Origin of the sequence: Brevundimonas sp. 1080, from assembly GCF_040545985.1 — a bacterium.
GTDB lineage: Bacteria > Pseudomonadota > Alphaproteobacteria > Caulobacterales > Caulobacteraceae > Brevundimonas.
Genome location: NZ_JBEPMW010000003.1, coordinates 329,161 through 384,713 on the forward strand (window position 1 = coordinate 329,161; position 55,553 = coordinate 384,713).

The 55,553-nt window shown below is 63.6% G+C and carries 59 protein-coding genes, 1 tRNA gene and 1 riboswitch (2 of these 61 only partly in view); of the genes, 28 read left to right on the top strand and 32 right to left on the bottom strand.

What is annotated here, in order from left to right:
* The 9 genes from ABIC32_RS12225 to ABIC32_RS12265 all read left to right on the top strand — a co-directional run.
* Positions 1-88, top strand: the 3' end of a protein-coding gene (locus ABIC32_RS12225; RefSeq protein ID WP_354074357.1) for a phage major tail tube protein. Its footprint begins 425 nt before the window's first position; the window shows 88 of its 513 coding nt (coding positions 426-513); its start codon lies off the left edge, out of view; the stop codon is at positions 86-88.
* Positions 89-245: 157 nt separating this feature from the next.
* A complete protein-coding gene (locus ABIC32_RS12230) occupies positions 246-620 on the top strand; it encodes a phage tail assembly protein (protein WP_199060717.1) in 375 nt (124 codons plus the stop codon).
* Between the two features lie 17 nt (positions 621-637).
* Positions 638-760, top strand: coding sequence for a GpE family phage tail protein (locus ABIC32_RS12235; protein ID WP_354074585.1), 123 nt, complete (start codon positions 638-640; stop codon positions 758-760).
* Positions 761-762: 2 nt separating this feature from the next.
* The gene (locus tag ABIC32_RS12240; protein WP_354074358.1) at positions 763-1,590 is read left to right on the top strand and encodes a phage tail tape measure protein; all 828 of its coding nucleotides are present in this window, start codon (positions 763-765) and stop codon (positions 1,588-1,590) included.
* Positions 1,577-3,406 carry a phage tail tape measure protein gene (locus ABIC32_RS12245; protein ID WP_354074359.1) on the top strand — a complete coding sequence of 610 codons (1,830 nt, stop codon included), beginning with the start codon at positions 1,577-1,579 and terminating at the stop codon, positions 3,404-3,406. The genes ABIC32_RS12240 and ABIC32_RS12245 overlap by 14 nt, the downstream gene beginning before the upstream one ends.
* Positions 3,406-3,825, top strand: a complete 420-nt coding sequence (locus ABIC32_RS12250; RefSeq protein ID WP_354074360.1) for a phage tail protein — start codon at positions 3,406-3,408, stop codon at positions 3,823-3,825. The genes ABIC32_RS12245 and ABIC32_RS12250 overlap by 1 nt, the downstream gene beginning before the upstream one ends.
* Positions 3,822-4,871, top strand: a complete 1,050-nt coding sequence (locus ABIC32_RS12255; protein WP_354074361.1) for a contractile injection system protein, VgrG/Pvc8 family — start codon at positions 3,822-3,824, stop codon at positions 4,869-4,871. The genes ABIC32_RS12250 and ABIC32_RS12255 overlap by 4 nt, the downstream gene beginning before the upstream one ends.
* A gap of 97 nt (positions 4,872-4,968) precedes the next feature.
* Positions 4,969-5,319 (top strand): Ogr/Delta-like zinc finger protein, encoded by a 351-nt coding sequence (locus tag ABIC32_RS12260; RefSeq protein ID WP_354074362.1) that lies wholly within the window; start codon positions 4,969-4,971, stop codon positions 5,317-5,319.
* Between the two features lie 170 nt (positions 5,320-5,489).
* Complete coding sequence (locus ABIC32_RS12265; RefSeq protein WP_354074363.1) at positions 5,490-6,569, top strand: hypothetical protein; 1,080 nt, start codon at positions 5,490-5,492, stop codon at positions 6,567-6,569.
* Positions 6,570-6,718: 149 nt separating this feature from the next.
* Here the strand turns inward: ABIC32_RS12265 and ABIC32_RS12270 are convergent, their stop codons facing one another.
* On the bottom strand, positions 6,719-7,183 hold the full coding sequence (locus ABIC32_RS12270; RefSeq protein ID WP_354074364.1) for an OmpA family protein: 465 nt from the start codon (positions 7,181-7,183) through the stop codon (positions 6,719-6,721).
* Positions 7,184-7,372: 189 nt separating this feature from the next.
* Here ABIC32_RS12270 and ABIC32_RS12275 point away from each other — a divergent pair.
* Positions 7,373-7,447, top strand: a tRNA-OTHER gene (locus ABIC32_RS12275).
* 117 nt (positions 7,448-7,564) lie between these two features.
* On the opposite strand, the gene ABIC32_RS12280 is transcribed toward ABIC32_RS12275, so the two are convergent.
* The 6 genes from ABIC32_RS12280 to ABIC32_RS12305 form a co-directional block, all read right to left on the bottom strand.
* Entirely contained in the window at positions 7,565-7,942 is a 378-nt protein-coding gene (locus ABIC32_RS12280; RefSeq protein ID WP_307511290.1) for a hypothetical protein, read from the bottom strand.
* Positions 7,943-8,085: 143 nt separating this feature from the next.
* Positions 8,086-8,493, bottom strand: a complete 408-nt coding sequence (locus tag ABIC32_RS12285) for a hypothetical protein (protein ID WP_354074366.1) — start codon at positions 8,491-8,493, stop codon at positions 8,086-8,088.
* 145 nt (positions 8,494-8,638) lie between these two features.
* On the bottom strand, positions 8,639-8,941 hold the full coding sequence (locus ABIC32_RS12290; RefSeq protein ID WP_307511286.1) for a hypothetical protein: 303 nt from the start codon (positions 8,939-8,941) through the stop codon (positions 8,639-8,641).
* A gap of 389 nt (positions 8,942-9,330) precedes the next feature.
* Positions 9,331-9,708: a hypothetical protein gene (locus tag ABIC32_RS12295; RefSeq protein ID WP_307511290.1), complete on the bottom strand. Its 378-nt coding sequence runs from the start codon at positions 9,706-9,708 to the stop codon at positions 9,331-9,333.
* Positions 9,709-9,851: 143 nt separating this feature from the next.
* Positions 9,852-10,259, bottom strand: coding sequence for a hypothetical protein (locus ABIC32_RS12300; protein ID WP_354074366.1), 408 nt, complete (start codon positions 10,257-10,259; stop codon positions 9,852-9,854).
* Positions 10,260-10,404: 145 nt separating this feature from the next.
* A complete protein-coding gene (locus ABIC32_RS12305; RefSeq protein ID WP_307511286.1) occupies positions 10,405-10,707 on the bottom strand; it encodes a hypothetical protein in 303 nt (100 codons plus the stop codon).
* A gap of 299 nt (positions 10,708-11,006) precedes the next feature.
* Between ABIC32_RS12305 and trhO the strand changes: the two genes are divergently transcribed.
* A complete protein-coding gene (gene trhO, locus ABIC32_RS12310; RefSeq protein ID WP_354074367.1) occupies positions 11,007-11,963 on the top strand; it encodes an oxygen-dependent tRNA uridine(34) hydroxylase TrhO in 957 nt (318 codons plus the stop codon).
* Positions 11,964-11,970: 7 nt separating this feature from the next.
* On the opposite strand, the gene ABIC32_RS12315 is transcribed toward trhO, so the two are convergent.
* From ABIC32_RS12315 to ABIC32_RS12325, 3 genes are read right to left on the bottom strand one after another with little or no spacing between them, the layout of a single operon-like run.
* On the bottom strand, positions 11,971-12,777 hold the full coding sequence (locus ABIC32_RS12315) for a DUF1295 domain-containing protein (RefSeq protein ID WP_354074368.1): 807 nt from the start codon (positions 12,775-12,777) through the stop codon (positions 11,971-11,973).
* On the bottom strand, positions 12,774-13,412 hold the full coding sequence (gene chrR / locus ABIC32_RS12320; RefSeq protein ID WP_354074369.1) for a cadmium/peroxide/UV radiation responsive anti-sigma factor ChrR: 639 nt from the start codon (positions 13,410-13,412) through the stop codon (positions 12,774-12,776). The genes ABIC32_RS12315 and chrR overlap by 4 nt, the downstream gene beginning before the upstream one ends.
* Positions 13,409-14,155, bottom strand: coding sequence for a sigma-70 family RNA polymerase sigma factor (locus ABIC32_RS12325; protein ID WP_354074370.1), 747 nt, complete (start codon positions 14,153-14,155; stop codon positions 13,409-13,411). Before ABIC32_RS12325 ends, chrR begins: the two co-directional genes overlap by 4 nt.
* On the opposite strand from ABIC32_RS12325, the gene ABIC32_RS12330 reads away from it, so the two are divergent.
* Both ABIC32_RS12330 and ABIC32_RS12335 read left to right on the top strand, forming a co-directional pair.
* Positions 14,154-15,491 (top strand): NAD(P)/FAD-dependent oxidoreductase, encoded by a 1,338-nt coding sequence (locus tag ABIC32_RS12330; protein WP_354074371.1) that lies wholly within the window; start codon positions 14,154-14,156, stop codon positions 15,489-15,491. The two genes, ABIC32_RS12325 and ABIC32_RS12330, sit on opposite strands and share 2 nt — an antisense overlap.
* Positions 15,488-16,291 carry a DUF1365 domain-containing protein gene (locus ABIC32_RS12335; protein WP_354074372.1) on the top strand — a complete coding sequence of 268 codons (804 nt, stop codon included), beginning with the start codon at positions 15,488-15,490 and terminating at the stop codon, positions 16,289-16,291. Before ABIC32_RS12330 ends, ABIC32_RS12335 begins: the two co-directional genes overlap by 4 nt.
* Positions 16,292-16,930: 639 nt before the next feature.
* On the opposite strand, the gene ABIC32_RS12340 is transcribed toward ABIC32_RS12335, so the two are convergent.
* Genes ABIC32_RS12340 through ABIC32_RS12365 form a run of 6 tightly spaced genes read right to left on the bottom strand, consistent with a single transcriptional unit; the run spans position 16,931 to position 22,537 of the window.
* Positions 16,931-17,653, bottom strand: coding sequence for a superoxide dismutase (locus ABIC32_RS12340; RefSeq protein WP_354074373.1), 723 nt, complete (start codon positions 17,651-17,653; stop codon positions 16,931-16,933).
* 23 nt (positions 17,654-17,676) lie between these two features.
* On the bottom strand, positions 17,677-19,383 hold the full coding sequence (locus ABIC32_RS12345; protein WP_354074374.1) for a tannase/feruloyl esterase family alpha/beta hydrolase: 1,707 nt from the start codon (positions 19,381-19,383) through the stop codon (positions 17,677-17,679).
* Between the two features lie 14 nt (positions 19,384-19,397).
* Entirely contained in the window at positions 19,398-19,685 is a 288-nt protein-coding gene (locus ABIC32_RS12350) for a hypothetical protein (RefSeq protein WP_354074375.1), read from the bottom strand.
* A 4-nt stretch (positions 19,686-19,689) separates the two neighbouring features.
* A complete protein-coding gene (locus ABIC32_RS12355; protein ID WP_307511253.1) occupies positions 19,690-20,463 on the bottom strand; it encodes an acyl-CoA thioesterase in 774 nt (257 codons plus the stop codon).
* The gene (locus tag ABIC32_RS12360; RefSeq protein WP_354074376.1) at positions 20,460-21,521 is read right to left on the bottom strand and encodes a methionine synthase; all 1,062 of its coding nucleotides are present in this window, start codon (positions 21,519-21,521) and stop codon (positions 20,460-20,462) included. Before ABIC32_RS12360 ends, ABIC32_RS12355 begins: the two co-directional genes overlap by 4 nt.
* 29 nt (positions 21,522-21,550) lie before the next feature.
* The gene (locus ABIC32_RS12365; protein ID WP_354074377.1) at positions 21,551-22,537 is read right to left on the bottom strand and encodes a DUF1852 domain-containing protein; all 987 of its coding nucleotides are present in this window, start codon (positions 22,535-22,537) and stop codon (positions 21,551-21,553) included.
* A 108-nt stretch (positions 22,538-22,645) separates the two neighbouring features.
* Positions 22,646-22,853: riboswitch (cobalamin riboswitch) on the bottom strand.
* Between the two features lie 902 nt (positions 22,854-23,755).
* Here ABIC32_RS12365 and ABIC32_RS12370 point away from each other — a divergent pair.
* From ABIC32_RS12370 to ABIC32_RS12385, 4 genes are all read left to right on the top strand, one after another.
* A complete protein-coding gene (locus ABIC32_RS12370; protein ID WP_199060705.1) occupies positions 23,756-24,010 on the top strand; it encodes a hypothetical protein in 255 nt (84 codons plus the stop codon).
* Between the two features lie 137 nt (positions 24,011-24,147).
* Positions 24,148-25,506, top strand: coding sequence for an alpha/beta hydrolase (locus ABIC32_RS12375; protein ID WP_354074378.1), 1,359 nt, complete (start codon positions 24,148-24,150; stop codon positions 25,504-25,506).
* Complete coding sequence (locus tag ABIC32_RS12380) at positions 25,503-27,047, top strand: GMC family oxidoreductase (RefSeq protein WP_354074379.1); 1,545 nt, start codon at positions 25,503-25,505, stop codon at positions 27,045-27,047. The genes ABIC32_RS12375 and ABIC32_RS12380 overlap by 4 nt, the downstream gene beginning before the upstream one ends.
* A complete protein-coding gene (locus ABIC32_RS12385; protein ID WP_055753696.1) occupies positions 27,047-27,850 on the top strand; it encodes an SDR family NAD(P)-dependent oxidoreductase in 804 nt (267 codons plus the stop codon). The genes ABIC32_RS12380 and ABIC32_RS12385 overlap by 1 nt, the downstream gene beginning before the upstream one ends.
* A 59-nt stretch (positions 27,851-27,909) precedes the next feature.
* On the opposite strand, the gene ABIC32_RS12390 is transcribed toward ABIC32_RS12385, so the two are convergent.
* Genes ABIC32_RS12390 through ABIC32_RS12400 form a run of 3 tightly spaced genes read right to left on the bottom strand, consistent with a single transcriptional unit; the run spans position 27,910 to position 31,629 of the window.
* On the bottom strand, positions 27,910-28,803 hold the full coding sequence (locus ABIC32_RS12390) for an SDR family oxidoreductase (protein ID WP_354074380.1): 894 nt from the start codon (positions 28,801-28,803) through the stop codon (positions 27,910-27,912).
* A complete protein-coding gene (locus tag ABIC32_RS12395) occupies positions 28,796-30,643 on the bottom strand; it encodes a glycoside hydrolase family 15 protein (RefSeq protein ID WP_354074381.1) in 1,848 nt (615 codons plus the stop codon). Before ABIC32_RS12395 ends, ABIC32_RS12390 begins: the two co-directional genes overlap by 8 nt.
* Positions 30,640-31,629, bottom strand: a complete 990-nt coding sequence (locus ABIC32_RS12400; protein WP_354074382.1) for an SDR family oxidoreductase — start codon at positions 31,627-31,629, stop codon at positions 30,640-30,642. The genes ABIC32_RS12395 and ABIC32_RS12400 overlap by 4 nt, the downstream gene beginning before the upstream one ends.
* Positions 31,630-32,424: 795 nt before the next feature.
* On the opposite strand from ABIC32_RS12400, the gene ABIC32_RS12405 reads away from it, so the two are divergent.
* Together ABIC32_RS12405 and ABIC32_RS12410 are read left to right on the top strand one after the other, a co-directional pair.
* On the top strand, positions 32,425-32,778 hold the full coding sequence (locus tag ABIC32_RS12405) for a tyrosine-type recombinase/integrase (protein WP_199060270.1): 354 nt from the start codon (positions 32,425-32,427) through the stop codon (positions 32,776-32,778).
* Positions 32,779-33,284: 506 nt separating this feature from the next.
* Positions 33,285-33,641, top strand: a complete 357-nt coding sequence (locus ABIC32_RS12410) for a recombinase family protein (protein ID WP_354074383.1) — start codon at positions 33,285-33,287, stop codon at positions 33,639-33,641.
* A gap of 608 nt (positions 33,642-34,249) precedes the next feature.
* Here the strand turns inward: ABIC32_RS12410 and ABIC32_RS12415 are convergent.
* Entirely contained in the window at positions 34,250-35,083 is an 834-nt protein-coding gene (locus ABIC32_RS12415; RefSeq protein ID WP_354074384.1) for an NAD(P)H-hydrate dehydratase, read from the bottom strand.
* A gap of 114 nt (positions 35,084-35,197) precedes the next feature.
* Here ABIC32_RS12415 and ABIC32_RS12420 point away from each other — a divergent pair, with 114 nt between their 5' ends.
* Entirely contained in the window at positions 35,198-35,536 is a 339-nt protein-coding gene (locus ABIC32_RS12420; protein WP_153921793.1) for a P-II family nitrogen regulator, read from the top strand.
* 81 nt (positions 35,537-35,617) lie between these two features.
* Entirely contained in the window at positions 35,618-37,024 is a 1,407-nt protein-coding gene (gene glnA / locus ABIC32_RS12425) for a type I glutamate--ammonia ligase (RefSeq protein WP_066551526.1), read from the top strand.
* Between the two features lie 99 nt (positions 37,025-37,123).
* Here the strand turns inward: glnA and tatC are convergent, their stop codons facing one another.
* The 3 genes from tatC to ABIC32_RS12440 are packed head-to-tail and all read right to left on the bottom strand — an operon-like array spanning position 37,124 to position 38,831.
* A complete protein-coding gene (tatC, locus tag ABIC32_RS12430) occupies positions 37,124-38,014 on the bottom strand; it encodes a twin-arginine translocase subunit TatC (RefSeq protein WP_354074385.1) in 891 nt (296 codons plus the stop codon).
* Positions 38,011-38,589 carry a Sec-independent protein translocase protein TatB gene (gene tatB, locus ABIC32_RS12435; protein WP_354074386.1) on the bottom strand — a complete coding sequence of 193 codons (579 nt, stop codon included), beginning with the start codon at positions 38,587-38,589 and terminating at the stop codon, positions 38,011-38,013. The genes tatC and tatB overlap by 4 nt, the downstream gene beginning before the upstream one ends.
* A 23-nt stretch (positions 38,590-38,612) precedes the next feature.
* Entirely contained in the window at positions 38,613-38,831 is a 219-nt protein-coding gene (locus tag ABIC32_RS12440; protein WP_017503863.1) for a twin-arginine translocase TatA/TatE family subunit, read from the bottom strand.
* Positions 38,832-38,941: 110 nt separating this feature from the next.
* Here ABIC32_RS12440 and rnhA point away from each other — a divergent pair, with 110 nt between their 5' ends.
* A complete protein-coding gene (gene rnhA / locus ABIC32_RS12445) occupies positions 38,942-39,394 on the top strand; it encodes a ribonuclease HI (protein WP_066551523.1) in 453 nt (150 codons plus the stop codon).
* Here rnhA and ABIC32_RS12450 read toward each other — a convergent pair.
* The 7 genes from ABIC32_RS12450 to kdsA form a co-directional block, all read right to left on the bottom strand.
* Positions 39,391-40,788 carry an MFS transporter gene (locus ABIC32_RS12450; protein ID WP_066551522.1) on the bottom strand — a complete coding sequence of 466 codons (1,398 nt, stop codon included), beginning with the start codon at positions 40,786-40,788 and terminating at the stop codon, positions 39,391-39,393. The two genes, rnhA and ABIC32_RS12450, sit on opposite strands and share 4 nt — an antisense overlap.
* Before the next feature lie 30 nt (positions 40,789-40,818).
* Positions 40,819-41,277 carry an NfeD family protein gene (locus ABIC32_RS12455; RefSeq protein WP_066551521.1) on the bottom strand — a complete coding sequence of 153 codons (459 nt, stop codon included), beginning with the start codon at positions 41,275-41,277 and terminating at the stop codon, positions 40,819-40,821.
* Positions 41,278-41,294: 17 nt separating this feature from the next.
* Entirely contained in the window at positions 41,295-42,284 is a 990-nt protein-coding gene (locus ABIC32_RS12460; RefSeq protein ID WP_066551520.1) for an SPFH domain-containing protein, read from the bottom strand.
* 75 nt (positions 42,285-42,359) lie between these two features.
* A complete protein-coding gene (locus tag ABIC32_RS12465; protein WP_199059886.1) occupies positions 42,360-43,451 on the bottom strand; it encodes a DUF3089 domain-containing protein in 1,092 nt (363 codons plus the stop codon).
* Positions 43,451-44,440, bottom strand: coding sequence for an ADP-glyceromanno-heptose 6-epimerase (rfaD, locus tag ABIC32_RS12470; RefSeq protein ID WP_199059898.1), 990 nt, complete (start codon positions 44,438-44,440; stop codon positions 43,451-43,453). Before rfaD ends, ABIC32_RS12465 begins: the two co-directional genes overlap by 1 nt.
* 8 nt (positions 44,441-44,448) lie before the next feature.
* A complete protein-coding gene (gene rfaE2 / locus ABIC32_RS12475; protein WP_354074387.1) occupies positions 44,449-45,903 on the bottom strand; it encodes a D-glycero-beta-D-manno-heptose 1-phosphate adenylyltransferase in 1,455 nt (484 codons plus the stop codon).
* Positions 45,904-45,921: 18 nt separating this feature from the next.
* The gene (gene kdsA, locus ABIC32_RS12480) at positions 45,922-46,800 is read right to left on the bottom strand and encodes a 3-deoxy-8-phosphooctulonate synthase (RefSeq protein WP_307511221.1); all 879 of its coding nucleotides are present in this window, start codon (positions 46,798-46,800) and stop codon (positions 45,922-45,924) included.
* Between the two features lie 111 nt (positions 46,801-46,911).
* Between kdsA and ABIC32_RS12485 the strand changes: the two genes are divergently transcribed.
* From ABIC32_RS12485 to sseA, 3 genes are read left to right on the top strand one after another with little or no spacing between them, the layout of a single operon-like run.
* Complete coding sequence (locus tag ABIC32_RS12485) at positions 46,912-48,369, top strand: cryptochrome/photolyase family protein (protein WP_354074388.1); 1,458 nt, start codon at positions 46,912-46,914, stop codon at positions 48,367-48,369.
* A 33-nt stretch (positions 48,370-48,402) separates the two neighbouring features.
* On the top strand, positions 48,403-49,623 hold the full coding sequence (locus ABIC32_RS12490; protein WP_354074389.1) for a class I SAM-dependent methyltransferase: 1,221 nt from the start codon (positions 48,403-48,405) through the stop codon (positions 49,621-49,623).
* Positions 49,620-50,444, top strand: coding sequence for a 3-mercaptopyruvate sulfurtransferase (sseA, locus tag ABIC32_RS12495; RefSeq protein ID WP_307511216.1), 825 nt, complete (start codon positions 49,620-49,622; stop codon positions 50,442-50,444). Before ABIC32_RS12490 ends, sseA begins: the two co-directional genes overlap by 4 nt.
* A gap of 2 nt (positions 50,445-50,446) precedes the next feature.
* Here the strand turns inward: sseA and ABIC32_RS12500 are convergent, their stop codons facing one another.
* Both ABIC32_RS12500 and ABIC32_RS12505 read right to left on the bottom strand, forming a co-directional pair.
* Positions 50,447-51,769: a dicarboxylate/amino acid:cation symporter gene (locus ABIC32_RS12500; protein ID WP_066628371.1), complete on the bottom strand. Its 1,323-nt coding sequence runs from the start codon at positions 51,767-51,769 to the stop codon at positions 50,447-50,449.
* A gap of 33 nt (positions 51,770-51,802) precedes the next feature.
* Positions 51,803-52,870 (bottom strand): amino acid ABC transporter substrate-binding protein, encoded by a 1,068-nt coding sequence (locus ABIC32_RS12505; RefSeq protein WP_354074390.1) that lies wholly within the window; start codon positions 52,868-52,870, stop codon positions 51,803-51,805.
* 104 nt (positions 52,871-52,974) lie between these two features.
* On the opposite strand from ABIC32_RS12505, the gene metC reads away from it, so the two are divergent.
* The 3 genes in view from metC to ABIC32_RS12520 are tightly spaced (at most 23 nt apart) and all read left to right on the top strand, a layout consistent with a single transcriptional unit that may run on beyond the window.
* Positions 52,975-54,153, top strand: a complete 1,179-nt coding sequence (gene metC / locus ABIC32_RS12510) for a cystathionine beta-lyase (RefSeq protein ID WP_354074391.1) — start codon at positions 52,975-52,977, stop codon at positions 54,151-54,153.
* 23 nt (positions 54,154-54,176) lie between these two features.
* Positions 54,177-55,523, top strand: a complete 1,347-nt coding sequence (locus ABIC32_RS12515; protein WP_354074392.1) for an O-antigen ligase family protein — start codon at positions 54,177-54,179, stop codon at positions 55,521-55,523.
* Positions 55,498-55,553: the 5' portion of a DNA topoisomerase IV subunit B gene (locus ABIC32_RS12520; RefSeq protein WP_354074393.1), read on the top strand. The gene runs 2,032 nt beyond the window's last position; only the first 56 of its 2,088 coding nucleotides appear in the window; the start codon lies at positions 55,498-55,500; the stop codon falls past the right edge of the window. The genes ABIC32_RS12515 and ABIC32_RS12520 overlap by 26 nt, the downstream gene beginning before the upstream one ends.

Below are 55,553 nucleotides of genomic sequence, written 5' to 3' on the forward strand. Positions count from 1 at the left end.
CGAGTTCGAGATCGACGTCCTGAACAATGTCCTGCTGGTCTACGGCGTCGATCGCCGCGCCCAGATCCGGGGCATCATCGGCGGCTGATCGTGACTGACCGGCGCTCAACTCCTTCCGACCTGGCGACGGCCGCGCTCGAGCGCCGGCCGACCGGGGACGCATCGCGTCCGGCGGCCGTCGTCCAGGGCGTCTTTCTGGGCCGGATGGCTTCGCCTCCCGCCCACATGTTCCGGGGAACGATGAAATGAACGACCAACCCGCCACCACGGCCGAGCCGCTGGCTGATGAACCGACCGGCCTGCTGCGCGGCGTCGATGAGAACGGCCGCCCGTGGGTGCGCGTCCCTCTCGAGAAGCCAATCCAGCGCGCCGACAACAAGTACGACAGCGTAATTGTCCGCAAGCCGCACGGCAGTGACTACCAGGGCACCAGCCTCTCGGCCGTTCACCAGGCGGATTACAACGCCCTGTGCGTCGTCATCCCTCGCATCACCGAGCCGACGATCCACAAGCAGGATCTTCAGCGCATGCCGTCTGACGATCTGGCGATGATCAGCGGCGAGGTGGTCGCTTTTTTGTACACGAAGGCCCAGCGGCTGGAGCTTGGCCTGACCGAGTAGAAGACGCCTACGCCGACATCGCCTTTGTGTTCGGCTGGCAGCTTTCCGAACTGCAGGCCCTCGATCTCGATCAACTCGCCGCCCACCGTGAACGCGCGATCGCGCTCTACAACCGCGTCCACGGGCAGAAAGACACCTGACCGTGGACAAGAACCTTCGTCTCAGCATCCTCCTGAAGGCCGGCGGCAACGCCTTGGGCTTCCTGCGTGGGGTGAAGACCGAGAGCGATCGCACGTCCACGGCGCTGAACTCCGCGCGGGAGAAGGTCCAGGCCCTGCAGCGAACCACCAAGGATGTCGGGGCCTTTCGCCAGATGGAGGCACGCCTGCAGGGCACGCGCGGCGCCCTCGAGGCCGCCCAGGTCGAAGCCAAGCGTCTGGCGTTGGCGAATGCGGCGGCCGAGCGTCCGACCAGACAGATGGCCCGAGCCTTCGAAGTCGCGCGAACCAAAGTGCGCGAGCTTCAGGCCCAGGAGCAGAAACAGGTCAGCACCCTTCAGGATTTGCGCGGCAAGCTGGAAACGGCCGGCGTCTCGACCCGGAACCTGGCTGGCCACGAGGTGCGCCTGGCGCGCGAGATCCGCGACGCTAACAAGGCGCTGACAGATCAGGCCCGCCGAATGGACGCGGTTAAAGATCGCCAGGCCCGCATGGGCGCGGCGCGCGGTCGTTACGACAAGACCCAGCAACTCGCCGGCTCGATGCAGGGCGCGGGCGCCTCGGCATTGGCAGGCGGCGTCATCACCGCCACGCCGCTGATCGCGGCCGGCAGCGCCGGTATGGCGTTCGAGGACGGGATGGCGGACATCAAGAAGGTGGTCGACTTCCCCACGCCGGCCGCCTTCAGGCAGATGGAACAGGACATCCTGCGTCTTTCGACGCGCATTCCCGTCGCGACCGAGGGCCTGACGGCGATTGTCGCCGCTGCCGGCCAAGCCGGCATAGCGCGGCGAGCTGATGGGCTTCGCTGAAGACGCCGGCAAGATGGGCATCGCCTTCGATACGACCGCCGACGACGCCGGCGCGAAGATGGCCACTTGGCGCACTGCATTCCGTATGACCCAGACGGAAGTGCGGGGCTTGGCAGACCAGATCAACTACCTGGGCAACAACGGCCCGGCGAACGCCTTGTCGATCTCCAACGTCGTGACCCGTATCGGCCCCCTTGGCGAGGTGGCGGGCCTTGCGGCCGGTCAGATTGCCGCGCTGGGCTCGACAATCGTCGGCATGGGCGTTGAGGAAGAGATCGCCGCGACCGGCATCAAAAACACCATGCTGGCCCTGACCAAAGGGACGGCCGCCACCAAGGGCCAGAAGGCCGCCTATGCCGCGCTGGGCCTCGAGGCCAACGACATGGCCAAGCGGATGCAGACGGACGCCGGCGGCGCGATCATCGATGTTATGTCGCGGATCTCTAAGCTTTCAGGAGATCAGCAGACCGCTGTGCTGACCCAGCTCTTCGGATCGGAATCGGTCTCTGCGATCGCGCCGCTGTTGACCAATCTGGACCTGCTGAAGACGAACCTGAACAGGGTAGGGGATGCCACCCTCTACGCGGGATCTATGCAGAAGGAATACGAAGGGCGCGCGGCGACGACGTCAAACGCCGTCCTTCTGATGAAGCACGGCATCAAGGCGGTCGCGATCGAGGTCGGCACGGCCTTCCTGCCGCAGATCAAGCAGGGCGCAGCATTCCTAGGCCAGATGGCCCAGAAGGTTCACGCCTTTGCACAAGCCCACCCGGGCGCGACACGCGCCATCGGGATCCTGGTCGCAATCATCGCCACCGGCCTGGTCGTGTTCGGCGGCCTGGCCATGGCGGTCGCGGCCGTGCTCGGTCCCTTCGCCCTACTGCAACTGACGTTGACCCAGACCGGTATCATGTTCGGGCCGCTGGGAGGCAGGATCGCACAGTTCGCCGGCAAGGCTCTGCCCATGATCGGCCGAGGCCTGTTGCTAGCCGGCCGGGGCTTCCTGACGTTTGGCGCCATGGCCGCTCGTGCGGGTCTGATGCTGCTCGCCAACCCTATCACCTGGATCATACTTGGCATCGTCGCGGCGGTCGCGCTGCTGGCAGGCGCCGCCTACCTGATCTACCGGAATTGGGGGACGATCGGCCCTTGGCTCGGCCGGATGTGGGAAGGGATCAAGGCCGGCGTTTCCAACACCATCGGCTTCATGGGGCGCATTTTCATGAACTTCAGCCCGGTTGGCTTGCTGATTGCGGCAGTGATGCGGGCCTGGCCCGCCCTGCAGGCGCTCGGCGGCCGGTTTCTGGAGATGGGGCGGCATCTGCTGACGGGCCTGGTCAACGGCGTCCTGGGCGGCATCCCCGCCCTGGTCGCGGCGGTGATGCGTGCCGGCGGCGCTGTCGTCACCGCCTTCAAGAGTAAGCTCGGGATCCATTCACCGTCTCGGGTCTTCGCGCAGCTCGGCGACTACACCATGCAGGGCCTCGGCATCGGTCTCGGCCGATCGGCGCGAGATCCGCTGCGACGCATGCGGACGGCCGCGACAGCCATCACCGCCGCCGGCGCGATGGCGATCGGCGGCTCGGCCATGGCCGCGCCCACCTTCGATACGGCGCCCGCCCTGGGCGCCCGACGATCGGCGCCCGCATCGGCCGCGCCTCCGCCGGTGACGATCGGCACGCTCAACCTGCAGATCGTTCAGAACCCCGGCGAGGACATGGAGGCCCTGGCGCAACGCATCGCTGAGCTGCTGAAGAACCCGACCAACGGAGCCAGCTTCAGTGACGACGACGACAGCTATGGCGAGGCGCCCTGATGCTCCTGGCCATCGGTATGTTTGTGTTCGAGATCCCGAACGTCCTGTTCGACCAGCTGAAGCGTCGGCGCAGCTGGCGCCATCCGACCAGCGAGCGGGTAGGTGCGCGCTCCGCCAGCCAGTTCGCCGGCGTCGGTGACGACAACCTGACCCTCACAGGCGTGCTGGCACCGGGCGTCATAGGCCGCAAGGATGCGCTCGAGGATCTGGCGGCCATGGCCGACCTTGGGCGGTCGTGGCCCGTGGTCGACGGCGACGGCTTCGTCTACGGCGCCTACGTCATCCTCGATCTGGATGAGACCAAGCGCGAGATCCTGGACAACGGTCAGGCCAGGTTGATTGACTTCACCATCAATCTGCAGCGGGTCGATGATGATGAGGGCGACACCAGCGCCACTGGGTCCGAGGTGCGGGCATGACGAATCAGATCGCGGGCCACGTCCAGCGCCAGGCCGTTTTCGAGCTGGTGGTCGATGGCGCGCCCATCGATGCGAAGGTGAAGCCCCGACTGCATAGCCTGACACTGACGGAAAGGCGCGGCACGGAAGCGGACCAGCTTGAGCTCGTTCTGAACGACACGGACGGCAAGCTCGCCATTCCGCCCGCCGGCGCAACGGTGACCCTCAAACTCGGGTGGCTGGATCTGCGCGACGGTGCATCGCCGGTCCTGATCGACAAGGGTTCCTACATCGTGGACGAACGCGGCCATGGAGGGACGCCAGACAGACTGACCATCCGCGCGCGGTCGGCCGATCTGACACGGGCCTTCCGGACCCGACAGACGCGAACCTGGTCGGGTACGACCCTTGGCGCCGTCCTCGACGACGTCGCGGTCCGGAACGGCCTGCAAGCCCGCGTGGCGGCCGACAAGGCGGCGGTCGCGGTCGCGCACCTCACACAGGACAGCGAGAGCGACAGCGCCTTCCTGGCTCGCCTGGGGCGGCTCCACGACGCCATGGCGACAGTGAAGGCGGGACGTCTGCTGTTTTCGCCGATCGCTGCCGGCGTCACCGCGACGGGCCAGCCAATCCCCGAGGCGACCATCACCCGCCGCGACGGCGATCGCCACACCTGGTCCTCGTCCGAGCGCGAGAACTATTCCGGCGTGACCGCCAAATGGCGCAGCCGTGCCAAGGGGACAGCAGGGGAGGTGACGGTAGGCTCGAGCTCAAACGCCAAGCGGCTGGGCCGCACCTACGGCAGCGAGGCTTCGGCCCGGCGAGCGGCGCAGGCCGACAACACCAAGCAGGAGCGCAAGGGCGCGCAGTTCTCGCTGGATCTCGCTTCGGGCCGGCCGGATCTCTATCCGGATCGAAAGCTGACCGTCTCGGGCTGGAAGCCTGAGATCGACAACACGGGATGGGTGATCACCGAGACGCGTCACCAGCTCGACGCCGTCGGCGGCCTGAAGACGTCGCTGCAGATGGAGCTAAATCCAGCGTGGCCAGCGCGTCAGGCCAGGTGAAAAAAGTGGTTGCTGGGTCCATAACCAGAAGTTTTTTTGCAGCGACGCTGGAACCATTTCTGCTATGGAACAAACAGGGGCCGTCACAGGATCGAAGATGCAAACTCAGCAGGGTGAACTCACGGCCGGGCGCTTCAGCGCCGCGAACCAACCGGAGGCCTTCAGCAAGCCTCGCAGTCGCCACGGCGGGACGATGAAGCTCCTCTGCCCCCACTGCCAGTCCATGGCGACAGTGCGCTCGAGCAAGTCCCTGACACCGCTTTATCGGGAACTGCGCCTGCAGTGTTCCGACGTCGATTGCGGCGGCACCTACGTCGCCTCGGTCACCATCGATCGGATGATCGTCCCCAGCCAGAAGCCGAACCCGCGCGTTCGCCTGAAGGTCGGTCAGCCTCGGCCGAGCGCACCAGCGAATGATGACGCGGCAACCGAGGCGGCCGCACTTTAGGGATGCCGTGACGGGCGCGCCGCTAAGCTGACATTCCCAACGTCGGCTATGGGTGGGTTGCAGACATTGGCGCCGCGCCGTCTATTGGCTCATCGACCCCGGTGGACCGCTGACTTCAGAGCAATCGACTGAGGCGAGACGCTTCCACCATCTCATGCGATAGTCAGACCATGCGCTTTCTGACTTTCTCTCTGTTGATGGTGATGTTCGGTGCAGGCGCACCGGCGGTGGCCCAGACGGACCGAACGCCTGACGTGGAAACACCAGGGTCGTGGCAGGGCGGGCATTGGCGCGATCCGGAGTTGGGACGCGCGATATTCGAGGGCTATGCTGATAACGCCTTTCTGTGGTTGCGAGGCGAGTCCGGAAAAGTCGTGCGATTCGACCGCACCGATGGAACGCGAACGGTCGTTGCCGAAAGCGTCTTGGACCTAATGCCGGATGGTACGCGCCTCTGGGTCCTGACATCGGGCGGCGGACATGAGGCCGGAATCCGCGATCTGCGCGCCGAACAGTCCGAGCTCGGCCGATTCTACGCTCGGGAAACTCCGATGATCGGTCTGTTCGCCACCGGCCAAGACCGCCCGGGGGTCCTCACCGGCTCGGCCGCCTATCGCCCCACAGAGCGCGGTTGGGACCGCAGGGAACTAGCGGCGACGTTGCCAGCTGGCGAGGTCGTCTCTGATGGACAGACCTCGCTCTATCTCGGCCTCAATCGCGGAGAATTCGGTGGCGGTCTGAGGCGCGTCGATCTCGACACAGGGACGATTTCGATCGTTTCAGCCCAAGGCGATGGCCTATGCGGAGGAGCGCTCAGCCCAGCCTGTCAGCCGGTTGTCGGCCTGTTTCCCGCGCCGGACCGGCCGGGATGTGTGTTCGTTGGAACCGGGCTATCCCACCTCGGATCGAGTATGGGACATGTATACCGCGTCTGCGGAGACGGCATTTCTTCCGAATTCAATACGCCGACGCCGACGCTCCCGGATCGGTGGATGCTGATGCCGTCGCCATGGCCGCTCGACGATCTGGTCCCCATCCGCGACGGTTGGGTTGCGACTAGTCGCAGCCGTTTCTTCCGCAGTCGCGATGGCCGAGTTGAGGAGCTGGCGCTCAAGCCTTTTCATGACTGGTCCGGCCTAAGGATCAGCGAAGAAGAAGACGGGGTCGTTTTCGTTGTTGGCTCATGCTGCTGGGGCGCCGCGGACAACCCCACTCTGTTCCGTGCCCTGCCCATCCCAGTCTTGGACTGACAATAACAAGTGGGCGGACGCTCCCGTACCTTCCCTCGCCCGCCTCAAAATCGAAATGGCAAACGCCCAGAAGTTGATCTGTCGAATGTCCGCAATGGGTCGATTTGAGAAACTGGCTTTGACCCGCAATCGAGACCTTCGGCGCAGCCCTAGCGTTGCTGGTAAGGTTGCATCTCACAGCGGTTTCGGTCCTGATACGGACCCAACTGCCAGTCGAAATAAACGCGGCGGTTTAGTGGCTCACTTACCTCGTCTGCAGTCGGCTTTGCCAAGTTAGCTTCACCGCAGCTTTCAAGTGTAATCGACTGCGGTTTGACGCCCAAAGACACGAGACGATCCGCGACCGCACGTGCTCTAGCTAGAGATAGGAGCTTGTTTGCCTCACGTGAGCCGAGGGTGTCGGCGTACCCGCTGACTAACACGTGAGCGGTCGGCCAAACTCTCGGGGCCAAATGCTTGATCGGGTCAATCGGCCCGGGCGCTAAAGGCTCTGCGGATCCGCTGGCGAAGTAAACCAAGCCATGCACGATGACCCCGGTGTTGGGAGCGGTCTGAGCAGGTGACGCGCTTGGATGTGCAAGAACAGCAGCAACAAGGATAGTGAGCCGGATCATCTCAACACCCTAGCAAACCTCGTTAAACGTCGCCTATGGGTCGATTTCCGAAATTGACGTGGCTGCCGAGAATGGACTTTCGGAGAGCGGCGCAAGTGTCAGAGGAGGTCGAATCCCCTTGGCAATTTTTACAGCCAGATCGTAACTGATTGATCTATATAGGGCAGATGTTGCGCGGTTTTACACGTTGCGCTTTGTTTTTATTGATATTCAGGCCGCCTTCTAAGCGGGATGTTGCAGGTTCGAGTCCTGCTGGGCGCGCCAAGCTTTCCCGCCGATCCGATCAAAAAGTTTTACACCCTAGGGCGGGTGCTCCGTCCCGCCGCTAAGCGGACATCCCCAATGTCGGCTAGGGGTGGTTTGCGGACGTTCCCCATGCCTTCACAGCATTGGCCTGAGCCATCTTAGGGTGGTCAGATCAACGGCCTTCAGGTCGATATCCGCACCTGCTGGCGTGCCGTATTGAAAGCCTTCGAGGCAGTTAGGATAGCCCCCTTCAAGCCAAAGAATGAACCCCATAAGGAGGGTTTCATTGCCCACCGAAATCTCTCCATCTGGGCCGTCCAAGATGCGCTCAGGCCAATCGATAGGTGGCATGTTCCTCACCACATCGAACGAGGTGTAGAAGCCGTGCCCAGTGTTATCCCGCTCGGAAAGCCGGGCGTCCGACAAGAAGTTGCGAAGCTGCTCCGCAACGTCTGGTCGATCTCCGCAAATTGCGTCGAACACCGTCTGCTCCAGATCTGTGAACTCTGACATCTGTCCTCCCGGCGCAAACCTACGCTTCAGATCGAATGTCTCCCATGGGTCGTGTGCAGCCTTGGGATTCGGTGCCGAAAGCGGACGTTGGCCTTTAGGCCGGAAAGCGGTCTTCGCGTCGTCCGCCAAGGTGGAGAGCGGACTTAGCCTCCCAGCAAGACCGCCTCACTTCGAGTCCCGGAGGCGAGGGCGCGCAGTTGAGGCACGAAGCGATCTAAACTGGCGTAGCTAGTCAGAAGCTTGGCCTTTAGGCGACAGGTGGGGTCGTCTCGGTCGGTGATCTCGGCCCTAGCTTCAAGAGCACCCAAGGGTCCGTTGGGTCGGATACGCAGGTGCAGCATTATGTCGTCGCCCTGCATCTGATCGTAACCCAGGACGAGTGCAGGTTCATTTGCCAGAGGATAGGTGCTCAACTCCGAGGCAAACTCCGTTAGGCTTTCCGGCGCACCCCAGAACCAGCCGCGACCTGAAAAGGTCTCGGTGTGCAGATCGAAATGTATCTGCCAGACCCCGTCGCCATCTGGTACCACACGTATAGTCAGCTGGTTCATGCAGACGAGCCTAAGTCTTGGGCGCAACTTCCGCTACGGGTCGATTTCAGCCCTGAGCTTTTGGTGCCGAAGACAGTCTTCTGCGGTTGGGTCGGAAAGCGGTCGTCTCCGCCGTTCGCTAGTGGTGGTTGGGGGCTACTCGAGGTCAGGCGGCGCGATCTTCACGCCAGATCACCTGATTGCCCCAATACCGGATGAGAGGTGGCGTCCCGCTGAACCGGAGTTCGAACCAGAACTGGTCGCCCCATAACACTTCACTCCCGTTCGTCATGCCGCCGAGCACAATCGCGCCGCCATCTTCCCGGTCGGCATCCACCACGTGCCAGCGCATCGCCACGCTGCTGATGGATACGTGGATCACGCCGTCCTGCTCGCCAGTCGGCTCAAACTGGATTTCGTACCTGCCTTCCAACCCTGTGAAGGCAAGGCTGAATGCGCCTGGAACCATCGTCCTCATTCGCCCAGCTTGAAGCAGCCCTCGAACGTCAGCAACGGGTCGATTTGCGAAATTGACGTGGCTGCTGAAACCGGACTTTTGCAGACCGGCGCTAAGTGCCGGCTGAGGTCGAGCCCCTCGAAACTTTTTACAGCCAGATCGTAACTGATTGATCTATATAGGGCAGATGTTGCGCGGTTTTACGGCTTGCGCTTTGTATTCATTCGCTTTCCTGCCGCCTTCTAAGCGGGATGTTGCAGGTTCGAGTCCTGCTGGGCGCGCCAAGCTTTCCCGCCGATCCGATCAAAAAGTTTTACACCCTAGGGCGGGTGCTCCGTCCCGCCGCTAAGCGGACATCCCCAATGTCGGCTAGGGGTGGTTTGCGGACGTTCCCCATGCCTTCACAGCATTGGCCTGAGCCATCTTAGGGTGGTCAGATCAACGGCCTTCAGGTCGATATCCGCACCTGCTGGCGTGCCGTATTGAAAGCCTTCGAGGCAGTTAGGATAGCCCCCTTCAAGCCAAAGAATGAACCCCATAAGGAGGGTTTCATTGCCCACCGAAATCTCTCCATCTGGGCCGTCCAAGATGCGCTCAGGCCAATCGATAGGTGGCATGTTCCTCACCACATCGAACGAGGTGTAGAAGCCGTGCCCAGTGTTATCCCGCTCGGAAAGCCGGGCGTCCGACAAGAAGTTGCGAAGCTGCTCCGCAACGTCTGGTCGATCTCCGCAAATTGCGTCGAACACCGTCTGCTCCAGATCTGTGAACTCTGACATCTGTCCTCCCGGCGCAAACCTACGCTTCAGATCGAATGTCTCCCATGGGTCGTGTGCAGCCTTGGGATTCGGTGCCGAAAGCGGACGTTGGCCTTTAGGCCGGAAAGCGGTCTTCGCGTCGTCCGCCAAGGTGGAGAGCGGACTTAGCCTCCCAGCAAGACCGCCTCACTTCGAGTCCCGGAGGCGAGGGCGCGCAGTTGAGGCACGAAGCGATCTAAACTGGCGTAGCTAGTCAGAAGCTTGGCCTTTAGGCGACAGGTGGGGTCGTCTCGGTCGGTGATCTCGGCCCTAGCTTCAAGAGCACCCAAGGGTCCGTTGGGTCGGATACGCAGGTGCAGCATTATGTCGTCGCCCTGCATCTGATCGTAACCCAGGACGAGTGCAGGTTCATTTGCCAGAGGATAGGTGCTCAACTCCGAGGCAAACTCCGTTAGGCTTTCCGGCGCACCCCAGAACCAGCCGCGACCTGAAAAGGTCTCGGTGTGCAGATCGAAATGTATCTGCCAGACCCCGTCGCCATCTGGTACCACACGTATAGTCAGCTGGTTCATGCAGACGAGCCTAAGTCTTGGGCGCAACTTCCGCTACGGGTCGATTTCAGCCCTGAGCTTTTGGTGCCGAAGACAGTCTTCTGCGGTTGGGTCGGAAAGCGGTCGTCTCCGCCGTTCGCTAGTGGTGGTTGGGGGCTACTCGAGGTCAGGCGGCGCGATCTTCACGCCAGATCACCTGATTGCCCCAATACCGGATGAGAGGTGGCGTCCCGCTGAACCGGAGTTCGAACCAGAACTGGTCGCCCCATAACACTTCACTCCCGTTCGTCATGCCGCCGAGCACAATCGCGCCGCCATCTTCCCGGTCGGCATCCACCACGTGCCAGCGCATCGCCACGCTGCTGATGGATACGTGGATCACGCCGTCCTGCTCGCCAGTCGGCTCAAACTGGATTTCGTACCTGCCTTCCAACCCTGTGAAGGCAAGGCTGAATGCGCCTGGAACCATCGTCCTCATTCGCCCAGCTTGAAGCAGCCCTCGAACGTCAGCAACGGGTCGATTTGCGAAATTGACGTGGCTGCTGAAACCGGACTTTTGCAGACCGGCGCTAAGTGCCGGCTGAGGTCGAGCCCCTCGAAACTTTTTACAGCCAGATCGTAACTGATTGATCTATATAGGGCAGATGTTGCGCGGTTTTACGGCTTGCGCTTTGTATTCATTCGCTTTCCTGCCGCCTTCTAAGCGGGATGTTGCAGGTTCGAGTCCTGCTGGGCGCGCCATCTCCGGCGCCTTCGAGGGGCTGATCCATGACCGACCATCAGACCTCGTGCGATCAAGCCGTCCGTGTCGCCGCACTTTACCGGTTCGCGCCGGTGGCCAACCCCGAAGCCGTACGCAAGACGCTTCAAACGGTCTGCGACGCTGGGCAGGTGAAGGGGACACTGCTCGTCGCGCCGGAGGGTCTGAACGGCACCATCGCAGGATCGGAGGCGGCCATCGCAGCGGTGCTTTCCACGATCCACGCCATGCCAGGATTCGAAACGCTCGAACTCAAATGCGCCTGGACAGACGCCCTGCCGTTCCACCGGATGAAGGTGCGCGTCAAACGCGAGATCGTCACCATGGGACAGCCGGATCTGGACCCTCCCAATCAGGCGGGCGTTTACGTCACGCCCACGGATTGGAATGCGCTGATCGCCGATCCCGAGACCTTGGTGATCGATACGCGCAACGACTATGAGGGCGAGATCGGCGCATTCGAACGGGCTGTTCAACCTAATACCCGCAGCTTTCGAGACTTTCCCGACTGGTTCAGGAGCGAAGGTCGCGCCCTGCTTGAGCAGACCGGCGCCAAGCGCGTGGCCATGTACTGCACCGGCGGCATTCGCTGCGAAAAATCGACCGCCTTCCTGAAGACCGAAGGCGTGGAGAACGTCCACCATCTGGAGGGCGGCATCCTTCGCTATCTTGAGACGGTGGATGAGGATCAGAGCCTATGGCATGGAGCGTGTTTCGTCTTTGACGAACGCGTCTCGGTCGGGCACGGCCTAAGCCAAGGTCCTCATACCTTGTGCCGGGGATGTCGTCTGCCTGTGGATGAGGCCGGTCGTGCTTCGCCTCACTATGTCGACGGCGTATGCTGCGAGCGCTGTCACGACGTCCGCGACGAGGTCCAGCGGCAGCGATATGCCGAGCGGCACAGGCAGATGGAGATGGCCCGCGAACGCGGAGAAACGCATCTGGGAAAAGCCCAGACGGACTGAGATCGCCTCAACGACGGGGCGGGCGAGGGAAGAAGGCGCTGGTGCGGGCGGCATAGGCCTCGAACGCCTTGGGTCGCGACTGTCGCATATGCTCTTCCAGCAAGGGCACGCCGGACACTTGGGTCAGCAGCCAGTACATATAGGCTGGCCCTGTCAGCGCGAGCCAACCCCAGGGCCATTCACCGCTCAGGTTGATGGCGAACACAGGCCAAGCGCACCAACTTACCCATTCGAAGAAATAGTTCGGGTGGCGTGACCAGGCCCAAAGACCGACATCGCAGATTCCACCCTTGTTGGCCGGGTTGCGTTTGAAGGCCGCCAGCTGGCGATCGGAAACGGCTTCTCCAACCAGGGCTCCGACAAAAATCAGTGTCGCCACGGCATCTTGCAGCGTCAGGCCCGGCGCCGGGTTGCGCGCCGCCGCCATCACACTGAGCGCTAGGAAGGCGGCGGCTCCGGCTTGCAGCATCAGGAAGCCAAACATCTTGGCCTGAAAGCCGGCGCCCCATTCCTCTCGCAGACGCGCGTAGCGAGCGTCCTCGCGCTCCTCGTGGGCGGCGCGAACAGCGATGTGGGATCCCAGCCGCAATCCCCAAAGGCCAATCAGAAGCGCTGCGAGATACTGGCGCAATGACGGAGCGGCGCCGTCGATCGGGAAGAGCGCGACGCCGACACCGGCCGCTCCCAGTCCAAGCGACCAGAAGGCGTCTGCCCAACCGCCTTGTCCGGTTCGTTTCTGAACCAGCCAGGCCGCAGACATGACGACAACGAGAAATAGGGCGGCGACACCCCAAATGGCCGCGAGAGCGGTCACAGGCGAACGAAGGGCTGGATCAGCTTGCCGACCCATCCATCCAGTTGAATCTGACCGTCAAGCGCGACGACGCACAGGCACGGCTCGTCCGACACCACACGGGGTTGGTGCAGCACCTCCGGATCCGCCTCTTCGAAATCCCCCACATCGAACCGCTCGGTTTCGGTCGCATAGGCACCGGAGATGACACAGGTCAGCTCGACGCCGCCATGCGTGTGCTTGGGCGTCTCTCGACCCGATTCGATCTTCAGCAGAATGACGCGGCAATCACCATCCCGCGGCGCATGGACGTCACGCACGCGCATGCCGGGCCCGACCCAGCGCCATGGACCCAGCGCATAGCGTCGCAGCGGCTCGGGCAGCTCGGGCATGTCGTTCAGGGGCGCGATGTGCCTGGCATTGCCGGCATCCGTCTCGATCCGCGCCATCGCCAAGGCGAGCGCATCATTCGACAAGGGGGAGGGGGGCGTCTCGTTCAGGAACTCGCCGCCGACGGACTGCAGGTCGCGCACCCAGGCGTCATTGGCCGGCCGCATCGCCAGATGCGCCGCCATCACCACCGCCTCCGGCGGGCTGAGCGTGCCGGCCGCATAGGCCAGCAAACGTTCCTCGGAGGGATTGCGCTGAGGTTTCATCGCGCAGCCTCCTCAGACGGCGCGAGGATCAGACGAAGCTTGGTCATGGCGTTACGAATACGGGATTTGACGGTGCCGAGCGGCAGGCCCAGATGTTTGGCGATCTCGGAATGAGAGTTGTCCATGAAGAAGGCCAGACGCAGAACCTCGACATGGTCGGCGCTGAGCCGCGCCAGAGCGTCGCGCACGCGGTCCGCGTCTTGCGACATCGACAGCAGTTCATCGGGCCGGCGGACGTCGTCCCCCGCCAGCTCGATTTCGGGCGTCGGCAGGGGACGCGCGTCACGGCGTAGCATGTCAAGCCGACGGTTGCGAGCGATGGTGAAAATCCACGTGGCGGCGCGCGCCTTGGACGAATCAAACAGATCGGCCTTGCGCCACACGGTCAGCATGGCGTCCTGCGCGAAGTCTTCCGCCGCTCCGGGCGTCGCGCCCGACTTGATCAGCCAGGCCTTCAGCCGCGGTGCGAAATAGGCGAAGAGCGCAGCGAAGGCGTCACGATCGCGCCTCAGGGCGATCTGTTCGATCAGCCGATCGTGCAGCAGCGGATCAGGCAAGCTGTCGAGCGCCTTCACGCGGTTGGACCGACATGGCGTTGATACGAAGGATAACGGCTCGGCATGCATGAACACTAATACGCTCAGCGGAAATGTCTGGATCAATCGCGATCCGAACATGACGGCGACCCGTAATCTGTTCATGCCGTAGCGATTGCGTTGCGGCGTATCTTTCGGAGTTTTCATGTCCCTGTCGTCCGCGACGCCCTGTGCCGAACGTCAAAAGATCGCTGTGGTCGGATCTGGCGTCGCCGCCCTGTCTTCGGCCTGGCTTCTGTCGAAACGCCATGACGTGACGCTTTACGAGAAGGGCGATCGCCTGGGCGGGCATTCGAATACGGTGATGGCCAGCGTGCCTTCTGGCGACATCGCAGTCGACACTGGCTTCATCTGCTTTAACGACGCGACCTATCCCAATCTTATAGCCCTGTTCGAGCATTTGAGGATCGCGACACGCGCGACGGATATGTCGTTCGCTGTCTCACTGGATGACGGACAGTTCGAATATGCCGCGCCAGGCTTGTTTGCTCAGCGTCGCAATGCCCTGCGTCCTCGCTTCTGGTCTATGCTGAGCGAAATCCTGCGCTTTTATCGCGACGCGCCAAAGGATTTGGCTGCGATGTCCGATTCCTCGCTGACGCTCGGTGACTATCTAAAGCGGGAAGGGTTCAGCGAGGCGTTCCGCGACGATCACCTGTTGCCTATGGCCGCCGCGATCTGGTCATCGCCGGCGCACACGCTGATGGACTATCCGGCCGAGTCCTTCATCCGCTTCTGCGGCAATCACGGCCTGCTGAAGCTGGTAGGGCGGCCTCTCTGGCGAACCGTCGAGGGTGGCAGCCGCGTCTATGTCGAACATCTCGCTCGTGCCATCCAGGACATTCGGCTGGACCACGGCGTCACTGCCGTGCGGCGTAGCGACCAGTGCGTCTTCGTTCACGACAGCCAAGGCGGCATCGAGCGCTACGACCAGGTCGTGATCGGGTCCCATGCCGACCAGGCTCTGGCGATGCTGGCCGAACCGACGACGCAGGAGAAGGCGCTGCTCGGCGCTTTCCGGTACAGCCGAAATCTGACAGTCCTGCATACCGACGCCGGGCTGATGCCGCATCGTCGTCGCGCCTGGGCCAGCTGGAACTATATCGGCGCGGACGACGGCCTCTGCGTCACCTATTGGATGAACCGCCTGCAAGGTCTGCCGGGCGACGACCTGTTCGTCACCCTGAATCCGCCGCGTCCGCCGCGCGCGGACACGATTTTGCGTAGCGAACTCTACGAGCATCCCATCTTCGATCCCGCCGCCATACAGGCTCAAAAGCAGTTGTGGAGCCTGCAAGGGCAGGGAGGCGTCTGGTTCTGCGGGGCCCACTTCGGTGCGGGCTTCCACGAGGACGGCTTGCAATCGGGGCTTGCGGTCGCGGAGCAGCTTGGCGGCGTGCGTCGCCCTTGGTCCGTCGCCAACGAAAGCGGGCGCATTCATTTGACGACGCCGATGGGCGCGCAGCTGGAACGCGCCGCGTGAAACTCAGCTCGGCCCTTTATCGCGGCCGGGTCATGCACCGACGCCTTCGCCCCAAGATCCATAAGCTGAACTATCGCGTCTTCTGGCTCCTGCTCGACCTGTCGGAAATCGATGATGTGGACGTGCGCCTGCGCCTGTTTTCGCGCAATCGATTCAATCTTTTGTCCTTCCACGACAAGGATTACGGAGACGGTTCTGGCGCGTTGCGTCCTCAGGTGGATGCGTGGATGGCTCAAGCCGGCATCGATCTGGAGGGCGGAACTGTCCGCCTGTTAACCATGCCGCGCGTCCTCGGATACGTTTTCAACCCGATCAGCATCTACTATTGCCATTGGCCCGACGGACGGTTGGCCGCCATGGTGTACGAGGTGACCAGCACCTTCGGCATCCGCCACGCCTATGTCATTCCGATCCCGATCGAAGATCAGGCCGCAGGCGTCATTCGTCAGGGCGCGGCCAAGGCGCTCTATGTGTCGCCATTCATGGGCATGGAGATGGACTACCAGTTCCGTGGCCATACGCCGGGCGATCGTCTGGACATGACCGTCGATGGGCTAGATGCCGAAGGCGTGCTGATCACGGCCGCTATGGCGGCCAAGCGGGAACGCCTGGACGATCGCAACATCGCTGCCGCGACAGCAGCGATCCCGCTGATGACATTCAAGGTGGTGGCGGCGATCCACTGGGAGGCGCTGAAACTCTGGCTCAAGGGCGTCAGTCTGACACGGCAGCCCAAACCGGCAGACATGCCAGTGACCATTCAACGTCAAGCTCAAGAGAGCCGTTGTAACCAACCATGATTGATTCCCGCATTTTACGCGATTGATTGTCGGCTCATGCGCCGACGTCCATGGAAAGGGAATCGACCGCTGGGATGAACGCTTCATTCGCCGCGCTCCAAGTTGGCTTCGTGTGAGGGCGATGACAGCCAGTGCCCGTCTTCTGCTTGAACGAAGTGCAGCCGCACATCTGAGGGAGGCCATTTGGTGTTCACCTCCGGGCGCCCGACGTGAGCGTTGTGGCGCCGCTTGGTACGCCGCTTCGGGCGCAATGACACGCACTCGAATTAGGAGGTGCGTCGGTTGTCGGAAAGCTGGTCTTCTTCGCTGCAGTCGGCCGCGCGCGCCGCGATCGACCCTCGGTTGGCGTCACTCGGATGCTCAACCTGAGCGCCACACACGAAAAGGCTTGATCAAAGCGCCATCGAGATGTCTGATTCCGCCATCGCTTCAAACGCCCAGAGATGATAGCCGCCGCCGCTATGGAGCGGTGCCTTACGATCGCAGTCGGGGCGCGATGAGCGTGAGCCTCGCTTTGACTCTTAGCCTCAGATCGTCGGCGGGCGTGGGCGTCTCGGCTATGAGGCTTTAGTCGTCGATCACGAAGAACCTTGGAACTGCGCCGCACCTTTGGATGATGGCGCGGCGCAATCGAAGACTCTATAGCGCCTCGGCGTAGAGACGGTTGACCGTGCTCCAGTTCACGACGGTCCACCAGACTGGGAGATAGTCGGCCCGCTTGTTTTGATACTTAAGATAGTAGGCGTGTTCCCAGACATCGACGCCCAGGATGGGCGCGCCGCGGACCTCAGCGATGTCCATCAGGGGGTTGTCTTGGTTGGGCGTGGACGTGATGTGCAGCTTGCCGTCCTTGACGATCAGCCAGGCCCAACCGGACCCGAAGCGGGAGGTGGCGGCCTGGTTGAAGGCTGTCTTGAACGCGTCCATCGAGCCGAAGTCGCGGGTGATGGCCGCTGTCAGTTCAGCGGACGGTGCACCGCCCTGTCCCGCCGGCGCCATTAAGGTCCAGAACAGGCTGTGATTCCAGTGGCCACCGCCGTTGTTGCGCACAGTGGGCGGCAGGGTCGAGATGCGGCCCATTAGGTCTTCGATCGACACGCCGGCCAGGGCCGGATCAGCCGCCAGCGCCGCGTTCAGATTGTCGACATAGGCTTTGTGATGCCGGCCATGATGGATCTGCATGGTCTGGGCGTCGATCGCCGGTTCAAGCGCATCGGCGGCGTAGGGCAGGGCCGGCAGGGTCAAGGCCGCTGGCGCGGTCTGGCCGGCTGAGGCAGGTGCATGAGGCGTTTGGGCAAGGACGACGCCTGCCGTCATCGGCGACAGGGCGAGGGCGGCGGACAACGCGAGGGTTCTGATCATGGCAGGCTCCTTTGGATGACAGGTCAATGCGTGGAAGCGGAGATCGACCCAGGCTGCGACGACATGGCCAGGGCAAGCGGCGCCGGCCGGGTGGGGATGAGGTGATGAGCAGACGACGCCGTCGATGATCGGCCGGCGTGTTCGTTCGCCGGGCGAGCGGTGATGCAGGTGAAGTTGGCGGCCTGTCTCGCTGCCCCTTCATCATCGGCGGAACCGGTATAGCGGGGATACGCCGGGTACTGGCAGAGCGGCAGAGATCGAGCGGGCCTGCCGTCGCTCTCGACCCGTTCCGCCAGCAAGGTCGCCGGTGCGATCTCGTCCACGACCCACCGATCAAGCGCAGCGAGCAGATCCGTTTGGTCAGGTCCGGCACCCCCGGCGCAATGATTGACGCCGGGCGCCACGTAGAAGCGTGTCGAATCCGCCGCACGCGCTGCACCCACAGCCTGGGTCACTTGCGTCATATAGTCGATGGTCGAGGCGACGCTGAGCGCCGCGTCAGAACCACCCTGCCAGACGATCAGCTTGCCGCCGCCGTCGATGAAGGCGCGGATGTCCGGATCGGTCGCATCGTTCAGCGCCGCCATGGCGTCCAGCGCGGCCGGGTCTTGGTCCCACGGCGTGTAGGCCAGAGAGTCCGCGTCGGGATTGCGGGCGAGATAATGCCGGGCCGTGGTGTCCTGCATCATGAAATAGCCGCCTTGTCGGACGTCGCCGTTTCCCGTCACCCAAAGTCCGAATCCGGCGGGATCGTCCTCATTGCCCGAAAGCGGGAAGCCTCTGTTCCGGTATGTGCCGACCGACCCTCGAAAGACGTGGTCGGCGGTCCAGGTCTCGACGACCGAGAGTTGGGCGTCCGAGAGGCAGTCGTCTTCCAGATTAGCGCCCTCCGCGCAGCGCGGCGCGTCAATCTCGATCTGTTCCGCGGTGCAGGCGTCGCGGTTGGCGACAACGCCGTCCACGAGGCCGTCGAGCTCGTCACAGGCGTTCCGCACGTGTTGGGCCAGGAGCGCTGCCTTGGCAGGGCTGAAGGCCCCACCCTGCGCTGCGGCGGCGCGGGCCGTCGCGTGAAAGGCGCCCATGAAACCGACCCAGTTGAAAGCCGGCGCCCGCGCGATTACGCCGTCGAACAGGTGCGGATGGCGCTGGACCGCCATTAAGGCCTCACGTCCCCCTGTCGAGCAGCCTTCGAAATAGGATTGCGAGGGCGGCGCGCCATAGGCTTCGGTCAGGATCTGAACCGTCACGGCCATCACCGTGGGAACCGCCTCGCTGCCGAACAGCCGCGCCGCGGTCGGATCGTTCTCGACGAAGGCGGCGGACATTCCGGTGGCGTCCTGGTGTCCGGAATCGCTGGCGACCTGGGCGTAGCCCTGTTTGAGCGGCGCGACGACGAGATCGGGAATGACGCCGTTATAGCCCCCGCCGCCGCCGTAGTAGAGCTTGCGGTTCCAAGCCGTCGGCAGGCGGATTTCGAAGTTGAGACGCGGTGCGATCGTGCCCCGGATCCGGCAGTAGGCCGGGACAGCGGCCGTCTCGGGAACGACGTCGGTGGCCAGTCTCGACCCGCCGATGACGCGGTCTGACAGGGTTGCGCAGACGTCGGCGGCCGAAGCCGCCGACGTCGGTCGCTGATCCGTCGGCCTAACGCTCGCCAGGGATTGAGCCCCGGCGGACCCTGCCGCGACAAGCGAGGCCAGAAGCGCGAGAGATGCGGTTCGACGGATCATTCGGCCCACCCGTCTCAGAATTGCGCCTTGACGGTGACGAAGGCCGACCGCGGCTGGGTCGGCATCACGACCGGGAAGCCGAAGTACTGGTAGGTGTCGAAGGCGTCGTCGTCGGTCAGATTGACCGCAGACAGCTCGACGGTGAACCGACCGACGTCATAGGAGGCCTGGGCGTCGACGGAGGTATAGCCCGGCACCCAGATCGAATTGGGCAGGGTGTCCTGCCGGGCGCCGAAGGTGGTCACCCCGGCTCCGAACGACAGACCCTTGGCTGCCCCGTTCAGGACCCTGTAACGCGCCAAACATCTATCCCACGCCAATCGCATATGACGTTGTTTTGGCTTTGATTGTCTTCGGCCTGCCCGCTTCATCGACGGCGACCATGGTGAACTCGGCTGTGGCGGAGCGCCGTCGTTCTCCGGTCAGGAGCCTTTCGGCCCAGAGCTGAACCTCGACCGAGAGGGAGCTTAGCCCGACCATCTTAACGCGCGAGACCAGTTCTACCATGTCGCCGCCGTCAATCGGGGCCTTGAAGTCGATGCGGTTGGTCGCGGCCATGACCATGACTTCGCGCGCATGGCGGGTCGCCGTGACGAAGGCCGCCTTGCCCATGAGCTTGAGCGCGTCGCCGCCGAAGAGGGTGCCGTAGTGGTTGGTCGTACCGGGAAAGACCATCTCTGCGGTCCTCAGCCAGCCGTCGTCCGCTTCGCCTGCCTCATCGAGCGGCGCGAAGGGATGATCGTCGCCCGCGGGTCTCAGGGCGACCATGTTGAAGGCGCCGCGCGTGCACAGGCGGCGCTCGCCGCTGAGCAGGCTTTCGGCGTGCAGTTCGACTTCGACGCCTAAAGAGGAGCGCCCGATCCGAACGACGCGGCCGACCGCCTCGACCATCTCGCCGATCCGGGCCGGAGCCGCAAAATCGATCCGCTCGCATCCGGCCGTGACCACGGCCCGTCGCGCGTGACGGCTCGCGGCCAGAAAAGCGACCTTGTCGAGGTGGGCCAGACCAACCCCGCCGAACAGGGTGCCATGGTGGTTGGCGTCGCCGGGGAACACCATGTCGATCAGGCGCACCCTCACGGCTCGCACCTTTCCGCGCCGTAGTAGAGGTCGCGGGACAGTTCCTCGCGCACGATCTCGGTGCCGGCGCTCAAGGCGCGCAGCTTGCCATTGGCGACGCGGCGCGACAGGGGCGCCATGCCGCAGTTGGTGGCCGGATAGAGTTTGTCGGCGTCCACGAACTGAAGCGCTCTCCGCAGGGTGTCCGCGACCGCTTCGGGCGTTTCGATCGTGTCGGTCGCGACGTCGATGGCGCCGACCATCACCTTCTTGCCCCGGATCAGTTCGATCAGATCCATCGGCACGCGCGCGTTCTGGGCTTCTAACGAGATGATGTCGATGCTGGAGGTCCGCAGCTTGGGGAAGGCCTCTTCGTACTGCCGCCATTCCGAGCCGAGGGTCTTCTTCCAGTCGGTGTTGGCCTTGATGCCGTAGCCGTAGCAGATGTGGACCGCCGTTTCGCACTTCAGCCCCTCGGCCGCCTTCTCCAGGGTCGCCACGCCCCAGTCGTTCACCTCGTCGAAGAAGACGTTGAAGGCGGGCTCGTCGAACTGGACGATGTCGACGCCGGCGGCCTCCAGCTCGCGCGCCTCCTCATTGAGGATTTTGGCGAACTCCCAGGCCAGCTTTTCACGGCTGCCATAGTGGTCGTCATAAAGGGTGTCGATCATCGTCATCGGCCCAGGCAGGGCCCATTTGATCGGCTGGTCGGTCTGGGCGCGCAGGAACTTGGCGTCTTCGACGAAGACGGATTTCGGCCGGCTTACGGCGCCCACGACCACCGGGACGCTGGCGTCGTAGCGATTGCGGATTCGCATGGTCTTGCAGTTCTCGAAATCGACGCCGTCGAGGTGTCCGATGAAGGTCGTGACGAAATGCTGGCGGGTCTGTTCGCCGTCGCTGACGATGTCGATGCCGGCCCGGCGTTGATCGTCGAGCGACAGGCGCAGGGCGTCCTGTTTGGCCTCGATCAGGTCATCGCCCTGCAGCTTCCAAGGCGACCAGAGCGTCTCCGGCTCGGCCAGCCAGACGGGTTTGGGCAGGCTGCCGGCGGTCGAGGTCGGGAGAAGGGTTTTCATGAGGTAAGGCTCTGAAATCTGGAAACTGATCAGGCGGCGGCGAAGGCGGCCGACCATTGGTCGAGACGGGCGCGGTGCGGCTTGATGAACCGCTCCTCGACGAAACGGCCCTGCTCGACGGCCAGCCGACTACGCTCGTCGCGGTCGTAGACGATGCGGGTCAGCGAATAGTCCTGCGCCTTCAGGCTAGGCTGATACTGCTCGGTCGCCGGGGAGTTGGCGTTGTAGATTTCGGGCCGATAGATCTTCTGGAAGGTCTCCATCGTGGCGATGGTGCTGGCCAGTTCGAGGTCGGTGTAGCCGCCGGTCAGGTCGCCGATGTGGTACAAAGCGAACGGCGCCACGCTGGCCGGGGGCATGAAGTAGCGAACCTTCATCCCCATCTTCGCGAAATACCGATCGGTCGACGAGAAGGCGTCGTTGTCGTATTCCAGCCCCAGCACCGGATGTTCAGCGCCGGTGCGGTGATAGGTCTTGTTGCTGGAGACGCTGAGGCAGATGACCGGCGGCTTGGCGAAGTTGTCGCGATAGGCGCCCGACGCCAGAAAGTGCCGGAACAGCTTGCCGTGCAGATCGCCGAAATCGTCCGGCACGCCGCCGTTCGGATGCGCCTTCAGGTGTTCGGGCAGAACCACGCTGAAGTCGTAGTCGCGGACATAGGAGGAGAAATTGTTGCCCACGATCCCATCGATCCGCCGGCGCGTCTCCCTGTCGATGATCGTCGTCTGAAGGATTTCGATCAGGGGAAAGGCGTCGTCGCGCTCCGAGCCAAGGCTCATCTCGACCGAGACAATCTGAAGCTCCAGCGCATAGCGATCGCCCCTCGGATTGTCGTGGTGCGCCAACGAGTTGAAGCGGTTGTCGATCATCCGCAGGGTGTTGCGCAGATTTTCCCGGCGGCTCTCGCCTCGCGCCAGGTTGGCGAAGTTGGTGGTGATCCGCGTCTTCTCGGCGGGACGATAGTCTTCGTCGAGCGCGGTCCGCGTGATCCTGAAGGTGAAGTCGCTGCTCGCCATGGTCTCTGCCGTTGATGCTGTGACGAGACAGCGGACAGGGACGCGCGACCGCTCGCGCGCAGTCGTCCCGTCGCGGCGTTCATGCGACCTGACCGGACACCCCGCCGGAGGACGTTATCTGTCGGGGCAGGTCTCCTGGCTCACGGGTCACGGCTTCGGGTCCGGCCTTCCCAACGTCAGAAGACGCCAGTGACACGAAATGGACCTTCGGCTCGCCGCTCACAGTTGCGGGGGCAGCGCCGGCATCACACCGGCTTCCCTCTTAGCTCCGCATCGCCCGCAGGCGACGCGCAGAACCTCGACCTGTTCATGAGACGCGCAAGCGACGCCGAAGTCAAGAAACACATAAGGATATCCTTATGTGTTGGGCCAACATCGACATTCTAATCTTTCGAGTTGCGGCTTCGACTGTCGCATTTGCGATTGGGTTCAGCGTCTGCTTCGGGTCGCAATCTGCCAAAAGCATCGGACCGAAAAGCGGACGTCCCCAAGCACAGACTGCATCGATGAATGACGTGTTCCCGGCGCTCTGTAGATGACCGGTCCTGGCGCATCTCAGACACTTTCGTCCTACAGCAGCTTTTGCCTTATGGCGGAAGCTCGCACTGTCAGCTCTACGACTGTACACTGCACCATAGCGTCAGCCTGAGCTTCACTTAGTCTTCGCTTGGTCAGCCACACCGCGTGGAGCAAATAGGCACCCGCGCGCACACGCCTTGATCGTGAGGGCGGTGGTCGGGCGGATATCTGGGGCAGGACCGCAGCTGGGCGGCCAGTACCGCACCCGCACCAGCATGCCGTGCGTGGCACCTGTTTTGTCGTAAAATTGCTTAAGGCTGTAAGCGCCATCCTCACAACGCCAGGCACTGCGCATAGTCATCTCTTCAACGTGCACCACCTCCCGAATGCCGCGTTTTGACGGAAACGCGGCTGCCGCACATCGTGACCCATGGGGAACTGGAATTGGCTCAAGGCGGTGGGAAATCAGAACAAGAACGCGTTCGCTGGTTGGGGCGGGAAATCCTGCAGCACGAACAGGACGTTCGTGCTTGGCTGCAGCGACCTCGAAATCCACTTACCGCGGTTCCGCCGCGTTTTTGCCTGAAATGACCGGTCGGAAGTACAAAAGTGGGCGCAACTCTCGGCCAGCATTTTGGGTTGGGCCACGATAAAACCGACACCCGCCGACAACAATCTTACCGCCGAAGGCCTGAAGTCTTGGTCGATCGTCCAGAATCCCCAAACGAACGACAGCAAGCGTTTGAGAATGCCGGCGTCACGGAAATCGTATCGGGACCGAAGGCGACGGCGTTGCGTATCGCAGCGGCGCGTCGGCCCGGCATGGAAGCGTCCTTTCCGTTGCGCGATGATCGACGCTGGTCCGAGGATCGCATGATCGTCGACGCCGCCAACGATCAACCGCACGACACAGCTTTCATCGAGAAGCTTCTGACCGAATTGGCGGCGGCCTGAGGGCAGGGCGGGTTTGAGCCGGTTCCAACGTCTGGAGTCTGTTTTGTTGGGAGCAATTCCGTCGCTGGCGCGCTGATCGACGACCGCCGACCGATCACGGCGGAGCCTCGCGTCTTCGCTTTCTAAAAAGCCCCTGCATGCTCACAGACACCCGCCTTACTGTCGTCTTCCTTCATTCCCTGGGCTCGAGCCGCCACGATTGGGACGCGGTGATCGACCGGCTTGCCGATGAGGTGGTGACCGTCGCGATCGATCTTCCAGGGTTCGGGGACAGGGCGGGGGAAGGCTATGGCGATGTCCAAGCCGTGCTCGACGACCTGAGCCGCCGCCTTACCGATCTTCATCTCCCCCGCTGGATCCTTGTCGGCCACAGCATGGGCGGCAAGTTTGCGACCTTGATCGCCGCGCGGGCACGTGACGGGGCGGCGGGTCTGAGCGGGTTGCTGGGCGTGGTGCTGGTCGCCGGATCGCCACCCTCGTCGGAGCCGATGGACGAGAGCAGGCGTGCGGATATGCTGACCTGGTTCGACGATCCGACCAGGATCGAGGATCGGGGACGCCAGTTCATCGACGCCAATACCGCCGCCGGTCTGCCGCAGGCCGCCTTCGATCGGGCCCTGGCCGATTTCACTCGATCCAGCCCAGAAGCCTGGCGCGGATGGCTGGCCGAAGGATCGCGCGAGGACTGGTCCGATCAGGCCGGCGTCCTACCTTTCCCCGCCCTGATCATCGCCGGCGCAGAGGATGGCGATTTGGGTGAGGCAGCGCAGCGGCGTGTCAACGCCCCCCACTACCGCGTGGCCGATGTGGTGGTCGTGCCGGATGCGGCGCACCTAATCCCTCAGGAACAGCCGGACCGTCTCGTCGGCCTGCTTCTAGAATTCATCGAGAAGCTCGGTTCATCTGCGCTGCCTCCACGCTTCGTGGATCTGATGGCGTCCGACCGCGTGTCGGATCGCACGCGACGCGCCATGCTGGATCGTCACTTCGGTCCGGCGCCTGCTGACGGCGGCGTCCTGAACCCGACCCAGCGCGCCGTGCTGTCGGCGATGATTGCGCGCATTCTGCCCGATGCAGGCGATCCGGATGATCTGGCGCGACGCCTGGATGTTGGCCTCGCCAGTGGACAGGGCGACGGGTGGAGGTTCGCCGATCTGCCTTCTGACGCCGAGGCCTGGCGACGCGGGCTGGATGAGATCGCCGCCATGGCGCCGGAGTTCGCAACCCTGGCCCCTGATCGCCAGGACGACATCCTGCGCGCCATTTCACAGGGCGAGTGGGCGGAGCCAAGCGGGCTTTCGGCGCACGCCATGAGGCTGTGGTTCCAAGACGTCGTCTCCGAGGTCGCGCGCCTGTGGATGTCGCTGCCGGCGACTTGGGCCCAGATCGGTTACGACGGTTTCGCCACAGGCGGCGAAGGCCGATTCCAAGGCTACGACCAGACGGCGGCGGACCGTACCGAACCCTGGCGTTTGCCGCTGGAGGGGGTGGGTTGAGCGCGCCTGCAAGGACGGCCGGCGAAACCGATGTCGTCATCATCGGCAGCGGCGCCGGCGGGGCTCCGATCGCGGCCAGGCTGGCGAAGGCCGGGCTGTCGGTCACGGTGTTGGAGGCAGGGCGGGCCTTCGATCCGGCGGAGCATACGCCCGACGAAACAACGGCCGATCTCTATTGGATGGAAGAGCGCCTCAGCGGAGGGCGCGACCCGACCGCCTTTGGGGCCAACAACTCCGGCCAGGGCGTCGGCGGCTCGCTCCTGCACTGGGGCGCCTTCTGCCCAAGACCCGATCCCCGTGACCTGACGCTGGCCTCGGAGACGGGACGCGGGCGGGACTGGCCGTTCGGCTGGGACGAATTGAAATCCTATGTCGAGACCGTAGAGACGGTGATCGGGGTCTCAGGCCCGGCCGACTATCCGTGGGGCCGGCGAAAGTTCGCCTATCCGCCTGTCCCGCGCAACGCCCCGGCGGATGCGATGGTCCGTGGCGCGACGGCCGTCGGGCTGACCGTTACAGATGCGCCGGCGGCCGTGCTGTCCCGCGATCGCGAGGCGGGGTCGACGCCCTACCGCATGGCCTGCGTCAACTGCGGCGCCTGCCACCAGGGATGCAGAACCGGCGCCAAGGGCGGCGCGGACAACAGCTTTCTGCCGATGGCCGCAGCCAACGGCGCCACAATCATCGCCAACGCGCGGGCCATAGGCGTGGAGCGTGACGCCGGTGGACGGATCAAGTCGGTGATCTATCGTCGCGACGGGCAGGATCATCGGCTGAACTGTCGAGCGCTGTTCCTTTGTGCGGGCGGTGTCGAGACGCCGAGTCTGCTGCTGAACTGGGGATTAGGTAACGCTGGCGGCGAGGTCGGCCGCAACTTCATGACCCATGTGGCGACCCAGGTCTGGGGCCGGTTCGACGCCGACATGTCGATGAACCGCGGCTATCCCTCTTCCCTGATCAGCGAAGAAATGGTGCGTCCGGCCGACGCGAACTTCGCCGGCGGCTATCTGATCCAAAGCCTTGGCGTCATGCCGGTCACCCTGGCGGGCGGGTTCGCGCGCGGCGCGGGCCTCTGGGGCGCGCCGCTGGTCGATACGCTACGCAACTATCGCCGGCTTGCCGGGATCGGCATCAATGGAGAGTGTCTGCCGGACGACGACAACCGCCTGACCCTGTCCGATGAGGTCGACGCCGTCGGGCTGCGCAAGGCGCGGATCGACTTCAGCTATGGCGAAAACGAGCGGCGTCTAGACGCCCATGCCCGGCGCGTCATGACGGAGCTTTGGACGGCAGCGGGCGCCGAGGACATCTTCGCGGTGGCCCGGTCGGCGCACACCATCGGCGGCTGCCGGATGGGGGACAAATCGGACGGGGCGGTCGTCGACGCCGACGGGTGCAGCGTCGAGATCGACAATCTGTACGTCTGCGACAACTCCATCTTCCCCAGCGCGCTTTCGGCCAACCCGGCCTTGACCCTCATGGCCGTCGCCCTGCGCACGGCCGATCGCTTCCTCGAACGTCAACGAACAGGAGATTTGTGATGGACCTCGGGATCAAGGGGCGTATCGCCCTCATTTCCGGCGCCGATTCCGGCATGGGCAAGGAGACGGCGCGGCTGCTGCTGGAAGCTGGCGTACGGGTCGCCCTGACCGACAAGCCGGACGGCACGCTGGATGAAGCCGTCCAGGAGCTTTCCGCCTTGGGCGAATGCATCGGCGTGACCGGCGACGTGACCAAGGCCGACGATGTCGAACGCCTGTGGGCGGAGGTCCGAGACCGCATGGGCGATCCGGACATCTATGTGAACGCAGCGGGCGTGACCGGCGCGACCGGCGATTTCCTGGATGTCGATGACGCCGGTTGGCTGGAGACGCTCGACATCAATCTGATGGGCGCGGTGCGGATGTGCCGCCAGGCCATTCCGGCCATGCGGCGTTCGGGCTGGGGCCGTATCGTCCTGTTCGCTTCGGAGGATGCGGTCCAGCCCTATGTCGACGAACTGGCCTATTGCGCCTCGAAGGCCGGTATTCTCAGCCTGGCGAAGGGTCTGTCCAAGGCCTATGGCTGCGACAATGTGCTGGTGAACACGGTCTCGCCAGCCTTCATCGCCACCCCAATGACCGACGCCATGATGAAGAAGCGCGCCGAGGAACGCGGCGAAACCTTCGAGGAGGCGATCAAGAGCTTCCTGAAGGAAGAGCGGCCCGGCATGACGCTGGATCGCAGGGGCAAGCCGGAGGAGGTGGCGGCGGCCGTCGTCTTCCTGTGTTCGGAGCGCGCCAGCTTCATCAACGGCGCGGGCATCCGGGTGGATTCCGGCTCCGTCGCCACCATCGCCGGCTAGTCGCCCGGCAGAACGAGAGAGACCGGCGGCGGGATGATCCCGCCGCCGGTTTTGTCTTGTCAGGCGACGCCCATGCCGCCGGTGACGCCGAAGACTTCGCCCGTGATGTAGCTGCCTTCTTGAGAGGCCAGCAGCACATAGACCGGGGCGATCTCGACGGGCTGGCCTGGACGACCCAGCGGCACCTGCTCTCCGAACTTCATCACGGCGTCCTGCGGCTGTCCGCCAGACGACTGCAGCGGCGTCCAGAAGGGGCCGGGCGCCACGACATTGGCGCGTATGCCCTTTTCGATCAGCTGCTTGGACAGGGCCTTCGTATAGGCGACGATCCCGGCCTTGGTGGTGGCGTAGTCCAGCAGGATGGCGGAAGGCTCGTAGGCCTGAATCGAGGCGGTGGTGATGACCGAGGCGCCCGCCGGCAGATGCGGGACGGCCGCCTGGGCGATCCAGTGCATGGCATAGAGGTTGGTCTTCAAGGTCTTGTCGAAGTCTTCCGACGTCACCTGAGAGATGTCCTCGCGATACTGTTGGCGGCCGGCGTTGATGACAAGGATGTCCAGTCCGCCCAGCGCCGACACGGCCTGTTCGACCATCTGCCGGCACCAGTTTTCATCGGTGATGTCGCCGGGCAGATCGATGGCCTTGCGGCCTTCAGCCTCGATTAGGGCGATGACTTCGGCGGCGTCCTTGCGCTCGGACGGCAGATAGGAGAGGGCCACATCGGCGCCTTCCCGAGCATAGGCGATGGCGGCCGCCCGGCCGATGCCGCTGTCCGCGCCGGTGATCAGGGCCTTGCGTCCTTTCAGCTTGCCGGAACCCTGATAGCTGTCCTCGCCATGATCGGGCTTGGGGTCCATCTCGCGCGCTTCGCCCGGTACGGGTTGGGGTTGGCGCGGGAAGGGCGGCTTTGGATATTGCTCGCGCGGATCCTGAAGGGTCAGGCGATCAGTCATGGAACGTCTCCGTTTCGGGCTGGGGGGAAGAGGTCTGCGCCTTGCCAACGGCGGTCAGGGCGGTCAGATGCGCGAGGTGGCTGAGCCCCTGCGGCATGTTGCCGAGGTAGGCGCCGGTGTCCGGGTCGATCATCTCGGTCAGCATGCCCCAGCGGCCGCTGAGGGCTTCGCGCAGGGCGTCGATGCGGGCGCGCGCCTTGTCCGGTTCGCCTAGCGTCGCCCAGGCTTCGGCGATCCAGAAGGAACAGGCGATGAAGCAGCCTTCCTCGGCCTGCATGCCGGAATAGCGATAGTGGAAGACGCCGGCGCCGAGGTGGCGGTCCAGCGCGTCAAGGGTTGCGCGCAGCCGCTGTTCGCCATCGAAGCGGAACCGCACGGCCAGGGCCAGGGCGGCGTCCAGCTTGTCGCTGCCCGGATACATCACGAACGCCTGAAGGCTTTCGGACCAGCAATGCGTCTCGACCCAGTCAAAAATCCGGTCGCGCTCCCGCCGCCAGCGATCCCGGCACGTCGTCGGCAGTTGTCCCGCGTCCGCCAGCTCGACCGCACGGGCCAGGGCCTGCCAGCAGCTGATCTTGGACATGGTGTAGTGCTGCTGATCCTCCAGCTCCCACATGCCCGCGTCCGGCTGTCTCCAGGCGTCGGCGCACTGGTCCGCCAGTTCCGACAACTGCTGGGCGCTGGCGCTGTCGAGGATGTTGCCGCAGCCGACGAAGCGCGAGGCGGTCTCAAAGATGTCGCCGAATACGCCGTGCTGGGCCTGGTCGGCGGCGCGATTACCCGTGACGACCGGACGCGAGCCTTTATAGCCCGGCATGTCCCAGTGCGTTTCCGGCGGCACGAGTGCGCCGTCGAGGCTGTAGCAGACCTTGGCGCCATGGCGCTTCAGCTGCATCAGCAGCCAACTGAAAGCGGCCTTGGCCTCCGCCTGAGCGCCGGCCGCCAAAAAGGCCTCGATCGTATAGCCGGCGTCGCGCAGCCAGGCGTAGCGATAATCCCAGTTCTTATCGCCGCCCAGACGCTCGGGCAGGGACGTCGTGGCGGCCGCGGCGATGGCGCCCGACGGGGAATACAGCAGCAACTTCAACGCCAGGGCGCTGCGAATGAAGTCGTCGCGATACAGGCCGGGGCAGTTCAGGCGCGCCGCCCAGTCCCGCCATTCCTGATCCGACAGGTCGATGCGGGCGTCGATCTCTTCGATGGACGGCACGACCAGCGGCTCGTCCCGCCCGGCGACGATGGCCACCGTTCGCCGCTCGCCTGCGTCGACAACGATGGTTCCGACAATGCCCTCATCGGACCATTCGCATGAGATGCGCGGATCGTGGACGAACAGGCCGAGCACCCGCTCGACATGAAAGACCGTGTGTTCGCCGATCTTGGAATGATACGGATTGGCCGTATCGCCCCGACGCCCCAGACGCATGTCCAGGGAGAAGGTCACTTCGCCCTCCAGGCCATCGATACGGCGGGCCAGTTCGCACCAGGGCAAACGACCGGCCGTGCCGCTGTTCAGGCTCTCGGTCAGGCGCGCGCGCCCATTGGCGGTGGTAAACTCCGTCTCCAGCACATTGCTGTCGGGGCGATAGCGGCGGGTCGCCGTGAAGGCCTCGGTCGGCGTGATCGAAAACCGGCCGCCTGCCGGATCCAGCAGTCGGTCGAAAAGGGGCGGCGCGTCGATCGCCGGCACGCACCACCAGTCAATGCCGCCATCCAAAGCCGACAGAGCCACCGTCCGGCCCTCGCCCAGAACGCCATAGTCTTCGAGGGCGACGTATCCATCGGGACGGAGCGCTTGCGACGAGCGCGCCGGATGGGGCGTAAAGGTCGTCTCGGTCATCGTTTGGACGATCCGATCGCAAAGCCAGCCGTTACGGCAAGGCCGGCAAGGACGCCGACCGCCGCGACCTTGAGCGCCGCAAGCTGGCGGCTGGACACGAAACCGATCCAGGGTCTGATCACCCGTTTGGTGTCCGGGCCGTCGATCGCCGCCGGGCCTTCTTCCGGGCGGTCGAGATTGCCCAGGCGGGGCAGTTGGGGGTCGCCCTGTTGTGGCGCGATCATCTTGGCGGCCTGGCGATCCGCCAGCGCCGGTGCGAACTGTTGCGCCAGCGCCATCAGCCATGTCGTGCGACCCACGAAGACCTTGCGGCTGGGCCGCTGCACAGCAGACCAGACGGCTTCTGCACACAGGCGAGGATCGAACAGGGGATCTGGAATGACCTGCGCCCGGTCTGTCCGGTTGCGTGACCACAAGGGCTGGGGCGTGTTGACGGCCGGCAGATAGACGGTGGTCAGGGTGACGTTGGAGGCTGCGGCGATCAGTTCGGCCCGAATGGCCTTGGTGAACCCGTCGACGGCCGCCTTGGCGCCGCAGTAGGCGGCCTGCAGCGGGGCAGGGCGCAGCGCCAATCCCGAGGAAATCTGGATCACCGCCCCTTTGTCCGCCGGTCGCATGGCCCGAAGCGCCGTTCGCGTTCCGTAGACCTGAGACAGATAGGTCGTCTCGACGACGCGGCGGTAATCGGCGTCGGTCAGATCTTCATCGCGTCCGATGACCGTGGACATGGCGTTGTTGACCCAGACATCGATGCCGCCGAAAGCGTCCATGACATCGCGGCCCGCCTGCTCGACGAAGGCCGGATCGGACACATCACCCGCCATGCCGATCACTCGGTCGCCCGAACGATTCAGCTGTTCGACGGCGTTGAAAAGCCGCTCAGCCTGTCTGGCGATAACCACGACCTGCCATCCGGCTTGGGCGAACCTATCGGCGATTGCGAGACCGATGCCGGCGCTGGCGCCTGTGACGACGATGACCGGCATGGCGATCCTTCTGATCTCGATTGCGGAATGACGATCGCGGTTGCGGCCGAACGGGGAGGCTCTGACAACGACACGTCCGGAGGAAGGTTGCCGATCGGAAGATCGGTGCTGCTACCCTAAACCGCCGTTGGGGCTATCAGCTGGACTGCCTCCGGCGACGACGTACCTAACCCGCCGGAACTCTAAACCGCAGACGCCGCCCACCTCTGTGTGGCGATGACCCGTGGCTCCAAGGGCCTGGTGATCTGCTCGTCAACACTGGTGATCGCGCCATCCAGCTGACTTGGGCAGGGATGGCACTTCAGGTTGGTATGGGTCGGTTGCCAACCAGATGGGCAGCACGGATGAAAGTCCGGTTTCGGGCTAGACGCCAATATCTCCTTCTGGCGCATCTGCGACATCCGGGAATGATTGCGGCTAACTCTTACCGGCGGCGAACGGCGATTACTCTTGGGTTAGGTCCCAAGGGCACTGTGCTGGTTTCAGGGTTCTCGGTTTCGTTAGGGGCTCTTCGCTTGGCTGGTCCGATCTCGTGTCATGGATGGCAACCCGGCTTATGCAGTCCGCGGCCCAACCCATGAAATGGTGCTAGGCAAGACGCCCATCCTTTCTGCAAGCGAAACGCAGCGTCTTCTAGAATTCATTCGTACCGCACATTGATCGCATCGATGACCTATAGTTTTGCGCGGGTGTCGGCGGCGGTCGGAATGGACGTCGAAGATCTTGTGCAGGCTGCAGGCCGGTTCGACTTCGTGAAAAACGCGGCAAGGTCCAGGAACTCCCGATCCACCATAACTGCTCGATCATCTCGATGCCTATCTTGAGCGCGCCGGCCATCGCGACCAGGCCAAGGCTCCGCTCTTTCAAAGCTCACGCTGGCGCACCGGTTTGCTCACCGGACATCGCATCTCAAGGCACGACGCTTACACGACGATGATCAGGAGGAGGGCGGTCACAGCGGGCATCGTGGCGCGGATCGGCAATCACTCGTTTCGCGGCACAGGGATCACCACGTTCTTGCTCAACGAGAGCAGTCTGGAGATGGCCCAGAAAATGGCGAACCACTCCAGCCCTCGTACGACCAAGCTCTATGACCGCCGCAATGACCGCATTATCCAGGACGCTATCGAGCGGATCCGGATCGAATGAGGGTAGGTTTAGTCGGAGCTGCTTGAACTCGAACTGCTGCTATCCGAACTGCAGCTACCGTCACTCCCGCTGCTTCCACACGATGTGCCGGCGTCACTGGATGTGGCGGCGAGCGTTGCGGTTGAAGCCACAGCCTTGCCAGACCTATCGGTTCTCTCGCGAGGGTTGTCATCTTGGGTTGGAGCTCCGTTTCCTTCAGCAGCATGCCTAGCAAAACTAGCAGCACGAACCCGCCAGCGATTACGATAAGGATTATGACGACTGCTTTCAAAATCATCGTGTCACTCTCCAAGTCCGAGGAGGATGGTAGACGATTTTAAGATGCGCCAAACGCTGCCGTTTGTCGTTCAGACATCAACTATGAGCCCAAGGTGGAAATCAACTCTGACTCAGATTCGGAAAACAATCGAAACGGCGGTCAATTGTGAAACGCCACACCGTTTACGACCTTGACCGACGCATTCGCCTTATCGCCTAATATATATTATGAGAAATATAGGGATTAGGTGACGATAGGAGTTGTCAGTGCGCTCAAGAGCCGCGGCGTTGAATTCCGAAGCCTGACTGATGGCATCGACACTACGACACCGGCAGGACGGTTCTTCTTCCATATGATGGCGGCTTTAGCTGAAATGGAGCGAGACCTGATCCGCGAGAGGACCATGGCAGGCCTGGCAGCCGCTCGAGCGAGAGGACGGACTGGCGGACGTAAGCGGGCTCTATCGTCGCGCCAGCTTGAGCAGGTCCGTCTATTACTTCAGCATCCAGATCAGACTATGGGAGCCGTGGCGACCACTTTCGGAATTTCTCGTAGCACTTTGTATCGCGCTTTGGCCCGGACTTCGGATCAGATCGGCAAATAATCCTAGATCTTTTAGCTTCCTAAGTGCGATTTGCGGTCTAACAGATACGGGTGGATTTGTACGAAGATCATGCAACCTCCCATCCAGTCGATAACATTTGGGCTGCTATTGAATGGAAGCGCGCCAATGACGCCTTACCAAAACGACATCTGGCTCAAAATGACCGCCAAGTTGCTGGGAAACCTATCCGTACTTTGCATGGGCGTCGCACTTTTCGCCGCAATGGGCGTTCGGTTTATGGATCACCAAATCAAGTTTGGGGTGATCGCGGGAGTGTTGTTGTTTTGGGTCAGCATGCGAATGCTGCGATATCTGTCGCCCTAAAGTTCCTGATGCTGGACAGCTTGCCTCGGCAAGAGCTGATAATCAGGCGGGCGCTTCCACGATCCGCTTCACTAGCTACCACCCTCGCTCGAGGGTCCGAAATCCTGCGCTGCAGCACTAGCTGCTAGAGTGGCGGGGCACCGACTATTGCCATGCAGTGCATTCCAATCATTCAGCATCATCATTTGCGCCGAAGCGTTGGATTCTCGGGAATATGGAACATGGCAACGGTGAAAATTCAGTTAGTTAGAGTCCTGGAATTTCGGAGCATTCACAAGGAGGGGCTAAGTCGTCGAAGCCTGCCACTGCTGGAACAACGACTTCGGCAGGACCTCGTATAGATCATCCGACGTCAGCCCCGGGCCAAAACGCTCTGCGGCATCGGAATGGAGCCAGACGGCGGCGCAAGCGGCATTGAAGCTGTCCATATGCTGGGCGATCAATCCGCCGATCATGCCGGCCAGGACGTCGCCGGTTCCGGCCGTCGCCAGCCAGCGCGAGCCGTTTTCGTTTCGGCGGATGCGACCGTCAGGCGATGCGATCAGCGTCTGGGCGCCCTTCAAAACGATCGTCGCCTGGGCCGCTCGCGCCGCATCTTTAACGGCCGTTTCTCGCCCCTTCGCGAGCAGGCCTGGGAAAAGTCGATCAAACTCACCTTCATGCGGCGTCAGGATATCGTCGCGATCCAACACGGCGAACAGTTCAGCAGTCCGACCTTTGAAGACCGACAGACCATCCGCGTCGATCACCAGAACGGCGCCGGTCGAGCCAAGCGCCTGAATGTTAGCGATCGTCGCATCGTCTAGGCCTGCGGCTGGTCCGATCACGACGGCGTCGCTGCCGGCGGCTTCTCGACTTAAGTTTTCCGGTGAAGAAAAAGGCGTCAACATCACCGCTTGCACAGCCGGCGCGATCACCGACGCCGCATCTGGCGGACAGAGGATTCGCACGACTCCAGCGCCCATCCTGAGACCCGCATGAGCTGCAAGTCGCGCAGCGCCGGTATGATGCGCCTTTCCCGAAACGACCGCCAAACGTCCACGCGCATGCTTGTGCGTTCCCGCGCTCGGCCAAGGCAGAAAATTGCGCCAGATCGCCGGGTCGTTGGTTTCTATCATCCGCGTTCCGATTATCCTTCGCCAGCCTGCGAAAATCGCTTGCTTTGAGCGGCCCTGCTGTGTCCCATTCGCGCCCGAGCGCCGCTGCATTCCGTGCGCCGCTCCGGGGTCGCCATGAAGAAAATTGAAGCCATCATCAAGCCCTTCAAGCTGGATGACGTCAAAGAGGCGCTCCAGGACGTGGGCGTGCAAGGCATGACTGTGCTGGAGGCCAAGGGATATGGTCGCCAGAAGGGTCATTCCGAACTGTATCGCGGCGCAGAATACGTCATCGACTTCCTGCCCAAGATCAAGATCGAGGTTGTCGTCGCCGACGACCTTGCGCCCGCGGTTGTCGAGGCCATTCAGTCCTCGGCTCGCACAGGCAAGATCGGCGACGGCAAGATCTTCGTGTCCGACGTCGCCGAGGTGATCCGCATCCGCACCGGCGAAACCGGAGCCCAAGCCGTCTGACCTGACTACCCTCCCCGGCCCTCGGCCCTCGGGTCGCTGTCCGGTCTCCTCCCCAAACGACAAGAACAGGACTTTCCGAGAATGAGCGCCAGCAAGATCCTCAAAGAGATCAAGGATGAGGAGGTCCAATATGTGGACGTCCGCTTCACCGACACGCGCGGCCGTCTGCAGCACGTCACCTTCGACGTCGATCTGGTCGACGAGGACTTCCTGAACGAAGGCACGATGTTCGACGGCTCGTCGATCGCCGGCTGGAAGGCCATCAACGAGTCCGACATGCTGCTGAAGCCGGACCTGACCACGGCCTACATCGATCCCTTCTATCAGCAGAAGACGATGTTCCTGTTCTGCGACGTGCTGAACCCGGACACCGGCGAGCCCTACAACCGCGACAGCCGCTCAATGGCCAAGAAGGCGCTGTCTTACGTCCAGTCGTCGGGCGTGGGCGACCAGGTCTTCTTCGGACCGGAAGCCGAGTTCTTCATCTTTGACGACGTGCGTTGGTCCACCCAGCCGCACGATACCGGCTACAGCTACGATTCGACCGAGTTGCCCGCCAACACCGGCGCTGAATATTCCGAAGGCAATATGGGCCATCGTCCTGGACCCAAGGGCGGCTATTTCCCCGTCAATCCGGTCGATTCCGGACAGGACCTGCGCGGCGAAATGCTGGGCGTCATGCGCGATCTGGGCCTTCAGCCCGAGAAGCACCACCACGAGGTGGCTCCGGCTCAGCACGAACTGGGTCTGAAGTTCTCGGACCTGCTGACCATGGCCGACCGCCTGCAGCTCTATAAGTACGTGATCCACAATGTGGCCCACGCCTACGGCAAGTCGGCGACCTTCATGGCCAAGCCGATGTTTGCGGACAACGGTTCGGGCATGCACGTCCACATGTCGATCTGGAAGGACGGCAAGCCTCAGTTCGCCGGCGACCAGTACGCCGGTCTGTCGCAGGAATGTCTGTGGTACATCGGCGGCATCATCAAGCACGCCAAGGCCATCAACGCCTTCGCCAACTCGACCACCAACTCCTACAAGCGTCTGGTGCCCGGCTATGAAGCCCCGGTGAAGCTGGCCTATTCGGCTCGTAACCGTTCGGCCTCGATCCGCATCCCGCACGTCTCCTCGCCCAAGGCCAAGCGTCTGGAAGCTCGCTTCCCCGATCCGATGGGCAATCCCTATCTGACCTTCGTCGCCCTGCTGATGGCCGGTCTGGACGGGATCGAGAACCGTATCGATCCGGGCGCGCCCGCCGACAAGAACCTCTACGACCTGCCGCCGGAAGAGCGCGGCTCGATCCCCGAGGTCTGCGGCTCGCTGCGTGAAGCGCTGGAGAACCTGGATAAGGACCGCGCCTTCCTCAAGAAGGGCGGCGTCATGGATGACGACTTCATCGACAGCTATATCGAGCTGAAGATGGAAGAGGTGATGCGTCTGCAACTGCATCCGCACCCGGTCGAGTTCGACATGTACTACAGCTGCTGATCACCTGATCGCAGCCAAGAGGAAGGGCCGGGGATCGCTCCCCGGCCCTTTTTGCGTGGCTTGACCGCTTCGAGCAGCGGTCGACGAGCCGAGGTGGCGCTAAGCGATCTCGGCTTCCAGATAGTCCGCCTTCTTGCGGCGCAGCTCGATCAGTCGCACGCACCAGATTGAAATCTCGTAGAGAATGACCAGCGGCACGGCCAGCATCAGTTGGCTGATCGGATCGGGCGGCGTGACCACGGCTGCGACCACGACGACAGCGACGATGGCGTAGCGCCGACCGGCCGCCATGACCTTAGAACTGATCAGACCGGCGAGGCCCAGAAGGGTCGTCACCACGGGCAGCTGGAAGCAAAGACCGAAGGCGAGCAGCAACGAGGTCACCAGGCTGAGGTAGTCGGAAATCTTAGTCGTCTGCGCCACGGATATGCCGTCGGTGGCGACTTGCTGGCTCAGCGAGAACAGCATCACGAACGGCAGCATGACGTAATAGACCAACGCCCCGCCCAGGCAGAACATCACAGGCGCGGCGATCAGGAACGGCAGAAACGCCCCGCGCTCGTTGCGATAAAGACCCGGCGCCACGAACCGGTACATCTGCCACGCCATGACCGGGAAGGTCAGGACCGCCGCACCAAACGCCGCGATCTTCATCTTGGTGAAGAGCTGTTCCAGCGGCGCCGTGGCGATCAGTTGGACAACGGCGGCGCTCCCTGGCGGATAGGGTTTGATCCCCGTCATCACCGCGATCAGTTCGATCGGATTGGCGTGACCGCCGGTCGACAGGGCGGCGGCATGGATCGCCACGGCGGCCTGATACGGCTTGATCAGCGCAATCTGGATCTGATTGGCGAAGGCGAAGCAGAGGATGAAGGCCAAGAAGAAGGCCACGACGCAGATCAGCAGCCGCCCGCGCAGCTCGATCAGGTGATCCATCAGGGGCGCGCGCGACGCCTCGATCTCGGCCTCGTCACGATCGGAAGGCGTCACAGGTCAACGGCTTTCTTGCGCGAGGTCTTGGGCTTGGCGGCTGCAGGCTTGGCCGTGGCCGCCGGCGCGGCGGTCTTCGGTTTGGCGGCTGAGCGAGGCTTGGCGGTCGCCGATCCGGCGACCGCCGCCCCCGTCTTTGCCTTGGGGGCCGCTCGCTTGGATTTCGTCGTCGTAACGGGCTCAACGGGCGCGGGCGTATCCGGCCATTCATCTGCCGCAGGCGTCATCACCGGCGCCTCCGTTTCGGGCGCAGGCAGGGCAACCGCCGCAGTCGGCCCGGTCAATCCGGCGTTGATGTCCTTGAAGGCGGCGTCCGCCTCGGCACCCAGGGGATACACGGCCCCCTGCCCCGTCCGCAGCGCCTCGACCTCTTTGCGCAGGTCGTCCAGTTCGGACTGACGCGCCATCTCGTCGAAACTGGATCGGAACTCATTGGCCATGGCGCGCGCCTTGGCCACCATCTGACCGACGCGACGCATCAGGACAGGCAGATCCTTTGGCCCCACCACAAGCAGGGCCACCAGACCGATCACCACTAATTCGAAACCCCCGATACCGGGGCCGAGCCCGCCCATGCGTCAGCCCTTACAGACGACGACTAGCGCTTCAGCTCTTCCTTTTCCGCCTCGGTGCGCGGCAGCGAGCTGACGCCCTCGTGCGGACCGTCCTTCTTGTCTTCGTCCTTCAGGCCGTCCTTGAAGGCGCGAATGCCCTTGGCGGCGTCGCCCATGATGCCCGACAGCTTGCCCCGGCCACCGAACAGCAGCGCGATGACGACGATGACGATGGCCCAATGCCAGATGCTCATGGAGCCCATGGCTAATCTCCTCGCGGGGATCGGTCATCCGATCCCATCCACTCTTATTCGACCCGCATATAGGCGCAGTGATGGCCCCGCGCCAAGGGAGGCTGTAGGTCTGCGCGACCATGAGTCCCTCCGATCACGTCATCATCCACACCGACGGCGCCTGCAAGGGCAATCCGGGCCCCGGAGGCTGGGGCGCCGTGCTTCAGGCCGGCGGCGGTCACGAAAAGGAACTGTGGGGCGGCGAGGCCAACACGACCAACAACCGCATGGAGCTGATGGCCGCCATTATGGCGCTGGAAGCCTTGAAACGGCCCTGTAAGGTCGAACTGCATACCGACAGCAAATACGTCATGCAGGGTATCACCGAATGGATGCGCGGCTGGAAGGCGCGCGGTTGGCTGACGGCCGACAAAAAGCCTGTGAAAAACGCAGACTTGTGGCAGCGGCTGGACACGGCCCGCCTGCGTCACGACGTGAAATGGCGGTGGGTGAAGGGTCATGCCGGCCATGAACTGAACGAACGCGCCGACCAACTGGCGAATCGCGGGGTCGCGGAACTGCCCCGGCGCTAGACCGCCTCCACTTCCTTGTCCGGCTCGGCTGGACGTCGGCGGACTCGCGACCCGCTCATCACCGCACCAAACAGAGCCGTGACGGCCGCGATCTGAAACCCATGCCTAACGCCGTTGATCGGCGCGGCCGACAGCAGAAAGGCCACCACCACGGCGCCCAGGGATTGCCCGACGACCCGCGCCATGCCCAGGGTTCCACCCGCTGCCCCGGCGCGATTCTTCGGCGCTTCCGACAACATGGCGCGATTGTTGGGCGACTGGAAAAATCCGAAGCCCGCGCCGCAAAGCGCCATGCGCCACACGATGTCGAAATGGGTCGAATCGGCATTGAGGAAACTCAGCGCCATCAGGCCGCAGGCGAACAGGCTCAGGCCGATGGCCCCCAGCACGCCCGCCGAATAGCGATCAGACAGATGGCCGGCCAGCGGCGCGGCAATCATGGTCGCCAGTGGCCAAGGGGTCATCAGCAGGCCAGTCTCGACCGCCGTAAGCCCCAATGTGCCCTGGAGGAAGAACGGCAAGGCGACGAACGCCATCATCTGGGCGGTGAAGGATATGATCGAGGTGGCGACCGACAGGCTGAACATCGGTCGCGCCAGGAGGTCGAGCGGTATCAACGGCGACGTCCGTGAGCGCTCGTGGCGAATCAGCAAAATCCCGGCTGCGAGCCCTGCCCCTGTCAGACCGAAGCCAAGAACGGCCGCCTCACCGTGCGCCAGCGATTGAAGGCCTGTGATCAGCAGGCCGAATGCGGCAGCGTTAAGCGCGGCCCCGAGCCAGTTCAGCTTTCGCGGCTGGAGTCGGTTGTGCGGCAGGGTGAAACCCGCCAGCGACACCGCCAACAGGCCGATGGGTATATTCAGCGCAAAGAGCCAGCGCCAGTGTCCAATAGCCAAGATAGCGCTGGCGATGGTCGGCCCCGCCGCCGCCGCCAGCGACACGATCACCGCGTTGATCCCGACCGCACGACCCAGCAGTCGCTGCGGATAGGTGTAACGGACCAGGGCCCCGTTGACGCTCATGATGCCTGCCGCTCCGAAGCCCTGAACAACGCGTGCGAGGCTGAGCGTCTCGATGGAGTTGGCGAACACACAGGCGATGGACGCCAGGGTGAAGACGGCCAGACCGGCTTGCGACACGCGGCGATAACCGACGATCTCGCCTAGCGACGCGAGTGGCAAGAGGGCGACTACGATGGCGATCTGATAGGCGTTGACGATCCAGATCGAGGCGGCCGAGGACGCCTGAAGATCCTGCGCGATCGACGGCAGGGCGACATTGGCGATCGCGCCATCCAGAACGGCAAGCGTGATGCCCAAGCCGATGGACACGACGGCCCAATAGCGCCTGGGTGTCGGCAAGCCGTCAGTGACGGCGTTCTGGGGTTCTGTCATGCCTGACGAACGCCGATGCGACCGTTGCGTTCAGACGGGTGATTGCACCGTCAGCAAAGAGCCGTTCACGCGCATCACGACGACATCTTGTCCTTCGACCGGCGCCTCGCCCACAATCTCGGCCGGCCATTCGGCGCCGGAGATGAAGACGCGACCGCGGCCCGCGACGAATGTCTCGACCACCCGCGCACGCTGGCCGACCAAACGGCTGTCGCGGTCATTGATGTCGGGACCGTCGGGATTGGCTTTAGAGATCAGACGACGGGACAGCAGGGTGGCGATGACCGTCAGAATAGCGAACACGGCGACCTCGCCCGGCAGCCCCAGCCGGACCCCAGCCGCCGTCATGACCGCGACGACGCCGGCCGAAACCGCGGGCCACAGCAGCCATTCGGTCGAGAACATCGCCTCGACCGCCAGCAGCAGAACCCCGATCGCCAACCAGATCCAGAAGGGCTGGGCGGCATAGAGATCAGCAAGCGACATCATCGGTCAGCCTCCTTGGATCAGGCCGAGGGTGGAACGGAGCCCCCGGCGGGACGGCGGGGCGGCGCAGGCCGCACGGGAGGCGTCGCGGCCGAGTTCTGATCCTTGGCCAGGCTGACCATCTCGCCGATTCCGGCGATGGTGCCGACCAGGGCGCCCATTTCGGCGGGCACGATGACGGTGCGCTGTTGCGGGCTGCGGGCCAGTTCAGCGAAGGCCTCGACGTATTTCTGAGCCACGAAATAGTTGATGGCGTTGACGTCCCCGCGGGCGATGGCTTCCGACACCATAGCCGTGGCGCGCGCCTCGGCCTCGGCCTCGCGCTCGCGCGCCTCGGCGTCGCGGAAGGCGGCTTCCTTGCGGCCCTCGGCCTGAAGGATGGCGGCCTGTTTCGCGCCCTCAGCGCGGGCGATGGCGGCGGATTTCTCGCCGTCAGCCTCGGTGATGACGGCGCGACGTTCACGCTCGGCCTTCATCTGACGCGCCATTGCGTTGGTGATGTCGGTCGGCGGGGTCAGGTCCTTGATCTCAATCCGATTGACCTTGACGCCCCACGGTTCGGTCGCTGCGTCGATGACATGCAGCAGGCGCGTATTGATGCTGTCGCGCTGGCTCAGCACCTCATCGAGTTCCATCGAACCGACCACGGTCCGCAGATTGGTCATGCACAGCTGCGAAATCGCATAGGGCAGATCGTCGACGCGATAGGCGGCGCGGGCGGAATCCATCACCTGGATGAAGACGATGCCGTCGACCTTCACCATGGCGTTGTCCTTGGTGATGACCTCCTGGGTCGGCACGTCCAGCACCTGTTCCATCATGTTCATGCGGCGGCCGACGCGTTCCACGAATGGCGTCAAAAAGCCGATGCCCGGGCTCAGTGTCTTCGTGTATTTGCCGAAGCGTTCGACCGTAAATTCACGGCCTTGCGGCACGATCTTGATCACGCTGATCAATAGCACAATGGCCAGCAGCAGCACGACGCCGGCGAAGATGGTGGTCACGTCCATTCAGATCCCTCCCTGACGCGGCAAGCCTACCCGCTGCGCGCGAGCGGCGCCAGACAAACCGAGAGGACGACCGCTTTAAAGACCGTGCTTGGCCCGCCAGGCCGCGAGACGCACGCTGACGTCACGCTCGATGTCGCCGTAGAAAAGATTGTAGGGGACGATCTTGCGCCGATCAGCCCAACTGCCGCCAGCAGTCAAGAAATCGGCGTCCGGCGCGCTATGCCACAACAGACCGCCACGGCATTCGGTGGAGATCAGCCGGCCAGTCAGGGCCGGTCGGGCTCCCCATTCCAGGCCGGTCGCATTGGTGGCGCCGCTGTGCTGACGTGCTGCGGCACGTGGCTGGCTCGCAGCACCCGTTACCGGATTCACGCAGATGGGGTCAGTGGACAGGTTTACCAGATCGCCGCGATCGTCCCATTCCAGAGCGCGTCTCAGCTTGCGCCGTGCGCCTGGTTCGTCGCCGTCCTGCACCGACGCCCAGGCCACGATACATCCCGTTTGGTCGGCCGTGTCGCAGGGAGAGATCGCCTGCCGGAACATCTCGCGCCCGACCAGGGTCTCGATCAGATAGGCGGCGACAAGCCTGTCCTTCAGCGCCGGACTGGCGCGGAGCCGGTCGCGAACGAGACGCGCCGTCAGTTCCCCGCCCTGTTCGACGCCGGCGATCACGATCGGGCCGGCAGGATGCTGTCGCAGCCACAAGTCGAAGGCGGCCTTCACATCCTCATAGGCGAAGGCGCGCGCTTCACGGGCATCGTCTCGCAAGGTCAGGCGCGTGTAAAGGCTGGCTTGGCGATACAGCGGCGCGCTTACCCTTCCTTCCCGAGCGAAGGGCGACGCATAGTTGGGCAGCACGACGCGTCGCATATAGGCGTTGGCCCGCGCGTCGTCGATCGGCCCATTCCACTCGGCCCCGCCATTGAAAGTGGTCGGCATGACGAAGAAGACCGCCGCCTGACTAGGCGCGCCCTGATCGATCAGCGCCCAGGAGGATGTTTTTCGATAGTCGGGCGCGGGCGGCGGCTTGTAGGTTTGAAACGGCACCTGCGGGTCCAGACCTGCCCTCAGGATGTCGCCGCTCCAAACCGCGACGGCCGCCGTCAGCACGAAGACGGCGGCGAAGCCTGCATATCCGACCCATTGCCTGAAGGTCAGCCGACGCATCAGCGGTACGGATCAGCCGTGGCGAGGAAGTCCTGCACGTAGCGCCGCACGCCCTCTTCCAGCGGCGTGGATTGACCCTCGAAGCCTGCGGCGCGGATGCGATCCATGCGGGCTTCGGTGAAATATTGGTAGCGGTCGCGGATCGACAGGGGCGTATCGACATAGTCGATGGAGGGCGTCTTGCCGGCGGCGTCAAACGTTGCGCGCGCAAGATCGGCGAACGACCGCGCCTGACCCGAGCCGGCGTTGAAGATGCCCGAGACCTGCGGCGACTGGAGCAAAAACTCGATGATATCGACTACATCGTCGACATAGACAAAGTCGCGCATCTGGCCGCCGTCCGCATAGTTCGGATTGTGCGACCGAAACAAAGTCACGGTCTCGCCTGCGGCGACCTTGGGCCAGATCTGAGCTACGACCGATTTCATTCCGCCCTTGTGACCTTCGTTCGGGCCATAGACGTTGAAGAATTTCAGCCCTGCCCACTGGGGCGGCGCCTGCCCCCGATCCGCCTGCCGAACAGCATACTGGTCAAACAGCATCTTCGAATAGCCATAGGCATTTAGAGGGCGAAGCTGCGACAATGAGTCTGCATCGTCATCGTCGTTGAAGCCCGTCTCTCCGTCGCCATAGGTCGCAGCGGAAGACGCGTAGATCATCCGCGAGCCCCGGATTGAGCACCAGTCCCACAGGTCGCGGGATAGGATGAAGTTGGTCCGCAGAATCAGGTCGGCGTCCGGCTGGGTCGTTGAAGAGATCGCCCCCATATGCACCACGGCCTCAATCCGCTCGGCGTGGCGCTCCAGCTGCTCGAACAGTTCTTCCGGCGACCAGAAGTCGGCGATTGCGTGCTTGGCCAGATTCTTCCACTTGGCCAGGTCAGCCGTCTCCAACCGGTCGCAGACGACCACATCATAGGCGGTCTCCGCCGTCAGCCGCGCAACAATGTTTGAACCGATGAAACCGGCGCCACCGGTCACGACGATCATTCTCGGCGTCACTGCGCGCTCCCTGTCATTTTCTCGATCGTTCGCGTGGTCGAATAGCCGTCCTTGAAATCGGCCAGCTTGACCTCGCCGCCCCAGCTTTCGACCAGATCGCCGCCTACGACGCCCTCTCGCGTATAGTCCGAGCCCTTGATCAGAATATCAGGACGCAGCCGTTCGATCAGGGCGATCGGCGTAGGATCATCGAAGCTGGTGACGCGGTCGACGCTGGCCAGCCCGCCAATGACGACGGCGCGACTGTCCAGATCATTCACCGGTCGCCCCTCGCCCTTCAGTCGTTTGACGGAGGCGTCGGTATTGAGCGCCACAACTAAGCGATCGCACCAGCTGCGCGCCTGCGCCAGATAGGCGACATGGCCGCGGTGCAGAATGTCGAAACAGCCGTTGGTGAATCCGACCTTCAGGCCCTGACGCCGCCAGCCCTCGACCTCGACCGCCAGCTCGTCGATCGGCGTCACCTTGGATACCGCAGCGGTGGCGTGCTGGCTCAGCTCGGCTTCGACAAGCTCGGCGGGTGTGACGACAGCCGTCCCGGCCTTCCCGACAACCACGCCAGAGGCCAGGATGGCGAACTCGACCGCCATCTCCAGCGACGCGCCGACCCCCAGCGCCAACCCGATCGCGGCCAGGCCTGTATCGCCTGCGCCAGACACGTCGAAGACCTCGCGCGCCCGGCCAGGGAAGTGCTTTACCGGTTCGCCGCGCCGCGCCAGGCTCATGCCCTTGCCCGCACGGGTGACGATGATCGCCTTGGCGGTCGTGGCGGCCAGCAAGGCGGCCAGCGCCGTCTCGACCTCGGCGTCCGTACCGACCGGCAGGCCGGTGGCGCCGGCCAATTCCGAAGCATTGGGCTTGATGACATCGACCGCGCCGTAGCGAGCGAAATCCCTTCCCTTTGGATCGACGACGACCGGCGCACCAGATCTCTTCGCCGCGTTCAGCGCCGAAGCCAGGAGCGCATCGCTGACGACACCCTTGGCGTAGTCTGACAGCAAATAGACCGAGGCATCTGTAAACGCGTCCGAATCTTGGATTGCTGTCGGCGCAGCCTCGTCATCTAGCCGCAGCAACTGTTGCCCCCCCGAAACGAAGCGCGTCTTCACTATGGTGGACGCGCCTGCCGGCCTCGCCACGACGTCCTCGATGTGCGGCTCGGCGGCGATCAGAGCGGTCAGTTCCGCCCCAGCCGCGTCGTCCCCGATCACGGCGCCCAGTCTCGCCACACCACCCAGGGCCGCGATATTGCGCGCGACATTGCCGACGCCGCCTGGCATGGCGACGGTGCGGCTGGTGCGGAGCACAGGGATCGGCGCCTCGGGCGAGATGCGGCTCACCTCGCCATAGACGTAGCGATCCAGCATCAGATCGCCGACGCAGGCGATCTTCAGGCCGCGCACGCGCTCCAACAGGCTTTGAAGGGCGCCCAGATCCAAGTTGTCAGACATAGGTCCGACCTAGAGGATTCAGGCGGCCCGCGCCACCGGCGCCTTGGCCCCGATCTTGATGGCCAGGTCATCGAAGGCGATCAGTTCGGCGGCCAGGGTCTCGAACTGGCTCAGCGGCACCATGTTTGGGCCATCCGAAGGCGCGTTGTCGGGATCCTGGTGCGTCTCCATGAACACCGCGTCCACGCCCACGGCCACCGCCGCGCGCCCCAGCACCGGCACGAACTCGCGCTGACCGCCCGACGACGCGCCCTGCCCGCCCGGCTGCTGAACGCTGTGGGTCGCATCGAACACGACAGGGCAGCCGATCTCGCGCAGCACCGGAAGCGCCCGCATATCGCTGACCAGAGTGTTGTAGCCAAAGCTGGCGCCGCGTTCACAGGCCATGACGTTGGGATTGCCGGCGCCAACTACCTTGGCGATCACGTTTTTCATGTCCCAGGGGGCCAGGAACTGACCCTTCTTGATGTTGATCGCCTTGCCGGTAGCGGCGGCGGCCAGCAGCAGGTCGGTCTGGCGGCTGAGGAAGGCCGGGATCTGCAGTACATCGACGACCTCGCCGACCGGACCACACTGAACCTCGGAGTGAACGTCTGTCAGGGTCGGCAGGCCGGTCACCTCGCGAATCTCGGCGAAGATCGGCATGGCGTCTTTCAAACCGATGCCTCGCGCGGCGGTGGCGCTGGTCCGGTTCGCCTTGTCGAAACTGGTCTTGTAGATGATGCCGACGTTCAACCGCTCGCCGATCTCCTTCAGGGCATGTGCCGTCTCCAGCGCGTGCTGGCGGCTCTCCATCTGGCAAGGACCGGCGATGAAAGCGATTCTTGCGCCGCCGCCGATGACGACAGGCGTCCGAAGACCTTCGGACAACGTAATGACAGCGTTGGGTCGGCTCACGAGGCGGCTCTTTCGACGTTCGGTGTTGTGGAGGCGGCTTTTGCCGCAGCTATTGGGCCATCAGGTGGCGCTCTGAAGGGATGAGCGCAAGTTATCACGGAGTTCGCCCGCGTGGCCACCAAACCTGTCATCCTGTGGTTTCGCCGCGATCTGCGACTGCATGACAATCCCGCCCTGAACCACGCGGCGGAGACGGGGCGGCCCATCCTGCCCGTCTATATTCTGGACGAGCATTTCGAGCGGCCGATCGGCGCCGCGTCGCGCTGGTGGCTCGACAAGTCGTTGAGGGCGCTGGATGCCGCGCTTCAAGATCGCGGTTCGCGCCTGATTCTGCGCAAGGGCAATGCTCTGACCCAGCTTCAGGCGCTGATCGCCGAAACCGATGCCGACACCGTCTTCATGAACCGCCTGTTCGAACCCGAGGCGTTTGAGCACGACGCCGAGATCGCCCATACGCTCAAGGCGGACGGTGTCGAATGCCGTGGCTTCAACGGCGCCCTGCTCTGCCGCCCCGGCGCTGTGCTGAATGGATCAGGCCAGCCGTACAAAGTCTTCACCCCGTTCTTGAGAGCCCTGTTGGACACGGCCGAGGCCCCGGCTCACACAACGGGACCGCGCCAGATAAAGACGCCCAAAACGGTTCAATCCGACGCCCTCGACAGTTGGAAGCTGCACCCGCATCGTCCGGACTGGTCAAAAGGATTCGACTGGACGCCGGGGGAGGATGGGGCCTCGCAGGCCTTGTCCAGGTTCATACCATCCGGCCTGAAGACCTATGCGAAGGATCGCGACTTTCCCGACCGGCAGGGCGCCAACAGCCGCCTGTCGCCACATCTTCACTGGGGCGAGATCAGCCCTTGGCGGGCGATTGACCGCGCCCGACAGGCGGCCCAGGAGAACAAGCTGTCAGAGTCGGAGGCCGACAAATTCATTGCTGAGATCAGCTGGCGCGAGTTTTCGGCGCACCTGCTGCACCATTTTCCCTACATCACCGAGCGCGCGTTCCGTCCGGAATATGACGCCATGCCCTGGCGCAAAGACGACGCGAGCCTCAAAGCATGGCGACAGGGGCGGACCGGATACCCGTTGGTGGACGCCGGTATGCGCCAGCTCTGGACGACAGGGTGGATGCATAATCGGGTTCGGATGGTCGTGGCCTCCTTCCTGATCAAACATCTGCTGATCGACTGGCGCGAAGGCGAAGCCTGGTTCTGGGACACGCTTGTGGACGCCGACCGGGCCAGCAATGTGCAGAACTGGCAATGGGTCGCAGGCTCTGGCGCAGACGCCTCCCCCTTCTTCCGCATCTTCAATCCCATCACGCAGGGAGAAAAGTTCGATCCCGATGGCGGCTATGTTCGCCGGTGGGTGCCGGAACTTCGCCGCCTCCCGGACCGCTGGCTACAGTCGCCCTGGACCGCGCCCGCTGAAGTGCTGCGTGACGCCGGAATCGTTCTAGGGCGCGATTACCCCAAACCGATCGTCGAACACGAGAAGGGTCGCGCCCGGGCGCTCGCTGCCCTGAAGACCGTTTCCGGCCGTGGCGACGACCACAGCGACCGTGATTGACCCCCCTCTGTATTCCGCGTTGAAAGTCAAAAGATGAGCGTCGCACACGCCGATATCGAAGCCGTCGCCAGCCGAACACCGCGCGTGTTCGCCATGTTGCTGCGACTTCTGGCCGCCAATTGGACCTTCGGGCGCTTGACGGTGCAGTTGCCCAATGGCGAGACCCATGTGCTTCAAGGCAAGCAGCCGGGCCCCAGCGGCATGATGACCGTGCGCGACTATCGGTTCGCACGCCGCGTGCTGGCGGCCGGCGATATCGGCTTCGCCGAAGGCTATATCGCGGGCGAGTGGGACAGTCCGCACCTGGCCGGTCTGCTCGAAACCCTGGTGGACAACTACGATCACATCCGGCGCCTGTTCGACGGCAACCTGATCATGTGGGTGGTCAACTGGCTGAGCCACCGCACCAATCGCAACAGCAAGACCGGGTCGAAGAAGAACATCCACGCCCACTACGATCTGGGCAACGCCTTCTATTCCCAGTGGCTGGACGGCACGATGACCTATTCATCGGCTCGCTTCAGCCGTGATGGTGAGGCTCTGGAGACGGCGCAGCGTGAGAAATACGCCGCCTTGGCCCGAATGATGGATCTTCGGCCGGGCATGTCAGTGCTGGAAATCGGCTGCGGCTGGGGCGGCTTTGCCGAGTTCGCGGCGCGCGAGATCGGCGCCAAGGTCACCGGGATCACGATTTCCAAAGAGCAGCATGATTTCGCTCGCCAGCGCATGTTCAACGCGGGTCTGAGCGACCGCGCCGATATTCAGCTGATCGACTACCGCGATGTGCAGGGTCGATTTGATCGGGTGGCGTCCATCGAGATGTTCGAGGCTGTGGGTATGGAGTACTGGCCCGCCTACTTCGGCAAGGTCCACGACGTGCTTCAACCTGGCGGCAAGGCCGGACTGCAGATCATCACGATCCAAGATGACCTGTTCGACGAATACAATGCCCGGACGGATTTCATCCAGAAGTACGTCTTCCCCGGCGGAATGCTGCCCTCCGAAGACCGGCTGGCGCCGGTCGTGTCGAAAGCCGGACTGTCATGGCAGTCGGTGGAACGGTTCGGCCTCGACTACGCTGCGACGCTCAAGCTTTGGGATGAGCGTTTCCAGGCATCCTGGGGCGAGATCAGCAAGCTTTCCGGCTTTGACGAAAGATTCCGCCGGCTCTGGAACTTTTATCTGGCCTATTGCGAGGCCGGTTTCCGCTCTCGCCGCACCGACGTCATCCAACTGAGCCTGTCTCGCCTATGAGCCCGCTGATTTCGACAACGAACCTTGCCGCGCGATTGGGCGCGCCGGATTTGCGGATCGTCGATGGCAGTTGGCATCTGGACGGCCGCGACGCACGCGCCGACTTCGAACAGACCCATATCCCTAGGGCAGTCTTCTTCGATCTGGACGCGATATCGGATCGCGACAGCGCTTTGCCCCACATGATGCCGACGCCAGAGGCCTTTGGGGCGGCGGTCGGGACCCTGGGCCTCTCCGTCGATGACCAGATCGTCGTCTATGATACAGCCGGATTGTTCTCGGCGGCGCGCGTCTGGTGGATGCTGAAGACTATGGGCGCGACGAGGGTTCAGGTGCTCGACGGCGGCCTGCCGCGCTGGCGTGACGACGGCCTGCCAACCGTCTCCGGGCCTTCAGTCGCAGATGCCAAGGACTTCCATGCCAAGATGGCGCCCGATGCTGTCGCCTCGTTGGATAACGTGCGCGCGGCCTTGGCCCAGGACGCCCAGGTCGTGGATGCGCGCGGCGCACCACGTTTCAATGGCGCGGCGCCCGAACCTCGCGCCGGTGTTCGCAGCGGCCATATGCCCGGCGCACGCAACCTCCCCTACGGCCGATTGCTAAGCAACGACGGCACGATGAAGCGTGGCTCAGCTTTGGAGCAGGCCTTTGCGGACGCCGGCGTGGATATCAACCGACCTATCATCACGACCTGCGGATCCGGAGTGACCGCCGCGATATTGACGCTGGGCTTAGCCGAACTCGGTCGTCCGTCGCGGCTTTATGACGGTTCCTGGGCTGAATGGGGCGCCCGAACGGACACCCCCGTCGAAACCGGCTGAGATCAGGCCGGCGGCGCCACGGGGACGACATCGTCGGCGTCGATCGGTTCGTCTTCCTCACCGCGCGAAACGACAGTCGCTAGAACCAGGTCGCCCGTGACATTCAGCGTCGTGCGGCACATGTCCAGGAAGCGATCCACGCCCAGGATCAGGCCGATGCCCTCCGGCGGTACCTTCACCATCACTAGGATCATCGCCACGACCGGCAGCGAACCGGCCGGCACGCCCGCTGTACCGATACCGCCAAGGATGCAGACCAGCATGACGATGATCTGCTGCGTGATCGTCAGGTCGATGCCGAAGAACTGAGCCAGAAACAGCACCGTCACGCCTTCAAACAGCGCCGTGCCGTTCTGGTTGGCGGTGGCGCCGACCGTCAGGACGAAGCGGGCGATCTTGCGCGGCAGCTTCAGCTCCTGCTCGGCCGCCTTCAGCGACACCGGCAGAGACGCGTTGGATGAAGCCGTCGAGAAGGCCACCACCATCGGCTCGCGCACGCCCTTGAAGAAGGCGATCGGCGACCGGCCGCCAAGGATCCAGATCACCAGCGGATAGACGACGAACATGTGGATCGCCATCGCGCCCACCGCGACGCCGACATAGGCCGCGAGGCGCACCAGAAGGTCCCAGCCGAACAGGGCCGCCAGGTTGAACATCAAGCAGGCGATGGCGATGGGGGCCAGTTTGATGAAGAGGTTGATCAGCTTCATCGTGACTTCGAACATGCCCTCGATGACCTGCTGCAAGCGGTCGGTCGCAGGCGACTTGGCCATCACCAGGCCGATGCCGAAGAACAGAGCGAACACCATCACCGGCAGGATTTGGTTTTCGGATGCCGCGGTGAAGACGTTCGACGGAATCAGATCCAGGAAGAAATCACCCAGCTGGATGGTTTCGGGCGCGCCGCTGACGATACCGGCCGCGCCGTCACGTCCCTGGTCCAGCAGTTGCTGAGCGAGGACTGGGTCCACGCCCCTTCCGGGCTGGAACACATTGACCATCACCAGGCCGATCACCACAGCGATGCTGGACACCAGAATGGTCAACAACAGGGTCTTGATTCCCGCCCGTCCCAGCGAGCTGAGATCGCCCATCTCGGCCACCCCGACGACCAGGGCCGAGAACAGCAGCGGGATCACCATCATGAACAGCAGGCGCAGGAAGATCTGGCCCAGCGGTCCGGTGACGTTGTCCGTCAGCCAGACCACCCAGGCCGTATCCGCTCCCAGCGTCAGATTGACCAGCAATCCCCCGATCAGACCGACCGCGAAACCGATCAACATCAGCCAGTGCAGCGCAAGGCCGCCGCGTTTCGTCTCGGTCATCTGTCCCCCAGGAAGCGATGCAAGCGTCGGCGCTTATCGGATCGGCAGGCCATAGATCAAGCCGGCCGGGCGCGCGTTCCATTGTGCGTTCAAACCGCGCGCCAGGTCGAGCGCCGATTGCGACCCCAGATTACGCTCGAAAATCTCGCCATAGTTCCCGACGGCTTCGATCGCGTCCTTGGCCCAACCGTCGGACAGCCCCAGCATGGGACCGAACTCGCCTTCGGCGCCCAAGAGACGTCTGATGCGCGGGTCCGTCGTGGTCTTGAACTGATCCTCGGCATTGGCCTTTGTAACCCCGAGTTCCTCGGCCAGCATAAGGGCGTTCAGGGTCCAGCGCACGGTCGAGGCCCAGCGTTCGTCGCCTGCCTTGACCACTGGGCCCAGCGGCTCCTTGGACGCGACATCGGACAGGATCACATGTTCGTTGGGATTGGTCAGCACAGTCCGCGCGGCGGCTAGCGCAGAGATGTCGGCGCTGAAGGCGTCGCAATCTTCACGGCCATAGGCGTCGCGCGCCGCTTCCTCCGTCTCGAACACGACGGGCCGATATTCGATTCCGCGAGACCGGAAATAGTCGGCGGCGTTGGCCTGAGATGTCGAGCCCGACTGAACGCACACCCGCGCGCCTGTCAGTTCGGTGGCGCTGTTCAGGTTCAGCGAACGCCGGACCAGAAAGCCCTGGCCGTCGTAATAGTTGATCCCGGCGAACACGAAGCCTTCGCCCGCGTCGCGGCTCATGGTCCACGACGAGTTGCGCCAAAGCACATCGATCCGGCCGTCGTTCAGCGCCGTGAAGCGATCCGACGCCGACAGAGGCACGAACCGCACCGCATCGGCATCGCCCAGCACCGCCGCCGCCGTCGCGCGACAGAAGTCCACGTCGAAGCCGCGCCACTGGCCGCGATTGTCGGTGTAGGCGAAGCCGACCAATCCTTGGTGCACACCGCAATTCAGGCGACTCCGGCGTTTGATGGCGGCCAGCGTCGGGCTTTTCGCGACCGCCGTCGAAGACGCTTGAGCGGGCGTTGCGGGGCTGGTTTCCGGCGCAGGGCTGGCGTCCTTGCGCCCGCAAGCCGTCGTCATCAGCACAACGGCCATCGCTCCGATCGTCCAGCACCGCATCGCGTTCCTATCCCTCGCCGCTTGCGCCCCGCTGGCTTTAGAGGCCTTTAGGGGCCGATCCGCAACCCATCGGAGAAGCCATGTCGCCGCTTTCGGACCGCACCCGCCTGATCGCCGCCGCAACGCGACGCGGCCAGGGCCGGCGCGGCGTCAATCCCCCGATCGAACGCGCCTCGACGATGCTGAGCGACCGCGCGGCCGTCATGCGCGACGAGACGGACGGGCCGACCTATGGCCTCAGCGGGACCAGCGCCGCCCGCGATCTTCGCCACGCCCTGGCTGACCTGGAGGGGGCAAAGGACGTTTTTCTGGTTCCGTCGGGCCTTGCGGCCGTCACGGTTCCGCTGCTGGCGCTTTTGAGACCGGGCGACGAGGTGATCACAACGGACGCCGTCTATGGTCCGACGCGCCGGTTCCTGAGCCGGTATCAATCGACCCGCGGCGTCACGACCCGCTTTTTACCCGCAGATGCAGATGCGCAGACTGTTCTGGCCGCCATCGGCGAACGCACGCGGCTGGTGCTGATGGAGTCGCCAGCCTCTCTGACATTCGAGATGGTCGATGTCGCCGCCGTGGCCCAGGCCTGCTGCGCACGAGGCGTCCTGACGGTGGTCGATAATACCTGGGCCGCCGGCCTGGCCTATCGCCCGCTGGCCCATGGCGTGGACGTCAGTGTTCAGGCCGTCACCAAATATGTCGGCGGCCATTCGGACGTGCTGATGGGCGGTATCGCTTCAAACAACCCCGCCTGCCTGCGCGCTATCGGCGACACGATCGAGGATCTCGGCTGGCATGTATCGCCCGACGACGCCTGGCTGGCGCTGCGCGGCCTGCGGACCTTGCCGCTGCGCTATGCCGAACAGGCGCGGTCAGGCTTGATCGTGGCGGAATGGCTGCAAGCTCGGCCAGAGGTTTCCCGCGTCCTCTACCCGCCCCTGCCCGGCTCGATCGGCCATGACGTGTGGCGGCGAGATTTCACCGGCGCGGCATCTCTGATGGGCGTGGTCATGAAGGGCGGCGACAAGGCGGCGGGCGAGGCGTTGCTGAACGCCCTGACCCTGTTCGGCCTCGGCTATTCTTGGGGCGGGTTCGAAAGCCTGATCACCCACGAGACCCATCAGATGGACTACCGCTGCCATCCGCCCGTGCTTGAGGGCGAACTGATCCGACTGCATGTCGGTTTGGAAGACCCCTCAGAACTGATCGCCGATCTGGAACGAGGTCTCGCCGCCTTCACCGCCGCGCTCACGGTTCCTTAAGCGCCGCAAAGGACTGTGCGCCCGTGCGCGAACCGCCCGTTCAGACCCCGGATGATTCGCCGCCGCTGTGGGAACAGTGGGCGGCCGGCTTCGTCGTCTTCATGCTGACCGGCGCCCTTATCGCGCCCGTGATCGCGCCGACCCAGGTCGAAACGCCGATCCTGCGGTTCATCTGGTTGCCGGTCTATGCCGTCATCGCCGGCCTGATCGTCTTTCGCTTCGACAAGGTCATCCGCGCCTGGCCCGCATGGCTGATGATGTTCGCCCTGGTCGCCCTGTGTTTCGTCTCGAAATACTGGTCCATCGACCCCGAGGTCACTGAACGCCGCGTCATCGCCATGGCGATCAACAGCGCCTTCGCCATCTATCTGGGCGCCCGGTTCCGAGACGACGCCCTGCCGCGCGTGCTGATGTACACCTGTCTGGTGATGGCGGTCGGCAGCCTGATCATGGTGTTCGGCTATCCGAAGGTCGGTGTGCACCAGTTCGACAACGCCGGCCTGTGGCGCGGCCTCTGGTACGAGAAGAACCAGATGGGGCTGGTCATGGTGGTGGGCGCCGTCTCCGCCGCAGCGACCCTGGCCGCCGATCATATCGCCGGACGCAGCCATCGGTTCTGGATTTGCCTGCTGACATTGGGCCTGACCACGCTCCTGGTGCTCGCCACCCAATCCAAGACATCGCTTCTATGCTGGGGCCTGGGCCTAGGCATGATCGGTGGGTGGTGGGCGTTGAAACAAGGCGGCGCGGTCATCACCGTCATCGGCATCTGGCTTGCCGTCATCATTGCGGCGGGCGCGACCTGGCTGTGGAATTCCGACTCCGCCGCAATCCTCGAGGCGCTGGGCAAGGACCCGTCGCTGACAGGCCGCACCTTGATCTGGGAAGCCTTGATGCGAAAAGTCGCCGAACGCCCCTGGACGGGATATGGCTTCAGCGCCTTCTGGGGCGTGGACTCGATCCCTGCGCGCGAAATCCGCATCGAGACCCAATGGCCCGTCCCCTCCGCCCACAACGGCTGGATCGATCTGCTCGTGCAACTGGGCTGGCCCGGTGCGGTGGCGGTAGGCGCCATCATGGCGCTCTCTGCGATCTTCGTCATCGCGCGCACGAACGGGCTCGGTGCGCGCGAAGGCTATTGGAGCATCGCCTATCTATCCGCCTTCACCGCTTTGAGCCTGTCAGAGAGCGTCCTGCTGACCCACGCTAACCTGCCGTGGATCCTGATGTTGGCGATTATGGCCCGCGCCGTGACCTTTGATCCGGCCCCGGTTCGTGCGCCGCTTGCTCGACCGGCCTCACGGGCCTACCAGACCCGGTCCCGAATCGCCTCAGACTATGTGAATGGCCGCAGACCTCTTCGCTTTTGACGACGAACCCGAAGCTCGCAAACCCGAGCC

What these genes read in the sequence shown, in the direction of transcription:
- ABIC32_RS12230 (WP_199060717.1), top strand. Translation starts at nt 246, where the DNA reads ATGAACGACCAACCCGCCACCACGGCCGAGCCGCTGGCTGATGAACCG.
- metC (WP_354074391.1), top strand. Translation starts at nt 52,975, where the DNA reads ATGTCGCCGCTTTCGGACCGCACCCGCCTGATCGCCGCCGCAACGCGA.
- rnhA (WP_066551523.1), top strand. Translation starts at nt 38,942, where the DNA reads ATGAGTCCCTCCGATCACGTCATCATCCACACCGACGGCGCCTGCAAG.
- ABIC32_RS12375 (WP_354074378.1), top strand. Translation starts at nt 24,148, where the DNA reads ATGCTCACAGACACCCGCCTTACTGTCGTCTTCCTTCATTCCCTGGGC.
- sseA (WP_307511216.1), top strand. Translation starts at nt 49,620, where the DNA reads ATGAGCCCGCTGATTTCGACAACGAACCTTGCCGCGCGATTGGGCGCG.
- ABIC32_RS12420 (WP_153921793.1), top strand. Translation starts at nt 35,198, where the DNA reads ATGAAGAAAATTGAAGCCATCATCAAGCCCTTCAAGCTGGATGACGTC.
- ABIC32_RS12255 (WP_354074361.1), top strand. Translation starts at nt 3,822, where the DNA reads ATGACGAATCAGATCGCGGGCCACGTCCAGCGCCAGGCCGTTTTCGAG.
- ABIC32_RS12360 (WP_354074376.1), bottom strand. Translation starts at nt 21,521, where the DNA reads ATGAAAACCCTTCTCCCGACCTCGACCGCCGGCAGCCTGCCCAAACCC.
- glnA (WP_066551526.1), top strand. Translation starts at nt 35,618, where the DNA reads ATGAGCGCCAGCAAGATCCTCAAAGAGATCAAGGATGAGGAGGTCCAA.
- ABIC32_RS12500 (WP_066628371.1), bottom strand. Translation starts at nt 51,769, where the DNA reads ATGACCGAGACGAAACGCGGCGGCCTTGCGCTGCACTGGCTGATGTTG.
- ABIC32_RS12295 (WP_307511290.1), bottom strand. Translation starts at nt 9,708, where the DNA reads ATGTCAGAGTTCACAGATCTGGAGCAGACGGTGTTCGACGCAATTTGC.
- ABIC32_RS12330 (WP_354074371.1), top strand. Translation starts at nt 14,154, where the DNA reads ATGTCCCTGTCGTCCGCGACGCCCTGTGCCGAACGTCAAAAGATCGCT.
- ABIC32_RS12440 (WP_017503863.1), bottom strand. Translation starts at nt 38,831, where the DNA reads ATGGGCTCCATGAGCATCTGGCATTGGGCCATCGTCATCGTCGTCATC.
- ABIC32_RS12450 (WP_066551522.1), bottom strand. Translation starts at nt 40,788, where the DNA reads ATGACAGAACCCCAGAACGCCGTCACTGACGGCTTGCCGACACCCAGG.
- ABIC32_RS12285 (WP_354074366.1), bottom strand. Translation starts at nt 8,493, where the DNA reads ATGAACCAGCTGACTATACGTGTGGTACCAGATGGCGACGGGGTCTGG.
- ABIC32_RS12345 (WP_354074374.1), bottom strand. Translation starts at nt 19,383, where the DNA reads ATGATCCGTCGAACCGCATCTCTCGCGCTTCTGGCCTCGCTTGTCGCG.
- ABIC32_RS12390 (WP_354074380.1), bottom strand. Translation starts at nt 28,803, where the DNA reads ATGACTGATCGCCTGACCCTTCAGGATCCGCGCGAGCAATATCCAAAG.
- ABIC32_RS12290 (WP_307511286.1), bottom strand. Translation starts at nt 8,941, where the DNA reads ATGGTTCCAGGCGCATTCAGCCTTGCCTTCACAGGGTTGGAAGGCAGG.
- ABIC32_RS12395 (WP_354074381.1), bottom strand. Translation starts at nt 30,643, where the DNA reads ATGACCGAGACGACCTTTACGCCCCATCCGGCGCGCTCGTCGCAAGCG.
- ABIC32_RS12245 (WP_354074359.1), top strand. Translation starts at nt 1,577, where the DNA reads ATGGGCTTCGCTGAAGACGCCGGCAAGATGGGCATCGCCTTCGATACG.
- ABIC32_RS12280 (WP_307511290.1), bottom strand. Translation starts at nt 7,942, where the DNA reads ATGTCAGAGTTCACAGATCTGGAGCAGACGGTGTTCGACGCAATTTGC.
- ABIC32_RS12415 (WP_354074384.1), bottom strand. Translation starts at nt 35,083, where the DNA reads ATGATAGAAACCAACGACCCGGCGATCTGGCGCAATTTTCTGCCTTGG.
- ABIC32_RS12400 (WP_354074382.1), bottom strand. Translation starts at nt 31,629, where the DNA reads ATGCCGGTCATCGTCGTCACAGGCGCCAGCGCCGGCATCGGTCTCGCA.
- rfaE2 (WP_354074387.1), bottom strand. Translation starts at nt 45,903, where the DNA reads ATGTCTGACAACTTGGATCTGGGCGCCCTTCAAAGCCTGTTGGAGCGC.
- trhO (WP_354074367.1), top strand. Translation starts at nt 11,007, where the DNA reads ATGACCGACCATCAGACCTCGTGCGATCAAGCCGTCCGTGTCGCCGCA.
- ABIC32_RS12305 (WP_307511286.1), bottom strand. Translation starts at nt 10,707, where the DNA reads ATGGTTCCAGGCGCATTCAGCCTTGCCTTCACAGGGTTGGAAGGCAGG.
- chrR (WP_354074369.1), bottom strand. Translation starts at nt 13,412, where the DNA reads ATGAAACCTCAGCGCAATCCCTCCGAGGAACGTTTGCTGGCCTATGCG.
- ABIC32_RS12455 (WP_066551521.1), bottom strand. Translation starts at nt 41,277, where the DNA reads ATGATGTCGCTTGCTGATCTCTATGCCGCCCAGCCCTTCTGGATCTGG.
- ABIC32_RS12250 (WP_354074360.1), top strand. Translation starts at nt 3,406, where the DNA reads ATGCTCCTGGCCATCGGTATGTTTGTGTTCGAGATCCCGAACGTCCTG.
- ABIC32_RS12265 (WP_354074363.1), top strand. Translation starts at nt 5,490, where the DNA reads ATGCGCTTTCTGACTTTCTCTCTGTTGATGGTGATGTTCGGTGCAGGC.
- ABIC32_RS12325 (WP_354074370.1), bottom strand. Translation starts at nt 14,155, where the DNA reads ATGAAAACTCCGAAAGATACGCCGCAACGCAATCGCTACGGCATGAAC.
- ABIC32_RS12460 (WP_066551520.1), bottom strand. Translation starts at nt 42,284, where the DNA reads ATGGACGTGACCACCATCTTCGCCGGCGTCGTGCTGCTGCTGGCCATT.
- ABIC32_RS12490 (WP_354074389.1), top strand. Translation starts at nt 48,403, where the DNA reads ATGAGCGTCGCACACGCCGATATCGAAGCCGTCGCCAGCCGAACACCG.
- ABIC32_RS12340 (WP_354074373.1), bottom strand. Translation starts at nt 17,653, where the DNA reads ATGATCAGAACCCTCGCGTTGTCCGCCGCCCTCGCCCTGTCGCCGATG.
- rfaD (WP_199059898.1), bottom strand. Translation starts at nt 44,440, where the DNA reads ATGATCGTCGTGACCGGTGGCGCCGGTTTCATCGGTTCAAACATTGTT.
- ABIC32_RS12385 (WP_055753696.1), top strand. Translation starts at nt 27,047, where the DNA reads ATGGACCTCGGGATCAAGGGGCGTATCGCCCTCATTTCCGGCGCCGAT.
- ABIC32_RS12270 (WP_354074364.1), bottom strand. Translation starts at nt 7,183, where the DNA reads ATGATCCGGCTCACTATCCTTGTTGCTGCTGTTCTTGCACATCCAAGC.
- ABIC32_RS12365 (WP_354074377.1), bottom strand. Translation starts at nt 22,537, where the DNA reads ATGGCGAGCAGCGACTTCACCTTCAGGATCACGCGGACCGCGCTCGAC.
- tatB (WP_354074386.1), bottom strand. Translation starts at nt 38,589, where the DNA reads ATGGGCGGGCTCGGCCCCGGTATCGGGGGTTTCGAATTAGTGGTGATC.
- ABIC32_RS12260 (WP_354074362.1), top strand. Translation starts at nt 4,969, where the DNA reads ATGCAAACTCAGCAGGGTGAACTCACGGCCGGGCGCTTCAGCGCCGCG.
- ABIC32_RS12505 (WP_354074390.1), bottom strand. Translation starts at nt 52,870, where the DNA reads ATGGCCGTTGTGCTGATGACGACGGCTTGCGGGCGCAAGGACGCCAGC.
- ABIC32_RS12465 (WP_199059886.1), bottom strand. Translation starts at nt 43,451, where the DNA reads ATGCGTCGGCTGACCTTCAGGCAATGGGTCGGATATGCAGGCTTCGCC.
- ABIC32_RS12300 (WP_354074366.1), bottom strand. Translation starts at nt 10,259, where the DNA reads ATGAACCAGCTGACTATACGTGTGGTACCAGATGGCGACGGGGTCTGG.